Source organism: Paenibacillus timonensis (assembly GCF_022427145.1).
In the GTDB taxonomy this organism is placed as follows: domain Bacteria; phylum Bacillota; class Bacilli; order Paenibacillales; family Paenibacillaceae; genus Fontibacillus; species Fontibacillus timonensis.
This window is the reverse complement of sequence record NZ_JAKSXN010000037.1, coordinates 1-56,951: the sequence shown is the minus strand read 5'-3', so window position 1 is coordinate 56,951 and position 56,951 is coordinate 1. Positions and strand designations below refer to the sequence as shown.

Below are 56,951 nucleotides of genomic sequence, written 5' to 3'. Positions count from 1 at the left end.
ATCCCGCCGTCAGCGCCGAGGTCAGCCAAATGTCCTTGAAGTCCATCCAACCGAGGTTGTTGATCACGAGTCCGCGGATGGACGGGTGGACGTACGTGTTCAACATGCTGTGAACCAGAAAGGTGACCTGCGCCTCTTCCTGCAGCCGAAATTCGATTTGTTGCAGCAACGCCCTACGTTTCTCCGGCCTGCCGGACGCAAAAACCTCATTCACGATGCCGAACACCCAACGGCTTAGCTCCGGCGGCATATGCAGACGAATGAAGCTGTCCTCCTGCAAATAGCTCTCCAGCTCGCACACCTCGTCCTCGGCGAATACGAGGCACATCAAAATGGCATCGGATTCCCGAGCGGCCGATCTCGCCATCTCGGCTTTGCTATGGTACACGACTTCGACCGGGATCCCGATCGTGGCGCATTGCGATTGAATCCACTCCGCTTCCTCGCGTTCGAGATGATGGGCGGCCAGGCGGATCGGCTCGCCGGTATATCCCGATTCCTCCAGCAACTGACGGGCGGCTGCCGGGTCATGCCGGTGGATCCCCAGCGTCGTGTCATCGGTCGGTTGGAAGCTGCGCGCCGGATAACCGGATTTACCCGAGGCCCGGATCATCCCGGGGCGGTCGATCACCAGGTTCACCGCCTGCCGAAAGGCAAGCGATTGCTGCGGACCAAGCCGATTGCGGTTCCAGGAGATCAGGCTACAGCCCCGGCTTAACGTCTCGATGCGTTTCCAATCGTCGCCGGCCCGCGCGGGAACCCGCGAATCGTTCACGATCAGCTGCTCCCACTTGAGCTTGGAGGAATTCGGGATATCGTCGGGCAGAAAGACCAGGGTAACGCCGTCCAAATAAGGTCGACCGAGAAAATACCCCGCATGCACCTCCAGTTCCATCCGGCTCGGGCTCCAATGCGCGAGTCGGAAAGGGCCGGTGCCGCTCGGAAACTGCCAAAAGGCCGTTTCGTCCTTGCCGAGCAAATCGGCGGGAAGGACGGAAGCGCAGGAGGAGCAGAGCAGGCGGGGAAGCAGCCAATTCGGTTGATCTAGCGTGAACACGGCGGTTCGCGCGTCAATCGCCTCGATCCGGAGTACGGTCGACATTAACCAGCTGTTGGCCGAATTCTCCCGCAGCCGAGAAAAGGTGAAGACGACGTCCTCGGCGGTGAGCTCTTTTCCGTGATGGAAACGCACGCCTTTGCGCAAATGGAACGTCCACGACGTACCGGTCTCGTCATGTTCCCAGTTATGGGCGATCATGCCGGTGACCTGGCCCTTCGTTTGGTCGTATTGAACCAGCCGGTCGAAGATTTGCCGTACGAGATGGGAATCGAAGCCGTAAAACAGATGCGCTGGATCCAGCGTTAGCGGGGCTTTGTACACCGGCAGGCGAAAGATGTCCCGGCAGCTTTGGCCTGCGGCCAACTGTTTTTCCGCCCCAAACTGGTCATTCAGCCATTGAATGAACCGCTCCCGTGCGTTTTTGTCTTCTTCGTGCTGGTGAAGGAATTCGAATGCCGACCGGTATTCCCCTTTTTCCGCCAGCTTTTGGGCCAGGTCGATCAAGAAGTTTTCCCGGTTCGCCCGAAAAATCAAACGGGAGCGATGTCCTCGCCCTCGTCCCGGCGACCACTCGATCAGGCCTTCCTCCTGCAGCTTGCGAATAATCAGCTTTACGTTCCGCTCCGTGCAGTGAAACAGCTTCGTCAAATCCTCCAGCGCCACCTCGACTTCGCGGGGCTCCGCCGAATCGCCGCCCCCCTCGGAATAATGATTAAGCAGCGCCATATAACGCTCTGCGGTCAACATTCCCACGCACCTCCATTTTGTAAAAGGGGAAATGACTTTGGAATAGTATACTCTTTTTCTTCCTGCTTTTGAAGCAGATAATGGAAATATCCAAAAGGGCGGGCGTTACCGGCCCTGCAGGCAAGGAGGTTGTTCCATGAGTTACGAGGAGTTATACCGGAGGGAAAGAGAGATCAGAGAGTTCCATCAGTCGTTGAAAAGACCCGGCGGCCCCGGCTGCTTCAGGGGGATGGCCGTTCCTAAGCGACCGCGAAAAGTCCGTAAAAAAGCGGGGGGCCTAGGTACGTTGTTGCGGTCATTTTTTCAATTGTTCTATTGAGTCCAAACGTTAAAATGCCTGCATCGCGCGATGCAGGCATTTGTTTCTTAGGAGGGACGTCCAGCGAGGATTTTCTTGAACTGTTCGGTTAACAAGGGGACGATTTCGAATAGATCCCCAACGATGCCGTAATCGGCGACCTTGAAGATCGGTGCTTCGGGGTCCTTATTGACGGCGATGATGATCCGCGACTGGCTCATGCCGGCGAGATGCTGGATCGCGCCGCTGATGCCGCAGGCGATATAAATTTCCGGCGTGACCACCTTGCCGGTCTGACCGATCTGCAGGGCGTAGTCGCAGTAACCGGCATCGCAGGCTCCGCGGGAGGCACCGACGGCCCCGCCAAGGCTGTCCGCCAGTTCTTCCAGCACCTTAAAGCCGTCGGCGCTTTTGACGCCGCGTCCCCCGGACACGACGATCTTCGCTTCGGTGAGATCGACCTTGCCGGACACTTTACGCACCACGTCCTTAAGGATCGCGTGCAGAGGCGAAGGCGGGGCGAACTCCAAGGGGACGACCGTGCCCGTGGCAGCAGCCGGGGCAGCAGGGGGGAGGTTGTTGGGACGGAGAGTCACGATTCCGGTGTCTTCCGCCAGGCTTCTTCGCTCAAAGGCTTTGCCGGCATAGAGCGGACGCGTAAATGAAATGCCGCCGCCGACCTTGGTTACGGCCGTAACGTCGGAGATCTGCCCGCAAGCGAGCCGAGCCGCAAGCTGGGGGGCGAGATCGCGGCCGATCGCCGTATGACCGAGCAGGATCACGTTCGGTTCGTCCGGCAGCGCGGCCAGGGCCTGAATCACCGCTTCAAAGGCGAGCTCCGGCTGGTAAGCTTGGAGCTCGGCATGATCCAGCACCAACACCTGGCCATCTACATACCGGGCCAGCTCGGCTGCCGCATCATCGATTTGATGACCAAGCAGCACGGCCGCAAGCCGATCGCCTTCCTCCCGCAGCAGGTTAGCGGCATGAAGCGCTTCCAAAGAAACCTGGCGAAGCTTGCCGTCCTTCGTTTCGACGATCACCACGTACGTTTTGCTCATGATTAACGCCTCCTTCAGATTTAAATGACCTTCGCTTCGGAGCGCAGCAGCCGAACCAATTCCGCCGTCTGCTCGGCGGGCGAGCCGGCCAGCAGCTTGCCGGCTTGGCGTGCCGGCGGCAGGGAGAGGCCGAGCCGCTGCGTTTTCGGCGTGATCTCGTCTTCGCTTAGTCCCAGATCAGCCAGCGACAACTCGCGGAACGGTTTCTTCTTGGCCTTCATGATCCCCGGGAGCGAAGGATAACGCGGTTCGTTTAAGCCCTGTTGCGCCGTCATGACGGCGGGCAGCATCAGCTCCAGCGTCTCGGCGTCGCCTTCGGCATCCCGCACGACGGTGGCTCGGTCCCCGTTCACGGCGAGCCCGGTAATCGACGAGACGTGGGGGAGAGCAAGCAGCTTGGCGATCCGCACGGCGACTTGACCTGCCCCGTTGTCGACCGAGAAATTGCCGCCCAAGATGAGGTCATAGTTCAGCGTTTGCAGGAAAGCGACGAGCAGGCGGGAGATGCCGTATTCGTCCGTATCGATCGCCTCCGTGGCGATCCGCACGGCTTCATCTGCTCCCATGGCCAATGCGGTGCGCAGCGCCTCGGCCGTTCTTTCCGGCCCCGCCGACACGACCGTCACGGTGCCGCCATGGGCCTCTTTCAGGCGCAGCGCTTCCTCCACCGCATATTCGTCGTAAGGATTAATCACGAACTTGACGCCGTCCTCGCTCACTTTTCCGTCGGTAATGACGATTTTTTCCTCCGTGTCGAAGGTTTGTTTCAGGATGACAACCACATGCATACTTGCCAACTCCTTTCGAGGGTAAAAGTAGAATGGGGCATGATAAAATGAGCGCGTCTGAACCTTGGCATAGGCGCTAACGCTTACCAACGGGCTTATTTGGGCTAAAAGCAGGACTTGTCATAACTAACGCTTGCCAGTCACGCTATTGGATCGGATGCCGCGATCTTCCGCATGAAAACTCCAAAATAAGCTGTCTGACAAGCGTTACATGCCGCACGTTCGGTTTATGAGACCGGTTAGCGATTGACATAAGCGTTAGAACTCATAAACTCATACATGCGTACATGCGAAATAGAGGAGCTACTTCTTCATCGCGCGCAGGAAAAAATCCACGGTGTTCTCCACTTGGCCGGAGAGGGAATATTTCATCCCGGAAATGAGCCAGGAGGTGACGACTTCGTCCAGCGCTCCGAAAATCAACTGCCGGGATAACTTCGTATCGAGGTCGGTACGAAAGGATCCTTCCTCGATCCCTCTTCTCAAGATATGCTCAATCAGCGTGATATAGGGCTTCACGGCGAGGCCGATGGCCTTACGAAGTTCGAGGGAGCTTTGCCGCAACTCGATTTGCGTGACGTAAGCAAAATTGACGTTTTGCTCCAGATGGGTGAAGTGGATTTCGCACACTTTACGCAGCGCTTCTTCGGCCGTGTTCGTTTCGCGGATGCTCTGATGGAACAGCTCGACCAGTTTGCCCAGCCGATCTTGGAAGAGAGAGATTAGGATATCTTCCTTATTTTTGAAATATAAATAAATCGTACCGTCCGCAACGCCGGCCTCCTTGGCGATTTTAGACACCTGGGAGCCGTGAAACCCGTTCTCCGCAATGACTTTTTCTGCCCCATCCAAAATCATTTCAAATTTTTCCTGTTTCCTACTTGTCATCGGGCCACCTCAATGCTAAAATTTAAACCAGCTGAATGAACCGTCATTCATTTTCTTAATCTTAGGGGAACAACGCACCGGTTGTCAAGATTCAATCCTTAAGATTTTAATTAAACCTCAGCTTGTAAACGCTTACCACTGTTGTCCTATTAAATCACCCATCTCAATCGCAGCAACCAACGTTCTCCACTGCATGTACCACTAAATCCTGCCGAATATCTCTAACTAAATGAACCATCATCCGACATTCATTTCTCCTATGAAAAAAAATGCCATGAAGGAGGGTCGTTCGAATTATGGTCACGTTTTGGCTAACGCTGAACACTTTGCTGTTTGCGGCCGTCACGGGATACGCCGTGTTTGCGTTCTATCAGGCCGTATACCGCCGGTTTCTTTATCTGCGGTTTGGTCGGCCGACCGATTTTCGCGCCAGGCGCGGAGGAGCCCAGGGCGAATTCTGGTCGCAGGTGTTCGGGCAGAAGAAGCTGCTCAAGGACCGGAAAAGCGGTTTGATGCACGTCGTTGTGTTCTATGGATTCATCGTGCTGCAGTTTGGGGCGATCGATTTGATTGTCAAAGGGCTGTCGCGCGGCGGCCACCTGCCGCTGCCGGCTTACGAGCTGTTCGGGTGGTTCCAGGAGTTTACCGCGCTGGCGATCCTCCTCGCGATGGGGTACGCCGCTTACCGCCGTTATATCGAGAAATTACCGCGTTTGAAGAAGGGCTGGAAACCCGGCATCGTCGTGATCTTTATTTATTCCCTAATGGTTTCGGTCCTGTTGTCGCTGGCTTTCGAGCGCGTCTGGATGGGGCTTGAGTTCTCTTGGTACGCTCCGGTCTCGTCGGCCATCGCCGCCGCATTCGCCGGGCTGCCTGCCGCCGCTGCGGAAGCCGTCTTTTACGTGTTCTGGTGGCTGCACCTGTTGATCCTGTTGTCCTTTCTCGTTTACGTCCCCCAGTCGAAGCACTTTCATCTCATCATCGCGCCGATCAACATCTGGCTGCGCCGCCGCGAACCGCATGGCCGGCTGCAGAGCCTCGACCTCGAGGACGAAGAAGCGGAAAGCTTCGGCGTGGGCAACATCGAAGACTTCACGCAAAAGCAAATGCTCGACTTCTACGCCTGCGTGGAATGCGGCCGCTGCACCAGCGTCTGCCCGGCGGCAAGCACCGGCAAAACGCTGTCGCCGATGCATCTGATCACGAAGCTGCGTGATCATCTCACCGAGAAGGGCGCCGCGGTAACGGGCAAATCGCCGTGGGTGCCGGCGAATGTGTTCGGCTCCGCCGGCGTCCATGCGGTGGCGGCCGGTGCAGGGCACGCCGCACCGGCCTGGGATAGCGCTTCGGGCATTACCGACATCCGCCCGACGCTGGATTGGCAGAAGGCGGCCTGGCAGCCGGCCTCCCACGACAAAGCCGTAACCGAGCTTGAGCTGATCGGCGACGTCATGACCGAAGAGGAAATCTGGTCCTGCACGACGTGCCGCAACTGCGAGGATCAATGTCCGGTCGGCAACGAACACGTCGACAAAATCGTAGACCTGCGCCGTCATCTGGTGTTGATGCAGGGCAGCGTGCCTGCGGAAGGGCAGCGCGCGATGCAGAACATCGAACGCCAAAGCAATCCTTGGGGCATCAGCCGCAACGACCGCGCCGCCTGGACCGGCGAGCTGGAGGGCATCCCCGTACCGACGGTCAAGGAGAATCCGGCTTTCGACATTTTGTTCTTCGTCGGATCGATGGGCTCCTACGATTTGCGCAGCCGCAAAATCACGCGCGCGTTCGTGCGGCTCTTAAACGAAGCGGGCGTCAATTTCGCCATCCTTGGCAATGAGGAGCGCAACTCCGGCGATACGCCGCGCCGGATGGGCAACGAGCTCTTGTTCCAGCAGCTGTGCCAGGAGAACATCGCGACGTTCCAACGGTACGGGGTGCGCAAAATCGTCACCGCTTGCCCGCATACGTTTAATACGTTGAAAAACGAATACCCCGAATTCGGTCTGGAGGAGGTGGAAGTGCTGCACCATACGCAGCTGCTGGAGCAACTGATCCGCGAAGGGCGGTTGAAGCCGACCCACCGGGTGAGCGAACGGGTCACCTATCACGATTCTTGCTATCTCGGGCGGTATAACGGCGTTTATGACGCCCCTCGCGAGGTGCTGCAGGCCGTGCCCGGCGTGGAGCTGATCGAGATGGCCCGGTCGCGGGAGAACGGGATGTGCTGCGGCGCCGGCGGCGGGCTGATGTGGATGGAGGAAACCGCCGGCAAACGGATCAACTTGGCCCGTACCGAACAAGCGCTGGAGGTCCGTCCCAGCATGGTCAGCAGCGCGTGCCCTTACTGCCTGACGATGCTGGAGGATGGCACGAAACTCAAGGAAGTGGACGGCCAAGTGAAGGCACGGGATATTGCCGAAATTCTGGAGCTGTCCGTGTTTGGCGAACAGGCGGCCGATCCGGTCCCCGCTTTAACTCAATGAAATCCCAATGTCATAGGAGGTAGTTCAAATGAACAAACCGATCCGGAAAGCAGCCGTCATCGGCTCCGGCATCATGGGCTCCGGCATCGCCGCCCAGCTGGCTAACGTGGGCATCTCTTGCCTGCTGCTCGACATCGTCCCGCAGCGGCTCACCGACGCGGAGATGGCCGCCGGGCTGACGCTCGACCATCTATCGGTGCGCAATCGCCTCGCGACGGCGGCGATTGCCGGACTGGCCAAGACGAAACCCGCCCCGCTTTATGACAACGCTTTCGCCGAGCGGATCACGCCCGGCAACCTGGAGGATCACTTGCCGCTGATTGCCGATGTGGATTGGGTCATCGAGGTCGTCGTCGAGAACCCCGGAGTCAAGCAGCAGCTGTTAGCCCAGGTGGAGCGCCACTGGAAACCGGGAACCCTCGTCAGCTCGAACACGTCGGGCATTTCGATTAACGCGATGGCCGAAGGCCGGTCCGAGGAATTCCGGCGGCATTTTCTCGGCACGCATTTCTTTAACCCGCCGCGTTACATGAAGCTGCTGGAGATCATACCCGGGCAAACGACCGCCCCGGAGCTGGTCCAAAGCTTAAGCCGTTTCTGCGAACGTACGCTGGGCAAAACGGTCGTGCTCGCCAAAGACACGCCGAATTTCATCGCTAACCGCATCGGCACTTACGGGCTGCTGGTGACGCTGCGCGAAATGGCGGAGAAAGGGTATACCGTCGAAGAAGTGGATGCGGTCACCGGACCGGCGATGGGCCGCCCGAAAAGCGCCACTTTCCGCACTTTGGATCTGGTCGGACTTGATACGTTCCTGCATGTGGCCGATAACGTGTATGCCAATGTGACGGAGGAGGCGGAGAAGCAAGTGTTTGCCGCGCCGGAATCGCTTAAGGAAATGGTTTCCCGCGGCTGGCTCGGAGAGAAGAGCGGGCAGGGCTTTTACCGGAAAATCAAAGGGGACCGGGGAAGCGAGATTTTTTCCTTGAATCTCCAGACGATGGACTACGGCCCGCAGGGTAAGGTGGCGTCCGCTTCTTTGGAAGCCGCCAAGCTGGCGAAAGGCGCCGCCGCCAAAACGAAAGCGCTGCTCGGTACCCCAGACCGCTACTCGCAGTTGGCCTGGGATGTGCTTAAGCAAGTGTTGATCTATTCCGCCGCCAAGCTAGGCGAAATCGCCGACAGCATCCGCGAAATCGATGAGGCGATGAAATGGGGCTTCAACTGGGAGCTAGGCCCGTTCGAAACGTGGGACGCCATCGGATTGATCCGCTCGGTCGAGAAGATGGAGGCGGAAGGGCTGACGGTACCGGCCTGGGTTAAAGATTGGATTGCACGGGGGAATGCCTCGTTCTATAAAAAAGACGGCGGCTCCCTCTTCCAGGCCGCGGTTGGTGGATATGCGCCAGTGGAGCTCCCGCCGGAACAGATCTCGCTTCGCGATCTGAAGGCGCAGAACCAAGTGGTTCGCAGCAACAGCGGCGCCAGCTTGATCGACCTCGGCGACGGCGTGGCCTGCCTGGAGTTTCATTCGCCGAACAATGCGATCGGCGCGGATATTCTGCAGATGATCTCGCACAGCATGGACGAGGTGCGCGACAACTTCGAAGGCCTCGTCATCGCCAACCAGGGCCGTAATTTCTGCGTAGGCGCCAACCTCATGCTGCTTCTAATGGAGGCGCAGGACGAGGAATGGGATGAAATCGACGACATCATCCGTCTGTTTCAGAACACGATGTACCGGCTGAAACGGTTCGAGAAGCCGGTGATCGCCGCGCCGCACCGCATGACGCTGGGCGGCGGAGTGGAGGCGTGCATGCCGGCCGATCAGGTGATCGCCGCCGCCGAAACGTATTACGGGCTCGTCGAGGTCGGCGTGGGTCTGATCCCTGCGGGCGGAGGCTGCAAGGAACTGGCGCTACGGGCCAGTCAGCAGGCGTCCCTCGCGGATGCCGATGTCCAGCCTTATATCAACCAATACTTCCAAACGGTGGGCACCGCCACGGTTTCAAGCAGCGGCCATGATGCCAAACGATTAGGCCTCTTAAAACAGACCGACCGAGTCGTGCTGAATCCCGACCATACGATTTATGAGGCGAAGCAGGCTGTGCTGAAGCTGGCGGGAAGCGGGTATGAGCCGATTCCGGAAACAAAGTTCCGCGTCGTCGGCTCCGAAGGGAAAGCGGTGTTGCAATTGGGCGCGCTGGGTATGCACGAAGGCGGCTACATCAGCGACCACGATCTGTTGATCGCGAACAAGCTGGCCCATGTGCTGGCGGGCGGCGACGTTCCGGCGGGAACGTTCGTGACGGAGCAATACATGCTTGACCTGGAACGCGAGGCGTTCCTGAGCTTATGCGGGGAGCCGAAGACGCGTCAGCGCATGCAGCACATGCTGAGCAAAGGCAAACCGCTGCGCAACTAATCGAGAGGGAGAGTGAGTCTACGATGAAAGAAGCTGTAATCGTATCGACAGCACGAACGGCGGTGGGGAGAGCCAAAAAAGGCAGCCTGACCCAAACGCGTGCCGACGATTTGGGCAAGATCGTGCTGGATGCGGCGGTGGAGCGCGCTCCCGGGCTAAGCAAAGCGGATGTCGAGGACATCATCATCGGCTGCGCGATGCCGGAAGGCGAGCAGGGGCTAAACTTCGCGCGCATTATGGCGTTATACGCCGGTTTCCCGGTGACGGTGCCGGCCCTTACCATCAATCGCTTCTGCTCGTCCGGACTGCAGGCGATCGCTTTCGCGGCGGAGCGGATCATGCTGGGTCAGGCCGACGTGTTGATCGCCGGCGGGGTAGAAAGCATGAGCCACGTGCCGATGACCGGCTTTAAGGTGTCGCCGAATCCGCGGATCGTAGCCGAGATGCCGGAGGCGTACATGGCGATGGGCCATACGGCGGAACGCGTCGCCGAGCGGTTTGGCGTCTCCCGGGAGGATCAGGACCGTTTCGCCTTGAATTCGCATCTTAAAGCGGCCCGGGCCATCGCCGAAGGCAAGTTCAAGGAGGAGATCGTTCCGTTTGAGGCGGAACACCGCAGCTTGGATGAGCGCGGGAAAGTCAACGTGAAGCGCTTTGTCTTCGACACCGACGAAAGCGTGCGCGGCGACACGACCCTGGAGGCACTGGCCAAGCTGAAACCGAGTTTTAAGCAAGGCGGTACCGTGACCGCGGGGAACTCCTCCCCGATGAACGACGGGGCGGCGGCCGTCGTCGTCATGAGCCGGGAGAAAGCCGAGGCACTGGGGCTTCAACCATTGGCTACGTTCCGCTCCTTCACCGTGGCCGGCGTAGAGCCGGAGCTGATGGGCGTGGGACCTGTGAAGGCGATTCCGAAGGCGCTTGCGGCAGCCGGCATTACGCGGGACGATGTGGATCTGTTCGAAATCAACGAGGCTTTTGCTTCCCAATGCCTGCACGTGATCCGTGAATTGGGTCTGGACGAGGACAAAGTGAATGTAAACGGCGGCGCGATCTCCCTAGGGCATCCATTGGGCTGCACCGGCACGAAGCTGTCCATTTCGCTGATCCACGAGCTGCGTCGCCGGGGCGGCGGGTACGGAGTCGTGTCGATGTGTATTGGCGGCGGCATGGGGGCGGCCGGCGTATTAGAAGTTCATCCCATTAATTAATGAAGGAGAGGATCGCATGAGCAACGAAACGATGGAGAAAATTGCAGGCGGCAGCTTCGTCATCGCGGACATCGACTACACTCGGGTCGTGACCCCGGAGGACTTCAACGAAGAACAGCGGATGATCGGGGAGACGACGGAGGAATTTGTAAAAACGGAAATTCTTCCGCGGGACGAGGAGATCGAGCATCTGAACTATGAGTTGACTGCCGATTTGCTGCGCAAAGCGGGCGAAGTGGGGCTGCTCGGCGCTGACGTGCCCGAAAGCTACGGCGGCATGGGACTTGATAAGGTCAGCACGACGCTGATCAGCGAGAAGCTGACCAAAGCGTCCTCGTTTGCGCTTTCGGCTGGAGCCCATGTCGGGATCGGGACGCTGCCGATCGTCTACTTCGGGACCGAAGCGCAGAAGCAGAAATATTTGCCGAAGCTGGCGACGGGCGAGCTGCTCGCGGCTTATTGCCTGACGGAGCCTTCCTCGGGGTCCGATGCGCTAGGCGCCAAAACGACGGCCGTGTTGTCGGAGGATGGCACTCATTATGTGTTGAACGGCACCAAGCAGTTTATTACCAACGCCGGTTTCGCCGACGTGTTCATCGTTTACGCCAAAGTGAACGGCACGGACTTCAGCACGTTTATCGTTGAGCGGAGCATGGAGGGAGTCAGCATTGGACCGGAGGAGAAAAAGATGGGGATTAAAGGCTCATCCACATGCCCTCTCATTCTGGAGGACGTGAAGGTACCGGTCGACAACCTCCTATGGGAAGTGGGCAAAGGCCATTTGATCGCCTTTAACATCCTGAATATCGGGCGCTTCAAATTGGCGGCGGGATGTCTTGGCTCGTCCAAGGACGCCATCGAGTACACAGCGAAATACGCGAATGAACGCACCCAGTTCGGTCAAAAAATTTCGTCGTTCCCGCTGATCGGCAAAAAGCTGGCGGAGATGAATACGCGCACATACGTGTTAGAAAGTATGGTTTACCGCACCGCCGGCCTGTTTGACGTCGGCTTGGCCGACGTAGACCACGGCAGTGCCGACGTAGGTTATCAATCGGCCAAGGCGATTGCTGAATATCAATTGGAATGCTCGATCAACAAAGTGTTCGGGTCCGAGGCGCTGGATTTTGTTTCGGACGAAGGGGTGCAAATCCACGGTGGTTATGGATTTACGCAAGAATACCGGATCGAGCGGATTTATCGCGACTCGCGGATCAACCGGATTTTTGAAGGCACGAACGAAATCAACCGTCTCCTGATCCCCGGCAGCCTGGTGAAACGCGCGATGAAAGGGGAGTTGCCGCTGCTTTCCGCCGCACAGAAGCTGCAAGCGGAGCTGATGGAGCCGATGCCAAGCCGGACGTTCGAAGGGACGCTCGAGGAGGAAGCGCATCTGCTGTCCATGTCCAAAAAGATCTTCCTGATGGCCGGGGCCCAGGCTGTGCAGAAATATCAGTTGAAACTGGAACGCGAGCAGGAGGTGCTGAGCCATTTGGCGGATATGATGATCGTCATTTACGCGATGGAAAGCGCGCTGCTTCGTACACAGAAGCTGATCGCGCGTGCCGGCGAAGACAAGGCGGAGCTTCCGATCGCCATGACCCGCGCGTTCATCCATGAAGAATTCAGCAAAATCGAAGCTTGGGCCAAGGAAGTGTTAAGCTACATGGAACAAGGGGATCTGCTGCGCACTCAGCTGTCCATCCTCAAAAAATTGACAAAGCGTTCGGCCGTGAATACGCTGTCATTAAAACGGCAAATCGCCTCCAAAGTGATTCAGGCGGAGAGATACGTTTTGTAAAAATTGCGAGGTTGGGAGGCAGGCGTATGACAAGGAAACCTTGGCTGAAGTTTTATCCCGCTGAAGTACCGCCCACCTATGATTATCCAAAGCATAATCTCGCTCATTTCCTGGAACTTTCCGCCGATCGGTATCCCGAAGTTACGGCTCTGGAATTCATGGGAAAGAAAATGACGTATCGCGTTTTGTTGGAACAGACGTACCGGTTTGCGAATGCCCTGCGGAAGCTGGGCATTCGCAAGGGAGACCGGGTAGCCATCATGTTGCCGAACTGCCCGCAGGCGGTGATTGCGTATTACGGTACCCTGCTGATGGGCGGCATTGCAGTGATGACGAATCCGCTGTATATGCCCAGGGAACTGGAGCATCAGCTGAGTGATGCCGGCGCACGCGTCATGGTCACCCTTGACCCGCTCGTCGAACGCGTGAGAACGGCGACGAAGCTGCAACCGCTGGATTACATCATCGCCACATCGATCAAGGATTATCTGCCTTTTCCCAAGAACCTCCTGTATCCGATCAAAGCCAAGAAAGACGGCATGGCCGCTCATTTGAACTATACCGATCGGCTGCTCGCCTTCCCGGCATTCCTCACCGGCGGAAGCCCGGAACCGTTCCGCGTCGAACTCGATCCCGAGCAGGATTTGGCTTTGTTGCAGTATACCGGCGGAACGACGGGTTTTGCCAAAGGCGTCATGCTGACGCATATGAATCTGGTGGCCAACACGATTCAGAATCAGCTCTGGTTCTACCGTTCCCGTTTGGGGAAAGAGAAGTATTTGGCCGCGCTTCCTTTTTTTCATGTGTTCGGAATGACGGTGTTACTGAATCAATCGGTCGCTTTGGGCGGGACGTTGCTGATGCTGCCGCGTTTTGACATCCATCAGGTGCTGCAGGTGATCCATCACAAGAAGCCGACGGTTTTCCCCGGCGCGCCGACGATGTACGTGGCCATCATTAACCACAAGGATATCGCAGGGTACGATTTATCCTCGATCAATGTGTGCGTTAGCGGTGCGGCACCGCTGCCGCTGGAGGTTCAAACCCGGTTCGAGGAAGTGACAGGTGGGAAGCTGATCGAAGGCTATGGCTTGACCGAAGCTTCGCCCGTCACCCACGCCAACAATATCTGGGAGACGCGGAAGAGCGGGTCGATTGGGATCCCTTTTCCCGACACCGACGCGATGATTGTGCATCCGGACACGCTTGAGGAAGTTCCGGTCGGCGAAATCGGCGAGCTTGCCGTGCGTGGGCCGCAGGTGATGCGGGGGTATTGGAACCGGCCGGAGGAGACGTACAAGACGCTGCGCGACGGCTGGCTGCTGACCGGCGACCTGGGGCGGATGGACGAAGACGGCTTCTTCTATATCCTGGACCGCCGCAAGGATTTGATCATTGCCGGCGGGTATAACATCTATCCGCGCGAAGTCGAGGAAGTGCTGTTCGAGCATCCGGACGTGGAGGAGGCGATCGTGGCCGGAATTTACGATCCGTACCGTGGCGAGACCGTCAAGGCGTACATTGTGCTGAAGGAAGGCGCGTCTCCGGACGCAGAGGCAATCAAGCGCTGGTGCAAGGAGAAATTGGCTGCCTACAAGGTGCCGAAGGTTTACGAGTTTCGCGACAGTCTCCCCAAGACGCTGGCGGGCAAAGTGCTGCGCCGTAAGCTTGTAGAGGAAGAAGCGGAACGCCAGATCCCCCCGCAAGCAAAGTAACGAGGGGCTGAAGTCCCCCGGGGACAAAATAACGCGTCGACATGAACGGGAGGTCGTTAAATATGAAAGCGGATTCAGAAGAGCTGCGGCAGCGTCTGGAGCTGTGGAATCAAGCCGCGGTCGGTTCGTTCGTCGATTACCTGGGCTGCCGGGTGGATGAGGCGAACGAACGCAGGGTCGTCATGACCCTGGACATCCGTCCGCACCATCTGAATTTGATCGGCATTGTCCATGGCGGCGTCCACGCGACGTTGATCGATTCGGCCATGGGGCTTCTGGCGATGATCGCCAAACCGGAGGCTAGCGTCGTCACGACGAACCTGAACCTGAATTATGTGACCAAAGCCGAGCAAGGGCGGATTACCGTCACCGCCGAGCTGGTTCACGCATCTCGCAAATCGGTCACGACGATGGCGTATGCCCGGCTGGATCATGGAGAAATCTGTGCATTCGGGACGGGAACGTTCCGCGTCACCTGACAGCTTGGGTGATTGCCTCGGTGCAAGAGGCTCGCCTTGCGCATATGGTAAATAGACGCAAGCCATATGTGCAAGGAGGAGCCTATGAACCTATTAATGGTGGCGCCCGAGCAAATACCGGTTCCCGGCAGCGGTTCGGTGGAGATCAGCATGTTGGCCATTGCCAAGCAGTTGGCGGTGAACCATACGGTGACGCTGATCAGCAGAACAGGCCGAGGCCTACCGCACGTCAGCCGGTTGGGAAGATTAACGATCGTCCGCGTAAGGACCGGCAGTCCAAGCCGATATATCGCATCCGTGCTTCGATATATCCGGGGGCGGCGCTACGATTTGATCCAGGTGGATAACCGCCCGCATTACATGGCCAAAATCAAAGCCGCATACCCGCATACTCCTGTAACCCTATTTCTGCACTCGCTGACGTTCGTAAAGGCGACGACGCGGGTGAACGAAAGCTTAGGCAAAGCCGACCTGATCATTGCCAACAGCGACTCGCTCAAATCGAGCTTGGCCGCTCGCTTCCCCCGCCATGCGGGTAAGATCCGCAAGGTACATCTCGGCGTCGATACCGGACGGTTCAGACCGGCGGAAGGGGGGGCCGGCCGTTCGGGCCGCAAGTTCCGCGTGTTGTTCGCCGGCCGGGTGATTCCGCGTAAAGGTGTCCCGGTCCTGATTCGGGCGATCGGACTCGTGCGTAAGGAATATGGGGCCGTCGAATTAACGGTGATCGGCCGGGGCCAGCCAAGCTACGTGAGGGAACTGAAACGGCTGGCGCGCGCCAAAGGAGTTCCGGCCAAGTTCGTCGGGAAAATCCCGCATCACGCCATTCACCGCAAGTTTCGCTCGGCCGACTTGTTTGCCTGTCCCTCACAGGAACATGAAGCGTTTGGGCTTGTGAACGTGGAAGCGATGGCTTCCGGACTCCCCGTCATTGCCTCCAATATCGGTGGGATCGGGGAGATCGTCAGACATGGAGCCAACGGTTATCTGGTGGACGCGTTTACCAAGCCGGAGGAGCATGCCAAATGGATATTGAAGCTGGCAAAGGACCGCGACCTGACCGCTAAAATGTCCAGGCAAGCGCGAAAGGACGCCGTTGAGCGGTTCAGTTGGAAGCAAACCGCAGGCAGGCTGATGGGAATTTATCGGCAGTTTGGTTCTTGAACTAACGAAAACCGGATGGAAGGCGCCTATATGGCTGCCATCTCCGTCCGGTTTTTCGTTGGTTTCATTTATATTTTCCGTAAGCCCGGGCATATTTCATGATCGTGTGGAAGATGTTCTTGTCCTTTAACTTTCGGAAGATGAATGGATCCGGGGAAGTGTTAACCTCAAGGATCCACGGCCGCAGTTTTTGGTCGATCGCCACGTCCACCCCGATTTCGCGCAGCCCGGGAAAACTGGTTTTCAGGTGGTTAGCAATATCCTCGCCGAAGGTTTGCAGCATATGCATATACGACTTGAGACGCGGACCTTTCAGATAAGGCGAAAGCAGCTTCTCCGCCGCCACAATCTTGCCGTCGCTGTGGTAATTGGTGACGATCTTCTTCGGATGACCCAGTCTGCCGATGACGCCGGTCGTCTTCCAGATCTTCTGGGGAGTACGTTGAACCATGACGCGAAGATCGAATCGGCGTTGATCATATCGCAGCAATTCAATGCCTTGTTGGATCAGGTATCGGCCTTTCAGCTTATGCTTACGGATCGAAGCGTAAAGTTCGTCGATCGAACCGAAGGCACGAACGGTTTTATCGAGTTGGAATTGATAAGTTTCCTGCCGCTGGTAGGGCTTGAATTCAACCCGCATGACTCCTTTTCCCCAGGTGCCGTTCACGGGCTTGACGTAGACCATTTTATATTTCATTAGCATATTCTGCAGATGCTCTTTAGTGAATCGGCGTGTTTCGGGGAGGTACGCCCGCAGCTCGCTGCTTTGCATCAAGGCTGCGTTTTTCTTCCATTTGCTGGTGACATGACGCGGATGGCGCGATGATTTCATAAGTGAATATCCCCTTTCAAATTCGTATAGGGTAGTGTATTCCTCCGCCTTGAAAAGGGAGAAGATAATCACCTATTGAACCTGAAAATAGACAACGGCTGGTTTGACCCAAAGTAGTTTGATAGCATATAATTGTTACGACAACTAAATGGGAGGAACGAATGCGAATGACCACGAACCATCCGCGAAGCGAGCTTGCGGTGGGCTTTATCATGGGTGTCGCTTACCGTAAAATCGCCGCCTTGCTTCAGCACCGCCTGAAGAGCTATGAGATCACGCCGGAGCAGTGGTCCGTACTGAATCAGATCGATCTGGCGAACGGGCTGATCCAGAAGGAGATCGCGGATCGCACCGGAAAGGACAAGCCGACGACAACCCGGATTATCGACCTTTTGGAAAGCAAAAGCCTGATCTACAAGCAGCCGGGGCTGCAGGACCGTAGATCCTTTCTAGTCTACGCTACGGAACGGGGAAAAGAATTGATCCGCGAAACCGCGCCGATCGAGCAAAGCGTAACCGAAGAAGTCAAGCGCATCATGAGCGGGGAGGAATACACACTGCTGATGGAGCTGCTGCAACGGATCAATATCCATTTCAGCGATCCTCATGTTGTCGATGGCGAAATAGAGAAGTAAGAGCATGGAGAAGGAGAGAATAAGCAGCATGACGTTATCATCGAATCGACAATCTGAATCGGAACGACTTTGGACGAGATCGTTTATCTCATTAACGATCTCTGCTTTTTTATTGTTTTTAAATTTGCATATGCTGTTATCCACGTTTTCGTCTTACGTCAAAATCGAGTTTGCAGCAAGCGATCTGCAGGTAAGCCTCGTGACCAGCGTGTTTGCCGGATCGGCGATCCTTACCCGTTTTCTGGCAGCCGTCCTGCTGCGAAGAGTTTCCCCGAACGCGCTGCTGCTCATCGGATTAATCATCGCGGCCACGGCGACGGTACTGAATAGCGTTGCCGGGTCGCTAGGTGCCCTCCTGTTGGTTCGAGCCGTCTACGGGATCGGCTTCGGCATCGGCAGTACGCTTCTGCCAACGTTTGTTTCGCGTATCATTCCGCTCCCTCGTATGGGGGAAGGGATCGGATACTTCGGGTTATCCAGCAGCCTGGCGATGTCGATCGGACCGATAATCGGCTTGAATGTCATGCGGGAGCTTGGTTTTGGTCCGCTTACGCTGATCGGAACGACGGCCGTCCTGCTGATGTTTCCGTTGTTGCTGCTAACCCGGGCGCTCCCGTCGATCCGGCCAGCGAAGCTGATCGAAACGCAGCGGCCCTCAACGCATCGGCCGCAGGGCGAAGGCGCTGCCCACGCGAAACAACGTCCGGCGTTTAATCGGAGACTCGTGTTTCCAGCCGTACTCAACATGATCTTAGCGATCACCTACAGCGGTCTCTTGAGTTTCATTGCGCTCTTCGGCGAGTTTGTCCATTTGGAGCAGGTTGGATTGTTTTTCCTGTTTAATGCGGTGACGGTCGTTTTGATCCGCCCGGTTTCGGGACGAATATTTGACGCCAAAGGACACGCCGCCGTCTTGATTCCAGCGGCGCTTATCGTCATCGCGAGCATGTTAATCCTATCGTTTACGACAACGCTGCCGCTGCTAATCCTATCGGCCCTTCTGTACGGGTTGGGCTTCGGGGCGATCCAGCCGACCCTCCAAGCCTGGATGCTGCGTACCTCCAAGCCGGAGCAGTACGGGGCCGCTAACAGCATGTTCTATAACTCCATGGATTTTGGCGTTGCCGTCGGCGCGGTTCTTCTGGGGGCCATCGCTTCCGGTACCGACTACGCGGTAATGTACCGGTATTCCGCGGGATTTATGGGGATGTTCCTGGCGTTCTATCTCACGGTACAGATGGCGAAACGGACCCGGCGCTCGAAACGGAAAACCTCCACGGATGATAAACCGGCCACTGATATACAAAGCTCCAGCTTTTAGCTGGGGCTTTTTTCTTGCGGTTTCAATCAGTGCCGTACAGACGCATACCTAATTTGGATATGGCACATATTACAAATTACTACTGTTTAAATACCGGAGGCACGTAATGAGAAGAGTCAACCGAAACCGTCCCCCCCATATCCGGCGGAAGAACAAAGCGGAATCGATCACGGATGGGCTTCAAGAAGCGGCCAACCGCCCTATAGGCAGATCCCCCGCCGATGCGGTCGTTATGATCCAGGAAGCTTTGGGAAACAGCCCGGATATCAACATCCGCAAAATGGCCAACGAGAAATTCGTCGTCAGTTATATCGACAGCTTGATCGATCCAAAGCTGTTAAGCGAGCTGATGAGTAACCTCGAAACCCTGATTCAAGAAGGGGGAGAGGCCGTTTCGAAGGAGAAGTTCGCGGATTCCATTAGCGCGGGAAGCGTGAAGCCGGCAAACACAGAGCGCGATCTGCTAGCCGGCTTGCTAACCGGAGCGGCGGTTGTCCTCATCGACGGATTGGAAGGCGCAATGGTTGTTTCCATTCCCGGAGGATCGCGGCGATCCGTCGAAGAGCCCTCTTCCCAGACCGTGATCCGCGGACCGAAGGAAGGCTTTACGGAAGACCTCTCGACGAACCTATCGCTGCTCCGCAAACGGTTGAGAACCCCGGATTTGCGCTATGAAAACCGTGTGATCGGCACGTATACCCAAACTCGGGTGGTCGTGGCCTATATCCGGGGAATCGCCCAGTCGTCCGTGGTGGAGGAAGTCTTGAAACGGCTGGATGCCATCGATACCGACAGCATTCTGGAGAGCGGTTATATCGAGGAGTTTATTCAGGACCGCGCCTTCACCCCGTTTCCGACGATTTTAAATACCGAGCGTCCCGATACAGTAGCCGGATCCCTTTTGGATGGGCAAGTCTCCATCCTGATCGACGGTACCCCTTTCGCGTTAGTCTGTCCGGTGACGTTCTTTAAGTTTTTCCTATCTAGCGAAGACTATTATCAAAGGTACGATATTTCTTCTTTTCTGCGGAATATTCGTTTATTTTCCTTCTTGGTCGCGATGCTGCTCCCATCCCTGTATATTGCGGTTACGACATTCCATCCGGAGATGCTCCCCACCACGATGCTGATCAGCATCGCGGCCCAACGGGAAGGGACGCCGCTTCCGGCACTGCTGGAAGCGATGTTGATGGAGATTACCTTCGAGGTGATTCGGGAAGCCGGCGTCCGCATGCCGCGGGTGGTGGGCCCAGCGATTTCGATCGTGGGGGCGCTGGTACTGGGCCAAGCTGCAGTTCAAGCCGGGCTCGTCTCAGCTGTTATGGTCATTATCGTGTCGTTTACGGCTATTGCCAACTTCGTTATTCCGACATTCGCCATGTCGGCGGCCGTGCGTTTAATTCGTTTCGGTCTCATGATTTTGGCTGGATCTTTTGGGCTTTACGGCATCCTGTGCGGCGTGATTCCGCTGCTGATGCATTTGGTCTCGCTACAATCTTTTGGCGTTCCTTATTTCCTTCCGGTCGCTCCGCTAAGCTGGTCTAACATGAAGGACGTGTTTATCCGCTTGCCATGGCCCAGAATGAATAAGCGCCCTGAATTTATCAGTATTCACAACCAGGTGAGACAAGGCAAAGGCCCGGAAAAGGGTCAAAATGAATCCTAGGAGAGTGCGAGATGCGCCGGATCTTGTTGTGCTGCGCTGCCGTCCTAGCGTGTATGGCGACGGTAGGCTGCTGGAACCGCACGGAGTTGGACGAATTAGGCATTACCGTTGCCAATGGATTTGACCGCAGCGGAGACGACTGGGAGATGACTCATCAGGTCATCGTCCCGTCGGCTAGCGGGGCGAGCCAAGGCGGAGGAAGCGCCGGGGGCGGTTCCCAGCCGAGCGTATACGTATTCACGACGAAAGGAAAAACGATTCGCGAAGCCGCCGACCGAGGATACACGGAAAACCCGCGTCGGTTATATTTCGGTCATACCGATATCATCGTGATCGGGAAGGAAGTCGCCGAAAGAGGCATCGAGCAAGTTCTAGATTTGTACTTTCGCAATATTGATGCTCGCGAAACCGTACTCGTCGCGGTGACGGACGGCAAGGCAAGCGAAATCATGCGCAAAATGGTCCCGCCGGAAAAAATTCCGGGTACGGCTCTTGCCGAGATTTTGAGGAAACAAAACAGCTCCTCGTCCTACTTTCCGGTCGTCAATGTATTTCAAATGGCTCAGAAGCTGGTTTCCGACGCTCAGACGGTCGGCGTGCCGGAAATCATCGTCACGAAAGGGAACGCCAAGGCATTGGAATCGCTGGACGTGAATAAGACCACTTCGCCGCCCGTCAAGATGAAGGTTGAACGGTTAGGTGTCCTTCATCAAAACCGGCTCGTCGGATATCTTAACCGCGACGAAAGTTACGGGATCTCATGGTTGACGAATCAGATCAAGGGCAGCACGATATCGTTCTCGTGTTCCGGCGCGGCTGCCAAGACTAAGAATGGAACCGTTCGGATTACCAGCGCCAAGACCAAGGTAACGCCGGTCCGGGCCGGGGAGCAGCATTACAACATGCGGGTGGAAACGGAAGCGAGCGGAGATTTGCTGATGGAATTTATGTGCGAAGAGGATTTGTCCAAGCCGCAAAGCATTAAAGGCATCGAAAAGGCGGTAGCGGAGGAAATTCGGAACAAAATCGAAATGGGGTGGGAGGCGAGCCGAAGCTGCGGGTCGACTTGCCCGGATTCGCCGATAAAATTCACCGCAAAGATCCGAAAACCTGGAAGAAGCTGAAAAACGACTGGAGCGAGGAGTTAACCCGGATCGAATTAGACATCCGCGTAAAGGTGAAGCTGCAGCGTCCCGGCTTGACCAAGAAGTCGTTCGATACATTGCTGAACCAGGAGCAGAAATGATCCGTAGGAAGGAGGGCATACTTCATGGAATCCAAAAAGAGCAGAATACCCGATTTTATCGCCAGCTTCGCATTGTTTGAAGTCGGAAGCACCACCTTATTCCAGATCGGCGCCGAAGCGAAGCAGGATGCCTGGCTGGTGATGCTCCTCGCGGCGTTGGCCGGGTTGCTGCTGCTCCTGATGCATCTGGCCATTCACCGCCTCGATCCGAAGCGGGATTTGTTCGAATTATGCCGAACCTATTTCGGTAAAGTCGCAGGAACGTTTGTCGGTGGTATTTTTGCGGCATACTTCGCTTACGAGGCTTCGCGTAACCTGAGGGATTTGGGAGAACTCGCTGCATATATGCTATTGAACCGAACCCCATTAGGGGTCATTATACTGATCGCCGTTCTGGTGATCGCCAACAGCGTCAGATATGGACCCCGTGAGGTGTTTCTGATCTGCTTAGTCATGATCCCCTTTATTATGGTTAGTTATTTAATACTTATCTCCATGATTGCCGGGGTTGGCTTGATTCATGTCGAGAACATGCTCCCCGTATTGGAAAACGGGCTTCTGCCGGTGATGAAGAACGTTCCGGACGTCATTTCTTTCCCGTTTGGGCAGACCGTGCTGTTTCTGGTTTTTTTTCCGATGATCCGTCAAGAGAAGAATATGCGCAGATCCATTCTGGCCACATACGGAATAACCGCGTTGTTTCTGATCCTCGTCAACCAGATCAATGTTCTGGTGCTGGGTCCAAAGCTGGCGGAGACGCTCACCTTCCCGTTGTTGCAGGTCGTGCAGCAGATCGAACTGGTAGAGGTATTCGAAAGAATGGATATTTTGTTCGTGCTCGTCCTGTTTATCGGACTGGGGACCAAGCTCGTTCTCTTCTTTATCGGGGCGGTGGCGGGGGGCTCACGGATCACTGGCACGCCTTATAAAAAATGGGTCGTCCCGTTTGCGATCTCGATTTTCGGCATGTCGTTTATCTCTCCCAATTTTACGCATCATCTCTGGGTAGGAATCGATTTGGTCCTCAAATGGTATCCCATCATCCAAATCGGCATGCCGGCGATTCTGTTCATCCTGATCCTGGTTCGCAAAAGCAAGAGAAGAGGGGAGGAAGAACGGGAAATTGCCTAGTTCGTCGATGGCCTCCCCTTCTAACAGCCGGTTATTTGCCCTTCCGCGTCAGTTCGGAGAGCCGATCCCATTCCTCCTTCGTGACTTCGGCAAGATTGTTGAACTGGCCGGCGCCCCGCAGCCATTCGCCGCCGTCAATCGTGATGACCTCGCCATTAATGTAGGCAGCGGCGTCCGAAATGAGGAAAGCGGCCAAGTCCGCCAATTCCTGCGGGCGGCCGGTTCGGCCAAGCGGGACGCGCCCCAGCATCTTCTCTGCGAGTTCCGGCGTGGGAGACAAGCGGGACCAGGCTCCTTCCGTCGGAAACGGACCCGGCGCGATCGCCACCTGGCGGATTCCGTAGGGCGCCCATTCGACGGCGAGAGAGCGGGTCAGGGCCAATACGCCGGCTTTGGCTGCCGCAGAGGGAACGACGTAACCTGAGCCGGTCGAAGCGTATGTGGTGGCGATGTTCAGCATCGTCCCCGGTCGTTTCTGCTCGATCCAACGTTTCCCGACTTCCAGCGTCATATAAAACGTACCGTGCAGCACAATGCCCAACACGGCGTCAACGGCTCGCGGCGACAAGCGTTCAGTCGGGCTGATGAAATTGCCGGCGGCGTTATTGACCAGCACGTCGATGCTCCCGAAATACCGCCATACGGCGTCAACGCAGTCGCGTACCTGTTCGGGATCACGCACGTCGCAGCACTGTGCGAGCACCTCGCCGCCGCAGCCGGCCGTCATTTCTTCCGCCGCGCTGCGCAACACCTCCTCGCGACGCCCGCAGATGGCGACCTTGGCCCCGAGCTGCAGAAACCGTTCCGCCATGGCCCGGCCCAGTCCCGTGCCTCCTCCGGTAATCAGGATCGTCGTTTCCTTCAGCAGTTCCTTCGAAAACGCTTCCATAACTTCACGCTCCTCGATCGATTTGTACATCTGATACCATGATATTCGCCTGCCAAGCTCGTTATCCTGTTACTCGTAAGCGAACGAAGGCATAAAAAAAGCAGGAACCCAAACGGGCCCTGCGGACTTTGTCGTGGAAGCGCTGATTATTTCTTAGAATCCGTGTCGGTGAACGGCACCGGTTTAGCTACCCATTCATCTGCTTCCGGTTCGATATCCACGCCGTTCTCCATTTTCTTCTTTTCGGCCAACGAGTCGCCTTGCTGGTCCAGTTTATTCCGCAGCTCGGCCTCATCGCGGGCTTGTCCATTTTGCTGTTCCATGTTGATCCTCCTTATATCGGTTGCTTTGGTGGTCATTACCCTCCTTTAGGGTATCCCGATCGCTCCAATTACAAACATCGTGTTTCGGAATGGGCCGTCCGGTTTATTATCCTAGCAAATTGTAATAAAATACAAATAAGACATCCTTGCTGCTTCATTACCCGCATTTTCGAAGACGCTTAACGAAAGATTCAGGTTTGCACTTTCGATTTGAGGAGGAATGAAATGATGCTTCGAAAAGATTGTCTTTTATTGTTATGCCTGTTCGTTACGGCCACTTTAGGGGCGGCTGCTCCAGCTTCTCCGGTTTCCGCTGCCGGAGAACTCAAGCCTTTCCCGCAGCAGGTCGGCTATCCGGGCGTCTTAAAGCCCAGCCACGTGACGCAAGCCGCGATGAATCAGGCGGTTACGGCATACTACGATTACTGGAAATCGACGTATCTCAAAAGTAATTTGGCTTCTTTGCCCGGCGGTTATTACGTAAAAGGGGATATCACCGGCGATCCCGATGGATTTACGGCACTCGGATCCTCAGAAGGCCAAGGTTACGGCATGATCATCACCGTGCTGATGGCCGGATATGATCCAAACGCCCGAACGATTTACGACGGATTGTTCAAAACGGCTCGCGCCTATAAGAGCAGCGGCAACCCGAACCTCATGGGCTGGGTCGTGGCCGACAGCAAAGCGGCCCAAGGGCACTTCGGCTCAGCCACCGACGGCGATCTCGATATCGCGTACTCGCTGATTTTGGCGCATAACCAGTGGGGTTCCGGCGGGTCGGTAAATTACTTGCAAGAAGCGAAAAAAATGATTGCCGACGGGATCAAAGCGAGTTACGTTACGACTGGTTACCGGCTCAACCTGGGCGATTGGGACGGCAAAGATGCCCTGAATACGCGCCCATCGGATTGGATGCTCAGTCATCTGCGAGCCTTTTACGAGGTGACCGGAGATGAGACGTGGATCCATGTGATCGACAATTTGTACGACGTCTATCAGCAGTTTACGGAGGCCTATTCACCCAATACGGGACTTATTTCCGACTTTGTGGTCGGCAACCCGCCTAAGCCGGCGCCGGAATGGTATTTGGACGAATTCAAGGAAACCAACCAGTATTCTTATAACGCCAGCCGGGTGCCGCTGCGCATCGTCATGGATTACGCTTTCTACGGCGATCCACGGGCGAAAACGCTCGCCGATAAAATGGCCGGCTGGATTAAAGCCAAAACGGGCGGCTTGCCGGCAAATATCAAAAACGGTTACAAGCTGGACGGCACGGCTTTTGGCGATAACGCCACCGCGGTGTTCGTCGCTCCCTTGATCTCGGCGGGAACGGCGAATTCGGCCAACCAGGCCTGGGTGAATGCCGGATGGGATTGGATGAAGAACAAAAAAGAAGATTATTTCAGCGACAGCTATAATTTGCTGAATATGCTGTTCCTTACGGGCAACTGGTGGAAGCCCGGCGGCGAGCAGGTACCGGAAGCGCCGAACCTGGCGCTGAACCAAACGGCCGTCTCCAGCACGGTCGAAGGCGTCGGGTTTGAGCCGGGCAAAGCGGTGGACGGCAACCAGATGACGAGATGGGCCAGCCGGGAGGGCAGCGATCCGGAATGGATTTACGTCGACCTGGGGGCGGTGCGGCAGATCACCGGGGTCAAATTGCGCTGGGAAGCGGCCTACGCTAAGCGATACAAGATCGAAATCTCCACCGACAGCGGAACGCCGGAGCATTGGCAGGAGGCGTATTCGACGACAAGCGGAGACGGCGGGCTCGACGAAATTTCGCTGACGCCGCAGCCCGCAAGGTATGTCCGCATGTACGGCATCGAGCGGGGAACGCCGTACGGCTATTCGCTGTACGAGTTCGAGGTCACGGGGCAGTAAAAATAAGAGGGTTCGAGAACGCCAATTCGGTTTCGCGGTCTCGAACCCTTATTTGGATGCGGGCTAGATCATCAAAATTTCTCGGATTTCTTGCTCGGTGAGCGCGGACAACGTTTCCTGCCCGGGCTTCAGCACCTCTTCGACGAGGTGCTTTTTCTTTTGCTGCAGCTCGTACATCTTGTCCTCCACGGTGCCTTGCGCCACCAAACGGATAACCTGAACGATATTCTTCTGTCCGATCCGATGGGCGCGGTCAGCGGCCTGCTGCTCGACCGCGGGATTCCACCACAAGTCATAGAGGATGACGGTGTCCGCTCCGGTCAGGTTCAATCCGGTACCGCCGGCCTTCAGCGAAATGAGGAACAAGTCGCGTTCCCCGTCGTTGAAGCGGGAGCAAAGCTCTACCCGTTCGACGGCCGGCGTCTTCCCGTCGAGATAAAAGAAGGGGAGGCCGCGATAGCCCAGCTCACGTCCGATTAGTCCCAGCATCTCCGTGAATTGGGAGAAGATCAGCACACGTTTGCCCGCGCTTTGGCATTCTTCGATCATTTCCATCAGTTGGTCGAACTTCGCCGAACCGCCGTCATAGCCGTCCACGAACAAGGCCGGGTGGCAGCAAAGCTGGCGCAGCCGGGTCAATCCGGCCAGAATGCGGATGCGGTTCTGGCCAAAGGTGTCCTCGTCCAAATGCTTGAGCGTCTCCTGCTGCAGCTTGGCCAGGTAGGCCAGATACAGTTTCTTTTGTTCAGGCAACAGCTCCGAGGCCTGGAGGGATTCGATTTTTTCCGGAAGCTCCTTCAACACGTCGGTTTTCAGCCGGCGCAGAAGGAAAGGACGGATGCGCTTGGCCACGGTTTCCCGGGACAGGTCGTTAAACGCCTGACGGCTCGGAAACAGGTCGGGGAACACGGCGCTGAAGATCGACCATAATTCCTCCAGCGAATTCTCCACCGGGGTGCCGGTCAAAGCGAACCGGTACTTCGCCTGCAGGCTTTTCACGGCTTGGGCGGTTTGGCTCGCGTAATTTTTGAAGCTTTGGGCTTCGTCTAAAATCAACGTATGGAACGACAGTTCGGCGAACTGCTCGACGTCACGGCGCAGCAGCGGATACGAGGTGATGATCACGTCCGCCTGCGATGCCTCGCGCAGCGTCCGCACCCGTTCGGCTTTGCTTCCGTCCGCGATGACCGCCTTGATGTCCGGCGCGAATTTCGTCAGCTCGTTCCGCCAGTTATACACTAAGGAAGCGGGAGAGACGATCAGAGCCGGCCGTCCCGATTCGGCGATTTCCGGCAGCACCGACACGAGGAAGGCGATGCTTTGCAGCGTCTTCCCGAGTCCCATATCGTCGGCGAGAATGCCGCCGAAGCGGTAATGGGCCAGCGTCTTCAGCCATTGGTAGCCATAGGCCTGGTAATCTCGGAGCACGCCGGATAGCTGCGGCGGCACCGGAAAGTCTAGATTGCCGGGATGCTGCAAGTTATGCAGCAGTTCGCGGTAAGTTTTGCCGAGCTTCACCGCCCCGCCTTGTCCTTGATCGTCCCGGATATGCAAGCCGCGAAGGACCGGCAGCCGGAACTCCGGTCCGCGGATCTCGCTTTGACGCAAGCCGAACTCGTTCAGGAAACGCACGATATCCTGGAATTCCTCGCTTTCCAGCGGCATCAACGCCCCGTTCGGCAGCCGGTAATACCGTCGCTTCTCCTCCAGAGCCTCCAGTAATCCGCGGATTTCGGATTCGCCGATGCCGGTCATGCTGAAGCGGAACTCCAGCCAATCCGTACGCTCGTCCACCTCCACGGAGATTTTCGGCGGACGAAGATCGGGAATGAGCCGCGTCTTCACGGCCGAGGTGGCATAAATCTCCGCCAGCTTCTCCAGCTCGGGCATGACATGGTACAGGAACTCGTATTCCGCATCCTCATCGTCGAGGAAATACGCGCTTTCCGTCCGCGCAAACAAGCCGGCCTCCATCATATCCAGGATTGCCCGTTCCCGCTCGCCGTCGCGCAGCAGGATCAGATCGGTGCCCCGCTTGGGGCCATGCTCCTCCAAAGGATTAAACACGACATCCCCGTTCTGGAATTCCAGGCCGGCCAACAGCCGATCCTTGACCCGGTCGAGATACACCCGGGCCTTAAGCTGGGTTCGCACCATACGGCCGGCGACTTTCTCTTCGACGTGAACGCTCCCCAACTTCATCAGACCGGGCAGCACGCGCTCCACGAAGGGTTCGATCTGATCGGGAGAGATCAGGATATGCTGCTTCCGGGCGGTGGCGAGCATGTGCTTCATCTCGGCGAGCCGGCGCGTTTGCGCCGGCGGCCGCCGGATAAGCTTGCCTTCCGACAGAATCACGCCGTAGGCATCCATCACCGTGACCTCATCGAGGCCCTGGGCGGAAAATTGATAGCTCCCATCCCCGTCTTGGCCGAGGTCAAAGCTTAACGGCAGCGTTTCGTCGGTGACCGTTAGCCCCGGCCAAATTCGACCGTCTTGCTCGAGCTGCACGAGCGGTGCCTGGGTCAGCAGCGGCAACAGCCCGTCCCAGAAAAACGGCGGTACCGGCAGCAGCCGATCGGAGTGCCCGTAGGATTTGGCCGTATAACCTCCCAGGCTTTCTTGGTACATTTGCTCATTGCGCTGGATTTCCGCCAACTTCTGCAGGATCGCTTCATCTTTTGGCCGAAACCCGTAACGTTCCGGGTCGTAGTTGAAATGCTTCGAGAAGCTGTACGGCTCGCGGCGCGAGATTTTATCGAGAAAATCCCGAATGTTCTTGACGATGTAAAGACGCTTCTCGCCGATCTTCAGCTCCAGGCCGAACAGGTACTTGCGGTAGCCGTACGGCACGGGGCGGAGCGTAAATTCCGCCTCCAGCGGCGTCCGTTGATCGAATCTCACTCCGGTCCGCAACGGCGGCTGGGCGTTCTCTTCGAACAAGCGCATCATGTCACGGGCGATCCAGATGTCGCGGGAAGGGATGTCCCCGGGTTGTTTCCGTTGGTTCGCGCCAAGCGATCCGCTCCAAGCATCCCCCGTGAGATCCAGCTCCTCATCCTGATGCAGAAGCGATCGGGAAGGGCGAACCGGCGGCTTTCCGCCCTGCAGCATGTCATGAATCCCCAGCAAAACCGCGGCGATATGCTTGCAGTAGTTGTTATAAGAGTAGAAGGCGGGGCAGTTGCATTCCGCATGCACGTCGCCGTGCTGATCGATCTGCAGCGCGACATGATAGTGGCCGGTTCCGGACACCGCAGCTTCATATACGCGGGAGCCGTGATCGATTCGCAGAAAGGTCACTTTCCCGGTCCGGTAGTAAGCTTCTCCACGCTCGTAAGCGATTCGGCCGCATAACAATTTAATGACGCGCTGCGTTAACTGAAAGCTCATGAATGGTTTCCTCTCTCGTTCAATTCCCGTTCGTTCGTCAGGTGTTCGCCTTTTGTTCTCCCCCTATGATAACAGAAAAACGTCCGGTAAAAAACGAAAGCTTATCAGCCAGCTGTGAGGATAATGTCACTGCGGTTGCCATATTCTTTGCCCGTCCCTTAAGATAAGATGATGATGTCATTGCAAATGGAGGGAATTCGGTATGGATACCTTTGCCTGTATTTATATTCTTCGCGGGGACCCGTTTCGTCCCGGAACCTGCTTGTACCTGGATCAAGACGTGACGGAAATCGGGCGCACTTCTTCGGATCATTTTCCGGATATGGCGTTTACGAACATCTTTATTTCCCGCAAGCACTTAATGATTCGAAAAGAAGGGGATCGTGCGGTCGCGTACGATATGGGGAGCCGACATGGCACGGAGCTGAACGGGGTGCGAATGATCCCGCATGCCCCTTACGTGCTGGAAACGAACGACATCCTGAAATTGGCGCGGGGCACGAGCGTGCTGCATTTCTCCTATTCGCCCGGAGAACAGACCCTGGAGTTTGAGCCGGTAAGCGGCACGTCGCACCCGGAGGCGGTAGAGGGACCGGTTACGATTCATTGGGAGAAACGGGAATGCATCGTGGACGGCGTAAAAATTTCGATGTCGGAAAAAGAATTTTTGCTGCTGCAGCTGCTCCATGAGCACCCGAACCGTTTGGTGACGATTCGCGAGATCAAGCAGAAGGTGTGGTACGACCGCAATCCCGGCCCCGACGGGCTGCCAGATGTGACGATCGACGAATTAACGACGTTGATCTACCGGATTCGCAAGAAATACGGCCGCGACACGTTCCAGATCAATGCGATCCGGGGGAGCGGATATATTTTAGAGACAGAATAGGAGCTTGGCTTGGATCGGGGGGAACTGGTTTGCGAAGGATCAAGAATGTCTTTCGAACAAGAACGTTTTGGATTTTGCTCGTCCTGATTGCATTTATCTACTTAAACAATACGCCGCATCTGACCGCTGCCCGCGAAGGAGAACCCAAACTGCTGGCCCATCGCGGGCTGGCGCAAACCTTCCCGATGGAAGGAATCGAAAATGACACGTGTACGGCCGAACGGATTTACGAACCGGAGCACGAGTTTCTGGAGAATACGCTGCCTTCCATGGAAGCCGCGTTTGCGGCGGGAGCGGACATGGTGGAGTTGGATCTGAAGCCGACCAAGGACGGGCAGTTCGCGGTGTTCCATGATTGGACGCTGGATTGCCGCACCAATGCCGAGGGCACAACGAAGGACTATACGATGGCCGAGTTGAAAATGCTGGACATCGGTTACGGATATACGGCCGATCAAGGCAAGACGTACCCGTTCCGCGGCAAAGGGATTGGGATGATGCCGTCGCTGCCCGAGGTCGTGGAGCATTTTCCCGGCAAGGCTCTATTGCTGCATATCAAAAGCGACGACCCTGAGGAAGGAAAGCAACTGGCCACATACCTTTCGACTTTAAAAGAGGAGGAGCGGGATCTGCTGACCGTTTACGGCGGCGACCAACCGATCGCGGCTTTAAAGGGGCTGCTGCCGGACGTGCGGGTCATGTCCAAAGCCACGTTGAAGCAATGTCTTTTGTCATACGAGGCTTCCGGCTGGTCCGGGTATATCCCGGACGCTTGCCGGAACACCGAGCTGCACATCCCCGAGAAAATCGCGCCTTGGCTATGGGGCTGGCCGGATAAATTCCTGAGCCGTATGGAACGGGCGAACACCCGCGTCATCGTGGTCGGCGGCGATGGCAGCGACTTCTCCAGCGGATTCGATACGCCCGAGGATGTGAAGCGCCTGCCGGCGGGATACAGCGGTTGGATCTGGACGAACCGAATCGACCGGATCGCGAAGACGGTACAAGCGGGGATTGATGATTGAGAACGATTATCCATATCCTGGATTTAGGAAATCACGGCGCAAAAGCCGGCTTACAGTCTTTCATTAGACTTTAAGCCGGCTTTTTTATACTTTTTTAAGATTTCATTTAGAAGCGCTTTAGAGCCGGGGGCTAAGCTTAGAGAGGAAGGACAAAAACAAAAGGGAAAGGAAGTCGAAGATGAACCAAAAATGGATCAAACGCGGAGCGGTGTTCGGGATCGGGGCTGCCCTGCTGCTCGGCAGCGGATTGTCCGCCATGGCGGGAACGTCCGGGTATGAAACGTACAAAACCGCGATCAAGCAGACGTATGCAACATCCAGCTTAACGAACCAAGGCAGCATCGTCGTGACCGACAACGGCAAGACGATTGTGAACGCCAAGCTCGAGGTCAAGCTAAACAAAGAGAAGGACACTCTGAGCGCAAACATCGAGGTGACCGGGGCTTCGGGAACCCAAACGTTCCAAGCGTATAAACAAGAAGGGAAAATGGTGTTCGTCGGCGGCGACGATGCCGGCACTTACCGTGTCTTACCGCTTGCGGAAGATGAGCAGCGGTTCGGGGACGGGGATTTTGATCCGCCGCAGCATGCGGAGCAACTGATGGAGGCATTGATGGGCAATATCAAAGATTTGGCCACGGTGCAGGAGCTGCCTTCCGGCGGTAAACAAACCACGCTGCATTTGAGCGGAAGCCAAATTCCGGCGATCGTTCAGGCGGCAGGCTCCCTCGCGGCAGGACATATGGCCGCTGCCGACAAGATGATGGCGGAAGGCGGCCGGGACGCACATAGGGGACACGGCATGATGACCGGGGCATCATCCAACGCGATGATGTCGATGCATCCTTCCTTGATGGACTTCGATCTCCCGGCCTTAACGAAAGACGTGAAGGTCGAGGACATCCGTTTTGACGCGGACATCAACAAGGATCAACTTGTGGAGCACCAACAAGGGCAAATGATCGTCAGCGGAACGGACGAGGCAGGGCAAGCGCATGAAGTTGTCATCAAAGCCAGTTTTGATCTGTCCGGCTTTGGCCAAACGACCCCGGACACCGTGGACTTGACCGGGAAGCGGGTCGAAACGATCGAACGCCGGGAATCTATGCCGTATTGGCATCGTTAAAAGGGATTTAGCCGGATGCCGGGCCAGACGGCCCGGCATTGCTATATAGAACTTACCGAGAGGAGTTGAAGCGTGTGGAGACGCTTTTGGAGGCGCAAGGGGTAAGTAAGCGGTTCGGTAACGGACGCGGGATCGGCAAGGTCAGCCTGAGCGTTAAAGCCGGGGACATCGTGGGTCTGTTCGGGCAGAACGGAGCCGGCAAGACGACCCTGCTCAAAGCGATCACCGGATTATGCCGGCCCGACGAAGGCACGATCCGGCTATTTGGCTCCGACCTGAATACGCACTACGAGCAGGCCATGACTCGCGTAGGGTGCGTGATCGAGGCGGCCGATGCTTACGAATATATGACGGGCAGGCAGAATCTTCGTCAAGCGGCTCGCTACTATCCGGGCCTGCCGGCCTCACGGATCGACGACGTGCTGGAAATGACGGGTTTGGCGCCTTATCAGCACGAGCGGGCGAAGCATTATTCCCTGGGGATGAAGCAGCGCTTGGCGTTGGCGGCGGCTTTGCTGCCGGATCCGAAGCTCGTGATCCTCGACGAACCGACGAACGGGCTGGATATTGAAGGAATGGTGGAGCTTCGTCAAACGATCGCCCGGCTGGCACGCGAAGAGGGGATTGCTTTTCTGATCTCCAGCCATATGTTAAGCCATCTCGAACCGATCGTGACGACCGTCGGGATCCTTCACGTCGGAGAATTAATCCGTTTTGGCCGCCGTTATGAAATCGTGCCGCCGGACGTTTCGCTGGAAGATTATTATTTGGACGCAATCCAATCTGCGAAAGGAGCGGATGTTCATGAACGCACTGCTGGCAAGCTGGCGTAACGAAGCGGAGAAGCTGTGGCTGCGAAAAAGAACCAAAGCGGTTCTCGCTTTGGCCGTCCTTATCCCGGTGATATTAACGCTGGGCATCGGTCTCCTTGGCCGGGCCTTGGGTCTGACCTCCGCGCTGGGCGGGCAGGTATCCGTATTAACGCTCAATCTGTTCACCGGCTTCTTGCTGCCGCTCTATCTGTTTATGTCGGCTGCCGATTTGTTTCCCGGCGAAACCGCCGCACGTACGATGAAGCTCACGCTGGTGCGTCCGGTGACCCGCGCCAAGCTATTCGCCGCCAAGGCGCTTGCGCTCGGCTCGGCCGCTGCGGCAGTCTTGGCCACCGCTTGGATCGCTTCCGCGCTTAGCGGATTACTGTCGTTCTCCGTATCACCGATGCGCGAATGGACGGACAGCTTGATCGCCTATACGGTGTCGATCGTGCCGATGGCAGCGCTTATCCTGATCGCCGTATGGATCGCGATGTTCTTCGCGAACAGCGCTGCGGCCCTGGGCTCCATGATTCTGGTCTACGCCGCTGCGAAGCTGTTGCCGGTCTTGTTCCCGGCCCTTGCAATTTGGTCTCCGTTCGCCTATACGGATTGGCACGCCTTATGGGTTGGTAACGGGGCCGGAGGCGGCAAACTGCTGCAATCGTTTTTCATTTTGCTCGCTTATAGTATGATGGCTTATGTAAGCAGCATCACCCGCTTTGAACGCAAGTCATTTTGATTCCCTTGAAAGGAACGGCCGCTGATGACGATCCGGTTAAGACTGATTTTATCCTATATCGCGATGGTGTTGATCCCCATTTTTTTGACGCTGCTCACCGCCATGGTGCTGACGCGCGTTTTCTTTGGCACCGGAGAGGCCGCCGTGAACGGTTCCGACGGCTTTCAGTTCCACGGGCACGCGTTGTCGGAATTTTGGGAGAAAATCAACGAGCGCGAACAGTTGATGAACGGCGTCAAGTTCGTCGCGGAACAGGATCCGGAGTTGCTCGCCGATCCGAAGTTTCTGGCTGAGACGGGAGAGAAGCTTCAGGGACTTCAAGCCGGTCTCGTGGTCGTTCGAAACGGTCAGGTGGCGTTTGCTTCCGACGATGTGGAGCAAGAAGGTCTGGAAGCGGAGTTAGCCCGGATCGATGCCGATCAGGAAGAACATTCGCGATGGATGATGGGCCGGGGGCCGGAAGTTGGGGGCCGTTATACGGCTGAACGCGTAGATTTTGCCTTTGGCGACCAAAGCGCCGGAACCCTGTACCTCTTATCCGATTTAAATCCGCTGTTGGGCAAAATGTCCCGGTTTATGCCGCTGATGTTTTTTTCGCTGCTGCTTATCGTGGCGTTTACTAACCTGCTGCTGACGTTTTTCGTGTCCCGCAGCATCCTTCGCCCTTTATACACGCTCAAACGTGCGGCGGAACGCATCAAGGAAGGCGAGCTGGACCGTCCGCTCCTCATGCAGCGCAAGGATGAATTCGGCGAAGTGGGGGAAGCTTTCGAGGAGATGCGCGAACGGTTGAAGCATTCGATCCATTTGCAGCTTCAGTATGAGGAGAACCGGAAGGAGATGCTGTCCAATATTTCGCATGATCTGAAAACGCCGATCACCGGGATCAAAGCTTGCGTCGAAGGGCTGCGCGACCGCGTGGCTGATACCGAAGAGAAACGCGATAAATATATCCGCATGATCGGACAAAAAGCGGATGACATGGACCGGATGATCGAGGAGCTGTTCCTGTTCTCCAAGCTGGATTTGAAGCGCCTGCCTTTTGATTTTGAGCCGGTGGACGTATACGCCTTTCTGCAAGGGTGCAGCGAAGAGTTGAAGGCGGACCCCCGCCTCGCACAGGTGCAAATCGATTTTAGTGCCGCGGTGGAGCGCCCGTTATACGTCGCAGCCGACCGGGATAAACTCAAGCGGGTGCTCATGAATATTGCCGAGAACAGTTTGCATTATATGAATAAGCCGGACCAACGCTTGACCCTGGAACTCGAAGCCAACCCTCGCGAGGCGCTCGTCCGCATCCGGGACAACGGAGCCGGCATAGAAGAAGATGCATTGCCGAAGGTATTCGAGCGGTTCTACCGGGCCGAAGCTTCACGGAGCAGTCAGAGCGGCCGAAGCGGCAGCGGATTGGGCCTCGCCATCGTTCGGCAAATCATCGAAGCGCATGGCGGGATCGTGCGGGCGGACAGCCGGGCCGGCGTGGGGACGGCGATTTCTTTCACGCTGCCAAGGCAGGCGCAAGCACATCCAAGGACGGACGGTGAAGCGAAATGAAACGAATCTTGATTATTGAGGACGATCCCGTTATCGCGGAGGTGGAGCGGGATTATTTGCAGGCGAGCGGGTATGCGGCGGATATCGCCCCGAACGGGGATGAGGGGCTTCGGCTGGCGCTTTCGGAGCCGTATGACCTGCTCGTGCTCGACCTGATGCTGCCGGGCGTAGACGGCTACGAGATTTGCAAGCAAGTGCGCGAAGCCAAGGACATTCCGATCCTGATGGTTTCGGCGAAAAAGGAAGACATCGATAAAATCCGCGGTCTTGGTTTAGGTGCCGACGATTACGTGAGCAAGCCGTTCAGCGTGGGTGAGCTGATGGCCCGGATCAAAGCGCATTTGGCCCGGTATGAACGGCTCACGAGCCATTCCCGCCCGGCTGACAAAGACGAGCTGCGCATCCGCGGCTTGCATATCGATAAAATGTCACGGAAGGTGTCGGTCAATGGCACGGAGCTGACGCTGACGGGGAAAGAATACGATTTGCTGCTGTTTATGGCGATGCATCCGAACCGGGTATTTTCAAAGGATGATTTGTTCGAGAAGATATGGGGGATGGATTCGCTGGGCGACCTGGCTTCCGTCACCGTCTACATCAGCAAGCTGAGGGAGAAAATCGAGCGGGATCCGTCGCAGCCGCAGTATATTGAGACGATCTGGGGCGTCGGTTACCGCTTTAATCTATAGTTGGGGGGTGACTGGGGAGCATTTCCTCAGTCACTTTGCATGTATTATCCCTTTTAATAAGGGTGCAATCACAAATGCCTGCGTTGCGTTGGGCGTCGTTCTGCTCTTTGATTCAAAGGGATAATGTTATAAAGAGGGTATGGTGCTTTGATGGAAGTTACTATATAATTTTTAGCGGACTATAAATTGATTCAAAGTGAGGGATACCATGGCTGCCATTGAAGTGCGCGATTTGCGCAAGACATTTAAGGTGCAGAAAAACCGCGAAGGCCTCAAGGGGGCCTTTCTTGATTTATTCAAGCGGGAATACAATGAAGTGGCCGCCGTGAAAGATATTTCGTTTCAGATTCCGGAGGGGGAGATCTGCGGATATATCGGGGAGAACGGGGCCGGCAAATCGACGACGATCAAAATGCTCACCGGCATACTCGTGCCGACGTCGGGCCATTTGAAGGTCGGCGGCTTCGTGCCGTACGCCGAACGCGAGAAGTTCGTGCAGCACATCGGCGTCGTCTTCGGTCAGCGCAGCCAGCTCTGGTGGGACATCGGCGTGATCGAGTCGTTCGAGCTGCTGCGCAAGGTCTACCGGGTGCCGCAGGCCGAATACAAGAAACGGCTCGATGAACTGGTAGAACGCCTTCAACTGCAGGAGCTGCTGAACCGTCCGGTACGTAAGCTGAGCCTGGGCCAACGGATGCGCTGCGAACTGGTAGCCGCGCTGCTGCACAATCCGTCGATCGTCTTTCTGGACGAGCCGACGATTGGTCTGGACATCGTGGTCAAATCGGAAATTCGCGATTTTCTCAAGGATATGAACCGTGAATACGGCACGACGATCCTGTTGACGACGCATGACCTGCAGGACATCGAAGCGCTTTGCTCCCGGGTGATCATGCTTGACGACGGCCGGATCATTTACGACGGCGGCCTGGAAGAGCTGAAGGACCGCTGGGGGACGGGCAAGGAGGTGCTGTTCCAGTTCGGAACTGCCACCAAGCTCGAGCAACTGCGGGGCTGGACGGGAACGCTGCCCGTCATCTGGACGGCGGAAAACGACCTGAACGCCAAGGTCTGGATCCCGCGGGACATCGGCGTCTCCGAGGTGCTGGGGCAGGTAGTCGGTCAAGCGGACATTACCGACATCAAAATCATCGAAACCAATACCGACGAAATCGTCCGCAGCATCTACCAATCCGGTTCGGCGGACAAACCGGCGGATTCGGATGCGGAGAGCAAGGAAGGTGCAGTCATCCATGTCTAACCAGTGGGGGGCGTACCTCGATTTTATCCGCATCCGATTTTTGACGATGCTGGCGTATCGGGTGAACTATTATTCGGGCATCTTGATTTATTCACTCAATATCGGGGTTTACTATTTTACGTGGAAAGCGATCTACGGCAGCGGCGGCGAGCTGGGCGGCTTTACCGCCTCGCAGATGACGACTTACCTGGCCGTTTCCTGGATGGCCCGGGCGTTTTATTTCAACAACCTGGACCGGGAGATCTCCACGGACATTCGCGACGGAAGCATCGCGATTCAATTCATCCGCCCTTATAACTATCTCATTGTCAAAATGATGCAAGGCTTCGGCGAAGGCATGTTCCGCTTCATGATGCTGATGGTTCCGGGCATGGCGATTGCCATGCTGCTCTTTCCGGTCAAGCTGCCGACCGAGGCGAGCGCTTGGGCAGGGTTCCTTGTGATGTTGTTCTTCAGTTTTCTGATCAACTCGCAATTGAACGTGATCACGGGACTGATGTCCTTTTTCGTGGAAAATAACGAAGGCTTTATGCGCATGAAGCGCGTTGTCGTCGATTTGTTCTCGGGCTTGATCATCCCAATCAGCCTGTTTCCGTCCTGGCTGGGCGGCATCATGTCGTTCCTTCCGTTCCAAGCGATCACGTATTTGCCGGGTTCGGTCTTTACCGGCCGGATTCAAGGCGCTTCGATCTGGAGCGTGCTCGGCATTCAGGTCGTCTGGTTCGTCATCCTGCTCATTCCGATGATTGGGTTGTACCGCGCTTCGCGGAAACGCCTGTTCGTGCAAGGGGGTTAAGGGAAGCATGTACTACTTGGGCCTCATGGGCGAATATTTGAAAAATTATATGAAAACCCGCATGACCTACCGCGCCGATTTTTGGGTGGAGGTGATTTCGGACCTGTTGTTTCAAGCTACGAACCTGATTTTTATCTTTGTGATCTTCATGCACACCAACAGCCTTGGCGGCTGGAGCGAAAGCGAAGTAGTATTTGTTTACGGCTTCTTTATGGTTCCGTTTGGCATATTCAGTTGTTTCATCAACCTGTGGAACTTCAGCGAACGGTATATCGTCAAAGGCGAAATGGACCGGATCATGACCCGGCCGGCTTATAACCTGTTCCAGATCTTTCTGGAAAACGTTGATCCGCCGGCGCTGGTCGGCTCGATCATCGGGGGCATCATCATGGCGATCAGCGGGGAACAGTTGGGGCTCAGCTTCGAGTGGTGGACGATTCCTGCGTTATTGCTGTTTACGCTTAGTGCTGTAGCGATTTACACGGGAATCTATACGACGTTGACCTCCTTGTCGTTTTACTCGGACGCGCCGACCGGCATCTTGCCGCTCATGTACAACGTGCAGGGGTACGGGCGTTACCCGGTGACGATTTACAACCGGGCGATTCAAGTGCTGTTGACGTGGATTTTGCCGTTTGCTTTCGTTGGCGTCTATCCGGCTTCGCTCTTCCTGGAGCGCGAGGAGATGCGGCAAATGGCTTGGCTGACCCCGCTGGTCGGCGTCGTATTCCTGGCGATCGGATTAACCGCTTGGAACTATGGCGTCAAGCGGTACAGGGGGGCAGGGTCGTAACTTGCCTAAATTTAATAAAGCCGGCGTCCCTGATGGGGCGCCGGCTTTCGTTCGTTAGGCGATTCAAATGCAAAAGTGCATTTCATTTTCGCAGAAATGGGCTATTTACGTGTACCAGATGTAAAACTGCAGGCGATAATCGCTATTTTGAACTAAAGTTTAAAACCGATTTCGGTTCCGGTACAGCAGCACCATGAAGAACGGTGCTCCGATCGCGGCCGTCAAAACGCCGGCAGGTACGTCCCGGGGCAAAAAAGCCGTGCGGGCAACCAGATCCGCGACAAGCAGGATCAATGCGCCCAGCAGCGCGCTGACCGGGAGCACGCCGGAAAAGGACGGGCCGGTCAGTCGGCGGGCCATATGCGGCGCCATCAGCCCGATAAAAGCGATGGCGCCGCCGATCGCCACCGCAGCGCCGGCGAGCGATACGCTGAGCACGATCAGCAGCAAGCGCTGCAGCTGTACGCGGGAGCCTACGCTGGTGGCGATATCGTCTCCCAAGGCCTGGATGTTGACTTGGCGCGCTTGCAACCAGGTCAGGATTAGCAAAACGACCGTCCAAGGCAGCAGCGTCAGCACGTCGTTCTCCCAGGAGACGCCATAGATGCTGCCGGTCATAAACGTGAGCGACTGGTTGGCCTGCTGCATCGGTCCGGAGATGATCAGCATAAACGACAGCGACTTAATGGCAGCAGATACGCCGATCCCGATGAGGATGATCCGCAGCGGGGACGCGCCCTTTTTCCAGGCCAAGACGTACAGCAACGCCGTGACGAGGAACGCGCCGAGAATCGACGCGAGGGGCATCCAGTGGATCGAGATCGTACCCTGGAACAGGTATATAAACAGAATGGCGCCCAGCGAGGCACCTTCGGTGATTCCCGCAACATCGGGCGAAGCCAGCGGATTGCGGATGACGCCCTGTAAAATAGCCCCGGCCACGGCCAAGGAAGCCCCGACCAGCACGGCAATCAGGATACGCGGCAGGCGGAGGTTGACTACGATGACCTGATCCCCGGGTTCGGCCATGCCGAATATGGATTTTAAAACGGTCAGGGGAGGGAGGTAGTGGCTGCTGATCCCTACGCTGATGACCATCATTCCCAGACATAGAACGGACAGGAGCAGGCATATCCACAAGGTTCTTTTCCTCTTCGCCTGCACGAGTGATTGGACGGGTAACACCGTAATTTTACCGGATTTGGCCATCAGTTCTTCACCCCTTTCCTGGCGATGTAAACGAAGAACGGGACGCCCAATATCGCGGTCATGACGCCGACCGGGATTTCCTTCGGCATGGCGATGTACCTGGAGCCGATGTCGGCCGATACGAGCAGCAAGGCCCCGGTCAAGGCGCAATATGGCAAAATCCAGCGGTGATCCGTTCCGACGAAATGGCGGACGATATGCGGGATGATGATGCCGACGAACGCGATCGGTCCGGCCACGGCCACGGAGCTCCCGGCTAACAGAATGACGGCGGCTGCGGAGAGCGTCTTGATCAGGCCTGTACGTTGGCCGAGACCTTGCGCCACGGTATCCCCCATCGCCAGTACGTTGAGTTGGACGGCCAACAGGAGGGCGATAACCATCCCGATCCCCATATAGGGCAGCACATTCAGGAGTTGATCCGTTTCCCTTCCCGCCACGGAACCAACCAGCCAGACGAGCACCTGGTCGAACATTTTGCCGTCGGAGAGCATCAGACCTTGAGTCAAGGAATAGAAGAAAGCAGCCATCGACGCGCCGGCCAGCGTAATCTTCAGCGGCGTCATGCCGTCCCGTCCGAGGCTTCCAAGGGTGAAGACCACCGCACCGCTCAGGGCGGCTCCGACCAGCGCAACCCAGGTCAAAGCCTGCATGCCCGACAGACCCAGCCATCCGGACGCCAGGATGATGAAGAAAGCTGCTCCGGAATTGACGCCCAGCGTGCTGGGCGAAGCGATCGGATTCCGGGTGATCACCTGCATCAGCGCCCCCGCAACGGTGAGGCAGGCCCCGACGGCGGCAGCGATGAAAGCGCGAGGCACGCGGGCCGTTTGAATAAGCAGATGCTCGTTGTTGCCGTTCGGACGGACAAAGGATTCCCAGACCGCAGGGAAGGGGATGTCCGTCACGCCAAAGCTGATACTGCATACGAGCGCTGCGGCCAACGCCAAAGCGCAAACCAACAAGCCGAGTCCTTTCATGAGGTAGTTTCCCACTTTCCAAATCGAATAGATCATGTCCATTAAATCTTAGAAGATGGGGAAGACACTGTCAATGAGTATGAGAATCATTCTCTTAGCGTATTGACAAGCGGAAGGGTCATGCCCTATATTCGTGAAGATGATAATCATTATCAATCTGAGCACGCAGACTCATTTTAAGGGGGAAATAGAATCATGAATCCAACTCGTAACCGCTCCATAGGGTGGGCCTTCGTTGTGCTAGCGCTTGTGCTGGTTGTCACGGGCTGCGGGAATAGCGGAAATCAAGGAGCGTCCAGCAATGCCGAAACGAACGGCAGCGCGGCGTCAGAGAACCAGGCGGGAAATAATAGCGCGTCCGCCGAAGGTAAACGTATCGTGAAGCATGCGATGGGAGAGACCGAGATCGTCGGGACGCCGCAAAAAGTCGTCGTTTTGACCAATGAGGGAACGGAAGCGCTGTTGGCTTTGGGCATCAAGCCAGTTGGAGCGGTTCGTTCCTGGACAGGGGATCCCTGGTATCCGCATATTAAAGACGAGATGGAAGGAGTTACGGTCGTAGGCGAAGAAAGCCAACCGAACCTGGAGCTGATCGCCGGACTGCAGCCCGACCTCATCATCGGCAACAAAATGCGCCAGGAGAAGGTGTACGAGCAATTGAAGGCGATCGCTCCGACGGTGATGTCCGAGGATCTGCGAGGGAATTGGATGAACAACTTCAAGCTCTACGCGGAAGCGGTGGGACAAACCGACAAAGGCAACGAGCTGCTGAGCGCTTTCGAAACGCGGATTGCGGACTTCAAAGCCAAAGCCGGCGATAAGGTGAAAGAAACCGTATCGGTCGTCCGGTTCATGGACGGGAAAACGCGCGTCTACCATACGAACACGTTCTCCGGCATTATTTTTGAACAGTTGGGCCTGGCCCGAAATCAGATGACGCTTAACGCCAAGGATACGTTCGTCGATGAGATTACCAAGGAACGGCTGCCGGAAGTGGATGCCGACCGGTTGTTCTACTTTACCTATGAGACGGGCGACGGCAAAGCGAATCAAACCGAACTGGACTGGACAAACGACCCGCTGTGGAAAAATTTGAACGTCGTCAAGAACGGCAAGACCTACAAAGTCGACGATGCGATCTGGAACACGGCCGGCGGCATTAAAGCAGCCAATCTGCTGCTTGACGAGCTTTATAAAATCTATGAACTAGAGTAAAAAAGTCTATTTGACCGGTCTGGCAAACCTTCCGAGGATTTCGATGGATTGGACCACATTCATGAAAGCGTGCGGATCGGTATCGACCACGGCTTTTCGAACGGCTGCCAGCTCGTACCGGGTCGTTACGGTCATCAGCGTATAGTTCTGCTCTTCGCGGTAACCGCCTTCGGAATGAAGGCAAGTGATACCGTGATGCAGCTTGCGCAACTGGCAGAGCACCTCATCCTTGCGCTTCGTAATGATAAAGCAGGTCACCTTGATATGCCCGACGTGGATCATATCCACGACCTTGCCTTTCACGAAGGTAGATAACATGGAATACAGGGCCAGATCCCAGCTTTGAAAAAAGCCAAGGGCCAAAATAACGAGCCCGTTAAGCAGAAAGAGGATGTTCCCCATGGGGACGTCCCTTTTTCGCGTTACGATGGACCCGAGAATATCAAACCCGCCGGTCGAGCCGCCAACGCGAAGCGAAAATCCGATACCCGCCGCCGAGATGATCCCGCCGAACACCGCCGCAAGAATCGGATCATGCGTAACCTGTACCTCCGGGATGATCGAGATAAACCAGGTGGTGCTGACGACGGAGATGCAGCTGAGCACGATATAACGCCGGCCTACGGCTTTCCATCCCCATAGAATCAACGGAACGTTTAACAGAAAGTAGACGATCGAAATGTTCCATCCGGTCAAATAAGTGATGATCGAAGCGACGCCTGTTACGCCGCCGGACAGCAATCTATGCGGGATCAGGAACAAGTCGAGCCCTGCGGCTACAAGCAAGGCCGAAAGCAGGATGACGCCAACCTCCTGCGCGGGTTTTAGCGATGCTCGAAGCGGTTTTTCGATCATCGGGCGGTACTGGTCCAAATTCATGTCTGAGCCTTCTTTTCGTCGGAGTATAGGAAAACAGTTCATAAAATATATTTATCGGTACAAATTATATTTTTTATCAGCCCGTTGGACTATGACATTTATCAACCTTTTGCCAAACTCACTTTATTCCTCCAGAAGCTTCTGATACGATTGGTTGATTAATCCCACGCGTTCAATCGTTACCTCGATGGATGGTTCGAATTCGATTTTGGCAAATTCAACGGACCAGTCTTCTTTGGCTTTTTGCCATTCCCGTGGATATTTGCGGTGAAACAGGTCGGCGAACCCCAATACGTCCGTCCCCATGCCATGTACGGCATGCCACCCCTCCCGAACAATGCGCAGCAATTCGTCATGGATATTCTGTTCCATCTCCCGCAGCACCTTGGGATCAATCGCATCGAATTGGGAATTGGTATCCGTGATCGTGCCTTTGACTTTGATGTTCGCGGTCACGAAAATCCGCCCTTCCTTACGGTTCATCTTTAGCCGGGTGGTGGAATCGGAAACTTCAAACGTCGACTTCGCCTTATTCCCTTCCTTGCCACCGTCAAATTCAAAGGAAATGACGGCCTTGTTCACGTGATTGCGGATAAAAGCGATACCCAAAGCTTGGTTCTGGTTAAGCCATCCGACCAGCCTTCCTTTTTTCAGAATGGCCAACCCGCCCAGCTTCAATTTGGAAGCCGTCGTCGTGTTTTCGAGCGCCTTGGTCGAACCCGGCTCGCCTTTACCGGAGACCAGCAGTTCCGGGATGACGGCGCATTTGGACGCACCCGCCGATTCGGAGGCCAAATCGTACATATTGACTCTCGGCAGGATAGAGGTGTTTTTGGTTTCTTTTTCAATTAATTTGTGAATGCCCTCGCCGGTGTTTTTTTCGAGATACATCAATTGGGACACGACGATCCGGGGGTTATGCTTGGTAACGAACAGGTTTACGGTTTCCCTTGCTTGAGGATTCCGCAAGTAGGTGTCAATCAGCGAATTTAACCCATATTTAGCGGCTGCATCGCCGATCACGAATACGCGGTTGTTCCCGATATGCAGTTGGCGCGTGTTCTCCAGTTCATTGTTAGCCAGTGCCTTCCGCAATGTGTCTCCCTGTATCGAAAGCACGCTGATCGGCGGACCGGAGCTCGCATTGCCCCCTGACGCGCTTGAAGCGGAGGCTGCCGGAGTGACGAGCTGGTAGGTTAGCTCCCATTGGTTATCTTTCCGATCGACGCCGGTCGCCGACACGATCGCTAAATCCGTCAGTTCCTTCCGGCTCCAGCACCCGCAAAGGGAGAGACAAACGAAACACGCGAATAAGATCTTCATCCATTTGGGCGGGAAAACCATGATTTCACTCCTTTTCCGGATTCGGCCGGGAGGGTTGGGGTTTGAGGAATTTCTTTTGCCGTATCCGGTTTTTACCGGCAATTCCGTCGGGACGGGTACGCATGCTCCATAAAGGAAAACGAATGAATACGTCCTTCAGATTCGACCAAATCAAGGGAGCGACCGGCATGAGGTACGGTACGCCAAACGAGCGCAGGGAGGCAAGATGTATGCATAGCAGCATCAATCCGACCATGACGCCGTACAGTCCCAAGGTTCCTCCCAGCAACATCAGCGAGAAACGGATAAGTCCCACCGTGACCGACAGGTTCGTAGACGGGATCACAAAATTCGAAATCGCCGTAAAAGACACGATGATGACCATGGCGGCGGAGATCAAGCCGGCTTCCACGGCCGCCTGACCCAGTACGAGCGCCCCCACGATCGATATCGCCGGGCCGATGGCTTTCGGCATGCGAACGCCGGCTTCCCTTAGCACTTCGAACGTCATTTCCATTAAGAAGGCTTCGATCAAGGCCGGAAGGGGAACGCCTTCCCGCTGGGCGACCAAGCTAACCAACAGGGTCGTGGGGAGCATCTCCGGATGATAGGTTGTAACAGCGATATATAATGAGGGCAGCAGCAAGGAGACAAAAAAAGCGCCGAAGCGGAGCAAACGCAGGAACGAAGCGATATAAAACCGCTGATAATAATCCTCGCTGGACTCGAAAAAGGTAAAGAAGGTGACGGGGGCAAGCAGCACGAACGGAGAACCGTCGACAACGATCGCGATTTGTCCCTCCAACAAGCCGGCCGTCACAACATCGGGACGTTCCGTGTTGAAAATCGTAGGGAACGGGCTTAACTTGGCATCTTCGATCAATTCCTCGATGTATCCCCCCTCCAGGATCCCGTCAGTTTGGATCCGTTCAAGGCGCTCCTGGATTTCACGGACAACGGAAGCGTCCGCGATCCCTTCCAGATACAGGATGGAAACGTTGGTTTGGGTTTGCTCTCCGATGATTTTGTTCTGGATGCGGAGGTTTGGCGATTTGAGCCTGCGGCTGATCATAGACGTATTGGTGCGCAGGCTTTCCGTAAATGCCTCCTTGGGACCGCGAATCACATTTTGCGTCGTTGGCTCCGCGATGCTTCTCCGTTCGCCGCCGGACGTGCCGGACGCGACGGCTTGCGGATACCCCTCCGCGAGAATGACGGTATCCCCCTGCATGATTTGCTGCCACAGCGATTCCATATCCTCGACGATGACGGCCGGTCCCGCGGCGGAGGCGCAGTTTTGAATCGCGGCGAACCGTTTCGCCGAATCCCCGTCATGGGCCGATAAGACGGTCATGAGCGGGCGAAGCAGCGACTCGTTAATAGAGGTTAGGTCGACAAGCCCTTCGATATACACAAGCACGTATTCCATTTGATTCTCGGGGGGAACGTGAAAGGAACGGATCACAAGATCCGAACGTTTGTGGGCGGCTGCCCGCAGGCTGGCCAGATTATCTTCCAGCCGCGAGGCTAACGGATGAGGCGAGGTGTGCTTCTTCCTATACTTTTGTACCACGTCGTTCTCTCCTTCTCATTCGTGTTGTGGGGGTTCCAATCCCCGGTCGTCCCGCTTACGCTTGAACGCATGGGTTACCAACATGACCAGTAACAGGAGGATGGGCAAAACGATCTGAAAGATCGGAAAATGATATTTAAGATTATGTTCGAAGCCAAACTGGATTTGCTCCATGTAACTTTTAAACATTTTGGCTCCGACATAGATGGCGGCACCCACGGGAACGACCACGACATGGCGTTTGGTTCTGAACAACTGCGCAGCCGCCAGAACCGCCGCCAAATAGTAGGTTGCCTGTTTGAAGAAAACACCTCCGAAGAGCAGCAAACTAACAAACGGGTCCATTCGTTCCAGAAATCCGCCGATTTGGATCAAGCTGGTCCCGAACATGAACGGGATGACATAAGCTCCCGACAAATCGCCGAGGACGGCGAGGATCAGCATGTTGGTAAGGACGATGAAGAGGCCGGAGAAAATATAGGGAATCAGGGTAAACTTCTTGAAATCGCCAAACTGGGCGACATGCTTCCAGAAGATGAGAAATACGACCATTTCTCCGAAGGGAAAAGAAATCACTTCAGGGACGGCAGCGTTCCATACCGGCGTCCACCCATGTTCGAATACGGGCAGCAATCGTTTGAGATCGACAAGACCGGAAACGAACAAAAGGCCGAACAACACGATATAGATCAACAGCAACCAGGGAAGCACTAATTGTCCTACCCGAAAGAACACTTCGATTCCTTGGATGATCGCATAAGCCCCAACGACTAACAGAACGATCATCACGATGTCCAGCGGGGTTCCGGGAAGCAGGTACAGGATCACCAGATCCCCGAACTCCCTCACATTACGCACCGATTTGTAAATGAAATAGACGATGTAAGCCAAGCCCAACGTGAAACCCAAGTATTTGCCGAAATAACGGTTCAGCATTTCCATCAGGTCCAAATGGGGGGCACGGTTTTGAATGGGCATCGTGACGAAGATCAGCATGCCCATGCCAAGGATCATCGCAATGGCAACGGAGATCCACGCGTCATGTTTGGCTTCGCTGGCCAGTAGAAATAAAGAGGAGCTGCCGATTTGAAACAAGATGACGATCGAAGCCAGTTGGCCTGCGCTGATTTTTTCTTGCAAAATGACTCCACCTCCTACGCATCCCCTAATCAATGATCCTACTATTACCATTTTTCGCTAAATTTATGAAGCGGGATTCGTCGGATTGACGGTTGGTAATCCGGGTATCTTATTGGATAATTCTCACTTGAAAGCGAGGGATATCCATGGTACAACCAAAAGGGAATGGCGGGAACGGCCGCCAAGAGACGGATCCGGCGCTGCGCCTGAGCCGATTCAAGGCGGAAGTCATGAAGCGTGAGGGATACAATGTTAATCCGGAGCGGCCGGATGACGTGAAGTATGAAGTGGCCCAATCCTTAGGCGTGCCGCTTCGGGAAGGCGATAACGGCGAGTTGACGACGGCAAAAGCCGGCAAGGTCGGCGGCGCGATCGGCGGTTCGATGGTCAAGGAAATGATCCGCTTGGCGAAGCAACGCTTAAACGATCAGCCGTAAAATCATTCAAATGGGGGTTCGCCATGGTCATGAGCGAGTGGGATCAACTGAAGCTCCACCTTCAAGAGTGGGTGGAGGAATACCGGGGAACAAGCGCTGCGGGTAAAGTGGCGGAGTATATTCCGGAGTTGTCGAAGGCGGAGCAGGATAGGCTCGGAATCCATCTTCTGGATTCCCGGGGGCACTCGATATCCTCCGGAGATGCCCAGGCAGGCTTTACGATGCAAAGCATATCAAAGGTGTTTACGTTGATCCTTGCGCTCATGGATCATGGGGAAGCGGCCGTATTCTCCAAAGTGGGGATGGAACCGACCGGCGACCATTTCAATTCGATCATGAAGTTGGAGCTGTCTCAGCCGGGGATTCCGTTTAATCCATTGATCAACGCCGGCGCGATCGTGGTTTCCTCAAAGATCAAGGGGGAGAATGCAAAGGAGAAATCGGCGCGAATTTTATCTTTTTTTCGTGAGTTGGCCGGAAACCCCGGTTTGGATTACGATGAACCAGTTTACCGTTCAGAGTCGGAGACGGGGCATTTGAACCGGTCGATGGCTTATTTTTTGCTGGATAAAGGAACCTTGGGCTGCGGCGTGGAAGAAGTGCTGGACATCTACTTCCGCCAATGCTCGATCAAAGTCTGCTGCGAGGACCTGGCTCGGATGGCGCTGGTGCTGGCATTCGACGGAACCGATCCCCTGTCGGGCAAGACGCTGATTCCGCGGCGGTACGTGCAAATTGCCAAAACGTTTATGGTCACCTGCGGGATGTACAACGGATCGGGCGAGTTTGCCATCGGCGTGGGGCTGCCGGCCAAAAGCGGCGTGTCCGGCGGGATCTTGACGCTGGTGCCCGGACGATACGGTATTGGCGTCGTCGGGCCGGCACTTAACCCCAAAGGCAACAGCATCGCCGGGGTTCAGTTGATCGAACGGCTGTCGCGAACCTTTGATTGGAGCTTATTTTAATTAAGAAATGGGGTTGCCGCACGTCCGAGCGGGGCCTTAAAATGTTTTAAAAAAAGATTTGACCTTCACGTTACGTCAACGTTTATCATGAGTGTTGTCAGGAGGTGAGCGTGTGGAATACACCATTCAGAAACTGGGTAACCTCGCGGGGGTCAGCACCCGGACGCTGCGTTATTATGATGAGATCGGTCTTCTGAAGCCGGCAAGAACGAGCTCGTCGGGGTACCGCATCTACGGTCAGCGGGAAGTCGATCTGCTGCAGCAGATCTTATTCTATCGGGAGCTTGGCCTGAGTCTGGAGGACATCCGGTCCATCGTGACCGAACCCGGATTCGACGGTACCCGTGCGCTGAGAGAACACCGGAATCAACTCCTGGACAAACGCAAGCAATTGGACGCATTAATCGCCAATGTGGAAAAAACGATGGCGTCGCAAGAAGGGAGAATCACGATGAGCGATCGAGAAAAATTCGAAGGCTTCAAACGTCAGCTGATCGACGAGAACGAGCAAAAATACGGGCAGGAGATCCGCGAAAAATACGGGGAAGCCACGGTAGAGAAATCCAATCGGAAGCTGATGAACATGACCGAAGAGGAATACGAGAAGGTGACGCAACTGGCGAACGAAGTGAATGCCACGTTGGCCGAGGCCTTCAAGACGGGCGATCCCGCTGGCGAACTCGCCCAGAAAGCCGCCGATTTGCATAAGCAATGGCTGACGTTCTACTGGAGCGAGTACAGCAAGGAAGCCCATGCCGGGCTGGCGCAAATGTACGTCGACGACGAGCGCTTTACGGCTTATTACGACAAGGATCAGCCAGGCACGGCCGAGTTCCTGCGGGATGCGGTTCATATTTATACCGGGATGAAATCGTAAAAAAAGCTCTCCTTTCCGCCTGGCGGGGAGGAGAGCTTTTGCGTTGAGGGGCCTGCTTATGCCCAGTTCCCTTGGCGGAAAACCGGCTCGATCGTGCCGTCGGGCAGCTCGCCGTCGATATCGAGCTCCGCGGAGCCGATCATGAAGTCGACATGCGTCAAGCTGACGTTGGCGCCTCTAGCCAGCAACTCTTCTTTGCTCAGCTTGGCGCCGCCTTCGATATTGACCGGATAAGCGCTGCCCAAGGCAAAGTGGCAGGAGGCGTTCTCGTCGATCCCGGTATTGTAGAAGATCCGGTTCAACCGCGATATCGGCGAGTCGTGCGGCACCAGGGCGATTTCGCCTAGATGTGTCGCTCCTTCGTCCGTGCTAAGCAGGTTCTCCATATGCTCCCGGCCGGATTTCGCGTCATAACTGACCACTTTGCCGTCCTTGAACGTCAGCGTCAGGCCTTCGACGAGCTGGCCGTTCAGATTGAGCGGCATCGTGCTGGCTACGGTGCCGTTCACGCCGTAACGGTGCGGCATCGAATAAATCTCTTCGGTCGGCATATTGGCAACGAAATAGTCACCGGCCGCATTGTTATCTCCGCCGCCCAGCCACAAATAGCCTTCAGGCAGTTCCACCTGAAGATCGGTGCCCGGCGCGCGGTAATGCAGCATTTTGTAACGCTTGGCATTCATATATTCCTGTCTTTCCTTCAACTGACCGATATGTTCACGCCAGGCGGCGATCGGATCCTCGCGGTCAACGCGGTTCATTTGGAATACCGCCTCCCACATGGCCGGGATACGCTGCGCTTCGGGCAAATCGGCAAACACTTTGTCGGCCCAGGCCTTCGTTGGCGCTTTGATCAGCGACCAGGTGATCCGGTTGTTGCGCGTTTGGGCGGAATGCTTCTCGCGCGCTTTGGCCGCCGCTTTGACTGCGGTGGATACTTTGGAGGAAGGAATGCCTCGGAACAGCTCCGGATCCGGCACTTTGATCCGAAGGATCGCGCCGCCCTCCTCCCCGAACTGCTCGGCCATATCGGCGAGCCACTGCGGATAATAGGACAAGGATTCGTCCGACGCGTGCTCGTAGCGGATGCGGGTCGTTTGCTCGTCCTCCCAGTCGACGTGGACGTATTTGGCTCCGGCGTCGTAGGCTTTGGCCACCAGCAGCCGGGCAAAGTCCACGGTTTCCAGCGGCGCGGTCAGCATCAGGTTTTGGCCGGGCTGGATGTTGACGCCGACCCGGATGACCAATTCGGCGTATTTTTCAAGAAGAACCTCGAAAGCTTCCATCGTTGTGACTCCTCCCGTTTTCGTTTTTTCCTATGTACAAACAACCCTTATTGTAGCACGAACGGGCGGGGAGTGAAAAAGATACCAAGAGCACTCCGCTAACCGCTAACGGAACTGAGAGACGTTATTTAGCTGTAAATACGAGACTATGAGCTCTAACGGAACGAGACGACCTTATTGGTTCCAACCAGTTTATGCCTCCTTAATATTCGGGTGTTATGTTTAACCTATATTTTCATGACGCCATGAAGGAGGTCGATTTCGATGCGCTTGATCGTAGCGGGCGGCGATGGTTTTTGCGGGTGGCCGACGGCGCTGTATTTATCCAAAAGGGGACATGAGGTGGCCATCATCGACAATTTGGCAAGACGCAAATGGGACGACGAGCTGCGCTCCAATTCCTTGACCCCGATCGCCTCTTTGGAAGAGCGGGTGGAATGCTGGGAAGAGTTGACGGGACGCAAAATCCGCGTATTTCTCGGCGACTTGAACCATTACGACTTTTTGAGCGAGGTGATGCGTCAGGTACGTCCGGATGCCTTCGTTCATTTTGCCGAGCAGCGCTCCGCTCCTTACTCGATGATCGACCGCGAGCATGCGGTGTACACCCAAGCCAACAATGTCATCGGGACGTTAAACGTCGGATACGCGCTCCGCGAGTTTGCTCCCGATTGCCATTTGATCAAGCTGGGGACGATGGGGGAATACGGAACTCCGAATATCGACATTGAAGAAGGATATATCGAAATCGAACATAACGGCCGGAAAGACGTGCTTCCTTATCCGAAACAGCCGGGCTCGTTTTATCACCTGTCGAAGGTTCATGACAGCCATAACCTGATGTTCATGTGCCGGATTTGGGGCATTCGGGTGACGGATTTGAATCAGGGCGTGGTTTACGGGCTGCACACGGAGGAAACGCAGCTAGATCCGCTTCTGGTCAACCGGTTTGATTATGACGGCGTGTTCGGGACGGCGCTAAACCGCTTTCTGATCCAGGCCGCGATTGGGCATGATTTGACGGTTTACGGCAGCGGCGGGCAAACCCGGGGATTCCTGAACCTCACGGATACGGTGCGGTGCATCGAGATCTCGGCGAATCACCCGGCGGACCGCGGGGAATTCCGCGTGTTCAACCAGTTTACGGAGGAATTCTCCGTACTAGAGCTGGCCGAGAAGGTGAAGCGGGTGGCCGAGAGGGAAGGCTATCCCGTAAGTATCGCCCATTTGGAAAACCCGCGGATCGAAAAAGAGACCCACTATTACCATGCCAAAAACACCAAGCTGCAGCAGTTGGGCCTCACGCCGAATCTGCTTACGGACGAGGTGTTGCTGGACATCTTCCGCACGGCCGTGCAGCATAAAGACCGCGTGGTGAAGACCAACGTGCTGCCCGGCGTGAAGTGGGGCTAACAAGGAGGCGGGTCGTCCATGAAAATCGCGATCGTGACCGAGACGTTTTTTCCGTCGACAAACGGGGTCGTGACTCGGCTGACGCAGAGTATCCGCTGGCTAACGAAGCAGGGGCATGAGGTGATCGTCATCGCCCCGGATCAGGGGGTCGGGGCTTACGCGGGTGCGCAAATCTACGGGATTCCGTCGTTTCGCTTCTTCCTGTATCCGAATCTTCCGCTTTCGCTGCCCGGCCGGAGGGTAGGCAAGCTGCTGCGCGCGTTTTCGCCGGATGTGGTGCATGTGGTGAATCCGGCGATGCTGGGCGCCGCCGGGGTCTGGTTCGGGCGGCGGTACCCGCTGGTCGCTTCCTACCATACCCACGTTCCGCAATACGCCGATTTCTACAAGCTGCCCTGGCTGAAGCCGGTGCTATGGAGTTATCTGCGTTTGCTGCACAACCGCGCGGATCTGAATCTCTGCACGTCGGAGGCCGTGCGGGGCGAGCTTGAGGCGCGGCGGTTTCGGAACGTGCGGCTGTGGAAGCGGGGCGTCGATCCGGAGCTGTTCGGCCCGCATCGACGCAGCGAAACCATGCGCCTCCGGCTGTCGGGCGGGGAGCCGGAGAAACGGCTCCTGCTGTACGTCGGCCGGCTGGCGGCGGAGAAGGAGATCGAGCGGCTGCGCGATCTCCTGACCGCTTCCAGCGGGTTCCGGCTGGCCGTCGTCGGAGACGGCCCGCACCGCGCTGCGCTGGAAGTTTATTTCGCCGGTACGGGCACGGTGTTTACCGGCTTCCTGCACGGGGCGGAGCTCGCGGAGGCGTATGCCTCGAGCGACGTGTTTGCGTTTCCGTCGGCCACGGAAACGCTGGGGTTGGTGCTGCTGGAGGCGATGGCCTCGGGCTTGCCCGTGATCGCCGCCGCCAGCGCGCCTACCCGGGAGCAGGTCGCCGAAGGGACGACCGGCTTCCTGTACGAGCCCGGCGCGGCGGACGGGCTCGTGCGGGCCGCGCAGCCGCTGCAGGACGGCGAGCGGCTGCGCCGCATGGGCGCCGCGGCCCGGGCGGAAGCGAGCGGGCTTGGGTGGGACGAACCCAGCCGCCAACTGCTGGAGCTCTACCGCCAAGCCGTGTTGGAACGCGAACTGCGGCGTGCAGGGGCGCTAAAGCGCGGACGGATCAAGGAAGCCGCCAACAAAACGAACGCGAACACGAACAGCCAATAAGCGTACCGTGCAATGGACTAAGGGCTCAGCAAAAACCTGCAACTTCGCGGGTTTTTGTTTTTTTGCCCTGCCATCGATTGTCGATTTATTGGCACACTTGGGTTAGGCCGAATTTAGCACCTGGTACTATTACGTGCTATAATGAGTCCCATAGTTTATATATAAAAGAACTCGATATCCGAGTTCCGAAGGGGATAGGATAAAGTGAAACCCTATGAGCAATGGATCGCTCCCGAATATTACAATGTAACCTCGGAGATGGAACGGCATGATCCCGACAAACTCGCGCTGAAATGGCTTAGCGAACAGGGAGACTACGAAGAGATTACTTATGGGAGGCTGCTGGCCATGGCGAATCGGTTGGCCGGCGGCTTAAGTGGATTGGGCTTGCGTTCGGGCGATCGCGTGCTGGTGATGATGCCCCGGCATATTATGGCTTATGCGATCTATCTGGCTTGCTTGAAGCTGGGACTGACGATCATTCCGTCATCGGAAATGCTGCGTGCCAAGGATTTGGCTTACCGGCTGCGGCATTCGGAAGCCCGCGCCGTCGTCGTATGGCATGGCGTGACCGCGGAGGTTGAAAAAATCGGCGATGACCTGCCAGCGCTCGCCTACCGCTTGCTGGTAGGTTCCGATGCAGCGGAGTCGTCCATCCCTAAAGGCTGGACCCGGATTGAATCGCTGATGGACGGGCAGCCAGAGACATTTGAAGCGGTCAAGACGCACCGCGATGATCTGGCCGTGTTGGCTTACACTTCCGGAACGACCGGGAATCCAAAAGGCGTCATGCATAGTCACGGCTGGGGCTATGCCCATTTGCGCATCACCCGCTCGTGGCTGGATATCCGGGAGAATGATATCGTTTGGGCTACGGCGGCGCCGGGCTGGCAGAAGTGGATCTGGAGCCCGTTTCTGTCGGTTCTGGGCAATGGCGTGACCGGTTTCGTGTACCATGGTTCTTTTCGGGCCGGGCGGTATTTGGAGCTGATCCAGCAGCACGGCATTCAGGTGCTGTGCTGCACGCCGACGGAGTATCGGATCATGTCCAAGACCGACGGGCTCGAGCGATACGATTTGTCCGGATTACGCAGTGCCGTCTCCGCGGGCGAGCCGTTAAACCAGGAAGTGATCCGCAAGTTCCAAAGCGTATTCGACATCACGATCCGCGATGGTTACGGGCAAACGGAAAGCACTCTGTTGATCGGAAACCTGAAGGACACCCCGCTGCGGCTTGGCTCGATGGGCAAGGCCATTTCCCCGGGCGTGGTGGAAATCGTCGACGAAGAAGGCTTGCTGCTGCCGGCCGGAGTCGTGGGGAACATTGCGGTGCATGTCGACATGCCTGCCTTATTTCAATCCTATTATTTGGATCCCGAGCGGAAAGCGAAAAATGTCCGCGGCTCTTATTTTATGACCGGAGACCGGGCTCATAAAGACGAGGAAGGGTACTTCTGGTACGAGGGACGCGGTGACGATATCATTATCAGCTCCGGCTATACGATCGGGCCGTTCGAAGTGGAAGAGGCCTTGATGAAACACGAGGCCGTCAAGGAATGCGCGGCGGTCGCGAGCCCGGACGAGTTGCGCGGCCATATCGTCAAAGCGTTCGTGGTGTTGAAGGAAGGCATCGAGGGAAACGCCGATTTGATCAAAGAGCTGCAAGCGCATGTCAAAACCTGGACCGCCCCTTACAAATATCCGCGTCAAATCGAATTTATCGACGATTTGCCGAAAACTAACACGGGCAAAATCCGCCGGGTCGAGCTGCGGGAGCGGGAAGAGCGGGCGTTCCGGCGCGAGTGATGCGGTATCGTGCATGATTTCAGCTTTATTTTCACATCCTAACCTTATCATCGCTTGAGGAGGCTGAACATGGAAAACCCGTTTTCCAGCATGCAATCGCAAAATCCGATTTCACTCGCGCAGCAGTCGGTCAAAAAAGCGCATCGCGCGGTAACCCAAGCTCAATCGCATCCTAGCGACGAAACGGTGGAAGGTGCCCGCAACGCTATCGAAAAAGCGGAAAACGCCATCGCCCAGGCCGACGGACGGATGAATACCGAGCCGATGGAACGGGCTAAAGAGGATTTGGCCGAAGACCAGGCGGCTTTGGCAGAAGCGGAGAATCAGCTGAAATCTTGAATATCTGGCGGATGGTGAAAAGGCCGGCAACGATCCCACAATAACATGGGGGCGTTGACCGGCTTTTTGGTTTCGCCTAACGAAGGGTTAAATGGAGACCGGAGCGCAGCATTTGCTGGATTTGGCCATCGCTTCATTAAAGAGCTTGACGGAACGAAGGACGGTATCTTTTTCAAAATCGCTCATAAAGGATAAGACTTCCTCCAAATATTCGTTCATCTGCGTATCGATGGTCGTGGCAACGTACTTGCCTTCGGTGGTTAGCGATAAGGTTTGTACGCGGCGGTCGTCGGGATCGGTTGTTTTCTCAACCAGGTTCAGCTTCATCAGCGACTGGATTTGCCGGCTGAACGTCGTAATATCGGTCCCCAGGGTGTCGGCAATTTGCTGCATGGACGGTTTATGATGGCGGTCGATCTCATATAAGATATGACTCTGAACCAGGGAAATGTCGCAGCCGCCGACGGTACAGCAATTCCGGTTTAACAGCCCGAAACGTCGGGTCATGATTTGAAACAACTCACGCGGATTCTCCATAGTGAACTCACCTCTTGATTCATTTATATCATCGAATGTTTGCAGAATGCAAGTTTTACGAAAACGTCGGATATCGAGCTTCATGCGTTGTTCGCCGGAGGGCTATTTGTATTTTGGGGTCGCGCCGCTTGGAAAAACTTACGACTTGAACTGAACCTAGCCGATAGGTTAAACTGAGTCTCCTGTCGTTAAGCGGTAGGCGGCAACAGTGGTAAGATTTACCTCTTGCATGTTGGTTATAAAGAATGATATATTAATTGTCCGGCCCACGGAAGTCGTCGCAAGATGATGCCATGGAAGGGGCGGGGCGAGGCGTAAACGTGCCAAACAAGAAGATTGGATTGGAAAAACTTACGCCTTGAAGTTAGCTTTGCTGGTATGATATATTAAGTGTCCTGCCGGATGAACGGTAGGCGGTCAGCGAAATGGCAGGATTTACTTCTTGCAACGAAGCTTGCTGAAATGATATAGTAGTCTTCCGGCGCTTGAATGGCCGGCAGCAAACGAAGTTGATCTTTGAAAACTGAACAACGAGTGAGTAATAACTGAGATTTTAAATCTCGTCAGTTTGTTTTAAATGAGCAAGTCAAACACCCTTTATTGGAGAGTTTGATCCTGGCTCAGGACGAA

The 56,951-nt window shown here is 55.9% G+C and carries 48 protein-coding genes and 1 pseudogene; 33 read left to right on the top strand and 16 right to left on the bottom strand.

The genetic code is table 11. The features are described 5' to 3' along the window. The 4 genes from MJ257_RS15460 to fadR form a co-directional block, all read right to left on the bottom strand. Positions 1–1,807: SgrR family transcriptional regulator (locus MJ257_RS15460; RefSeq protein WP_240270085.1), on the bottom strand; the 1,807-nt coding region annotated here is incomplete at its 3' end. Positions 1,808–2,173: 366 nt separating this feature from the next. After that, positions 2,174–3,166 (bottom strand): electron transfer flavoprotein subunit alpha/FixB family protein, encoded by a 993-nt coding sequence (locus MJ257_RS15455; RefSeq protein WP_240270084.1) that lies wholly within the window; start codon positions 3,164–3,166, stop codon positions 2,174–2,176. Positions 3,167–3,186: 20 nt separating this feature from the next. Continuing rightward, positions 3,187–3,954, bottom strand: a complete 768-nt coding sequence (locus MJ257_RS15450; RefSeq protein ID WP_240270083.1) for an electron transfer flavoprotein subunit beta/FixA family protein — start codon at positions 3,952–3,954, stop codon at positions 3,187–3,189. 303 nt (positions 3,955–4,257) lie between these two features. Next, on the bottom strand, positions 4,258–4,842 hold the full coding sequence (gene fadR / locus MJ257_RS15445) for a fatty acid metabolism transcriptional regulator FadR (RefSeq protein WP_240270082.1): 585 nt from the start codon (positions 4,840–4,842) through the stop codon (positions 4,258–4,260). A 296-nt stretch (positions 4,843–5,138) separates the two neighbouring features. Here fadR and MJ257_RS15440 point away from each other — a divergent pair, with 296 nt between their 5' ends. The 7 genes from MJ257_RS15440 to MJ257_RS15410 all read left to right on the top strand — a co-directional run bounded on the left by MJ257_RS15440 (position 5,139) and on the right by MJ257_RS15410 (position 16,120). After that, positions 5,139–7,325 carry a (Fe-S)-binding protein gene (locus tag MJ257_RS15440; protein WP_240270081.1) on the top strand — a complete coding sequence of 729 codons (2,187 nt, stop codon included), beginning with the start codon at positions 5,139–5,141 and terminating at the stop codon, positions 7,323–7,325. Positions 7,326–7,353: 28 nt separating this feature from the next. Next, entirely contained in the window at positions 7,354–9,750 is a 2,397-nt protein-coding gene (locus tag MJ257_RS15435) for a 3-hydroxyacyl-CoA dehydrogenase/enoyl-CoA hydratase family protein (RefSeq protein ID WP_240270080.1), read from the top strand. A gap of 23 nt (positions 9,751–9,773) precedes the next feature. Beyond that, complete coding sequence (locus MJ257_RS15430; RefSeq protein WP_240270079.1) at positions 9,774–10,961, top strand: acetyl-CoA C-acyltransferase; 1,188 nt, start codon at positions 9,774–9,776, stop codon at positions 10,959–10,961. Between the two features lie 16 nt (positions 10,962–10,977). Further along, on the top strand, positions 10,978–12,762 hold the full coding sequence (locus MJ257_RS15425) for an acyl-CoA dehydrogenase FadE (RefSeq protein WP_240270078.1): 1,785 nt from the start codon (positions 10,978–10,980) through the stop codon (positions 12,760–12,762). A gap of 26 nt (positions 12,763–12,788) precedes the next feature. Continuing rightward, positions 12,789–14,477, top strand: coding sequence for a long-chain-fatty-acid--CoA ligase (locus tag MJ257_RS15420; RefSeq protein ID WP_240270077.1), 1,689 nt, complete (start codon positions 12,789–12,791; stop codon positions 14,475–14,477). Between the two features lie 62 nt (positions 14,478–14,539). Continuing rightward, positions 14,540–14,956 (top strand): PaaI family thioesterase, encoded by a 417-nt coding sequence (locus MJ257_RS15415; RefSeq protein ID WP_240270076.1) that lies wholly within the window; start codon positions 14,540–14,542, stop codon positions 14,954–14,956. 84 nt (positions 14,957–15,040) lie between these two features. Then, entirely contained in the window at positions 15,041–16,120 is a 1,080-nt protein-coding gene (locus tag MJ257_RS15410) for a glycosyltransferase family 4 protein (RefSeq protein ID WP_240270075.1), read from the top strand. Positions 16,121–16,184: 64 nt separating this feature from the next. Here the strand turns inward: MJ257_RS15410 and MJ257_RS15405 are convergent, their stop codons facing one another. Continuing rightward, positions 16,185–16,955 carry a YheC/YheD family protein gene (locus MJ257_RS15405; RefSeq protein ID WP_240270074.1) on the bottom strand — a complete coding sequence of 257 codons (771 nt, stop codon included), beginning with the start codon at positions 16,953–16,955 and terminating at the stop codon, positions 16,185–16,187. 167 nt (positions 16,956–17,122) lie between these two features. Here MJ257_RS15405 and MJ257_RS15400 point away from each other — a divergent pair, with 167 nt between their 5' ends. The 6 genes from MJ257_RS15400 (at position 17,123) to MJ257_RS15380 (ending at position 22,954) form a co-directional block, all read left to right on the top strand. Further along, positions 17,123–17,590: a MarR family winged helix-turn-helix transcriptional regulator gene (locus MJ257_RS15400; protein ID WP_240270073.1), complete on the top strand. Its 468-nt coding sequence runs from the start codon at positions 17,123–17,125 to the stop codon at positions 17,588–17,590. 28 nt (positions 17,591–17,618) lie between these two features. Continuing rightward, positions 17,619–18,911: an MFS transporter gene (locus MJ257_RS15395; RefSeq protein ID WP_240270072.1), complete on the top strand. Its 1,293-nt coding sequence runs from the start codon at positions 17,619–17,621 to the stop codon at positions 18,909–18,911. Between the two features lie 106 nt (positions 18,912–19,017). After that, positions 19,018–20,577, top strand: a complete 1,560-nt coding sequence (locus MJ257_RS15390) for a spore germination protein (protein ID WP_240270071.1) — start codon at positions 19,018–19,020, stop codon at positions 20,575–20,577. Between the two features lie 11 nt (positions 20,578–20,588). Continuing rightward, positions 20,589–21,701, top strand: coding sequence for a Ger(x)C family spore germination protein (locus tag MJ257_RS15385; protein ID WP_270406498.1), 1,113 nt, complete (start codon positions 20,589–20,591; stop codon positions 21,699–21,701). After that, on the top strand, positions 21,644–21,823 hold the full coding sequence (locus MJ257_RS24825) for a Ger(x)C family spore germination C-terminal domain-containing protein (RefSeq protein ID WP_270406499.1): 180 nt from the start codon (positions 21,644–21,646) through the stop codon (positions 21,821–21,823). Before MJ257_RS15385 ends, MJ257_RS24825 begins: the two co-directional genes overlap by 58 nt. A gap of 24 nt (positions 21,824–21,847) precedes the next feature. Next, positions 21,848–22,954 (top strand): GerAB/ArcD/ProY family transporter, encoded by a 1,107-nt coding sequence (locus tag MJ257_RS15380; RefSeq protein WP_240270070.1) that lies wholly within the window; start codon positions 21,848–21,850, stop codon positions 22,952–22,954. Positions 22,955–22,985: 31 nt separating this feature from the next. Here MJ257_RS15380 and MJ257_RS15375 read toward each other — a convergent pair whose 3' ends face one another. Continuing rightward, positions 22,986–23,843 carry an SDR family oxidoreductase gene (locus MJ257_RS15375; protein WP_240270087.1) on the bottom strand — a complete coding sequence of 286 codons (858 nt, stop codon included), beginning with the start codon at positions 23,841–23,843 and terminating at the stop codon, positions 22,986–22,988. A 146-nt stretch (positions 23,844–23,989) separates the two neighbouring features. Beyond that, positions 23,990–24,166 carry a hypothetical protein gene (locus MJ257_RS15370; protein ID WP_240270069.1) on the bottom strand — a complete coding sequence of 59 codons (177 nt, stop codon included), beginning with the start codon at positions 24,164–24,166 and terminating at the stop codon, positions 23,990–23,992. A 306-nt stretch (positions 24,167–24,472) separates the two neighbouring features. On the opposite strand from MJ257_RS15370, the pseudogene MJ257_RS15365 reads away from it, so the two are divergent. Together MJ257_RS15365 and MJ257_RS15360 are read left to right on the top strand one after the other, a co-directional pair. Further along, positions 24,473–25,633, top strand: a pseudogene (locus MJ257_RS15365) (family 8 glycosyl hydrolase); the annotation flags it as partial. 30 nt (positions 25,634–25,663) lie between these two features. Then, the gene (locus tag MJ257_RS15360) at positions 25,664–26,056 is read left to right on the top strand and encodes a discoidin domain-containing protein (protein WP_275693848.1); all 393 of its coding nucleotides are present in this window, start codon (positions 25,664–25,666) and stop codon (positions 26,054–26,056) included. A 63-nt stretch (positions 26,057–26,119) separates the two neighbouring features. Here MJ257_RS15360 and MJ257_RS15355 read toward each other — a convergent pair whose 3' ends face one another. Next, on the bottom strand, positions 26,120–29,449 hold the full coding sequence (locus MJ257_RS15355; protein ID WP_240270068.1) for a DEAD/DEAH box helicase: 3,330 nt from the start codon (positions 29,447–29,449) through the stop codon (positions 26,120–26,122). A gap of 202 nt (positions 29,450–29,651) precedes the next feature. Between MJ257_RS15355 and MJ257_RS15350 the strand changes: the two genes are divergently transcribed. The 10 genes from MJ257_RS15350 to MJ257_RS15305 all read left to right on the top strand — a co-directional run bounded on the left by MJ257_RS15350 (position 29,652) and on the right by MJ257_RS15305 (position 39,136). Next, on the top strand, positions 29,652–30,338 hold the full coding sequence (locus MJ257_RS15350) for an FHA domain-containing protein (protein WP_240270067.1): 687 nt from the start codon (positions 29,652–29,654) through the stop codon (positions 30,336–30,338). Positions 30,339–30,367: 29 nt separating this feature from the next. Next, a complete protein-coding gene (locus MJ257_RS15345; RefSeq protein WP_240270066.1) occupies positions 30,368–31,363 on the top strand; it encodes a glycerophosphodiester phosphodiesterase family protein in 996 nt (331 codons plus the stop codon). Between the two features lie 178 nt (positions 31,364–31,541). Further along, positions 31,542–32,489: a hypothetical protein gene (locus tag MJ257_RS15340; protein ID WP_240270065.1), complete on the top strand. Its 948-nt coding sequence runs from the start codon at positions 31,542–31,544 to the stop codon at positions 32,487–32,489. Between the two features lie 74 nt (positions 32,490–32,563). Further along, positions 32,564–33,322: an ABC transporter ATP-binding protein gene (locus tag MJ257_RS15335; protein WP_240270064.1), complete on the top strand. Its 759-nt coding sequence runs from the start codon at positions 32,564–32,566 to the stop codon at positions 33,320–33,322. Beyond that, positions 33,294–34,043: a DUF2705 family protein gene (locus tag MJ257_RS15330; protein WP_240270063.1), complete on the top strand. Its 750-nt coding sequence runs from the start codon at positions 33,294–33,296 to the stop codon at positions 34,041–34,043. The genes MJ257_RS15335 and MJ257_RS15330 overlap by 29 nt, the downstream gene beginning before the upstream one ends. 24 nt (positions 34,044–34,067) lie before the next feature. Then, positions 34,068–35,597, top strand: a complete 1,530-nt coding sequence (locus tag MJ257_RS15325) for a sensor histidine kinase (RefSeq protein ID WP_240270062.1) — start codon at positions 34,068–34,070, stop codon at positions 35,595–35,597. After that, positions 35,594–36,286: a response regulator transcription factor gene (locus MJ257_RS15320; protein WP_240270061.1), complete on the top strand. Its 693-nt coding sequence runs from the start codon at positions 35,594–35,596 to the stop codon at positions 36,284–36,286. Before MJ257_RS15325 ends, MJ257_RS15320 begins: the two co-directional genes overlap by 4 nt. 208 nt (positions 36,287–36,494) lie before the next feature. Then, positions 36,495–37,547, top strand: a complete 1,053-nt coding sequence (locus MJ257_RS15315) for an ABC transporter ATP-binding protein (protein WP_240270060.1) — start codon at positions 36,495–36,497, stop codon at positions 37,545–37,547. After that, entirely contained in the window at positions 37,540–38,343 is an 804-nt protein-coding gene (locus MJ257_RS15310; RefSeq protein WP_240270059.1) for an ABC transporter permease, read from the top strand. Before MJ257_RS15315 ends, MJ257_RS15310 begins: the two co-directional genes overlap by 8 nt. 7 nt (positions 38,344–38,350) lie before the next feature. Continuing rightward, the gene (locus MJ257_RS15305) at positions 38,351–39,136 is read left to right on the top strand and encodes an ABC transporter permease (protein ID WP_240270058.1); all 786 of its coding nucleotides are present in this window, start codon (positions 38,351–38,353) and stop codon (positions 39,134–39,136) included. A gap of 159 nt (positions 39,137–39,295) precedes the next feature. Here the strand turns inward: MJ257_RS15305 and MJ257_RS15300 are convergent, their stop codons facing one another. Together MJ257_RS15300 and MJ257_RS15295 are read right to left on the bottom strand one after the other, a co-directional pair. Then, entirely contained in the window at positions 39,296–40,345 is a 1,050-nt protein-coding gene (locus MJ257_RS15300) for a FecCD family ABC transporter permease (protein ID WP_240270057.1), read from the bottom strand. Continuing rightward, complete coding sequence (locus MJ257_RS15295; RefSeq protein ID WP_240270056.1) at positions 40,345–41,325, bottom strand: FecCD family ABC transporter permease; 981 nt, start codon at positions 41,323–41,325, stop codon at positions 40,345–40,347. Before MJ257_RS15295 ends, MJ257_RS15300 begins: the two co-directional genes overlap by 1 nt. 195 nt (positions 41,326–41,520) lie before the next feature. On the opposite strand from MJ257_RS15295, the gene MJ257_RS15290 reads away from it, so the two are divergent. Further along, positions 41,521–42,540 carry an ABC transporter substrate-binding protein gene (locus MJ257_RS15290; protein ID WP_240270055.1) on the top strand — a complete coding sequence of 340 codons (1,020 nt, stop codon included), beginning with the start codon at positions 41,521–41,523 and terminating at the stop codon, positions 42,538–42,540. 6 nt (positions 42,541–42,546) lie between these two features. Here MJ257_RS15290 and MJ257_RS15285 read toward each other — a convergent pair whose 3' ends face one another. The 4 genes from MJ257_RS15285 to MJ257_RS15270 all read right to left on the bottom strand — a co-directional run bounded on the left by MJ257_RS15285 (position 42,547) and on the right by MJ257_RS15270 (position 47,455). After that, complete coding sequence (locus tag MJ257_RS15285; protein ID WP_240270054.1) at positions 42,547–43,419, bottom strand: YitT family protein; 873 nt, start codon at positions 43,417–43,419, stop codon at positions 42,547–42,549. 123 nt (positions 43,420–43,542) lie between these two features. After that, positions 43,543–44,742, bottom strand: a complete 1,200-nt coding sequence (locus MJ257_RS15280; protein WP_240270053.1) for a Ger(x)C family spore germination protein — start codon at positions 44,740–44,742, stop codon at positions 43,543–43,545. 25 nt (positions 44,743–44,767) lie between these two features. Then, on the bottom strand, positions 44,768–46,315 hold the full coding sequence (locus MJ257_RS15275) for a spore germination protein (RefSeq protein WP_240270052.1): 1,548 nt from the start codon (positions 46,313–46,315) through the stop codon (positions 44,768–44,770). A 15-nt stretch (positions 46,316–46,330) separates the two neighbouring features. Beyond that, positions 46,331–47,455 (bottom strand): GerAB/ArcD/ProY family transporter, encoded by a 1,125-nt coding sequence (locus MJ257_RS15270; RefSeq protein WP_240270051.1) that lies wholly within the window; start codon positions 47,453–47,455, stop codon positions 46,331–46,333. A gap of 146 nt (positions 47,456–47,601) precedes the next feature. Between MJ257_RS15270 and MJ257_RS15265 the strand changes: the two genes are divergently transcribed. The 3 genes from MJ257_RS15265 (at position 47,602) to MJ257_RS15255 (ending at position 49,734) form a co-directional block, all read left to right on the top strand. Beyond that, positions 47,602–47,892 (top strand): alpha/beta-type small acid-soluble spore protein, encoded by a 291-nt coding sequence (locus MJ257_RS15265; RefSeq protein ID WP_240270050.1) that lies wholly within the window; start codon positions 47,602–47,604, stop codon positions 47,890–47,892. Positions 47,893–47,915: 23 nt separating this feature from the next. After that, positions 47,916–48,857 (top strand): glutaminase A, encoded by a 942-nt coding sequence (gene glsA / locus MJ257_RS15260; protein WP_240270049.1) that lies wholly within the window; start codon positions 47,916–47,918, stop codon positions 48,855–48,857. Positions 48,858–48,969: 112 nt separating this feature from the next. Then, a complete protein-coding gene (locus MJ257_RS15255) occupies positions 48,970–49,734 on the top strand; it encodes a MerR family transcriptional regulator (RefSeq protein ID WP_240270048.1) in 765 nt (254 codons plus the stop codon). A 56-nt stretch (positions 49,735–49,790) separates the two neighbouring features. Here MJ257_RS15255 and MJ257_RS15250 read toward each other — a convergent pair whose 3' ends face one another. Beyond that, positions 49,791–51,020: an aminopeptidase gene (locus MJ257_RS15250; RefSeq protein WP_240270047.1), complete on the bottom strand. Its 1,230-nt coding sequence runs from the start codon at positions 51,018–51,020 to the stop codon at positions 49,791–49,793. 264 nt (positions 51,021–51,284) lie between these two features. On the opposite strand from MJ257_RS15250, the gene MJ257_RS15245 reads away from it, so the two are divergent. From MJ257_RS15245 to MJ257_RS15230, 4 genes are all read left to right on the top strand, one after another. Then, positions 51,285–52,433: an NAD-dependent epimerase/dehydratase family protein gene (locus MJ257_RS15245; RefSeq protein WP_240270046.1), complete on the top strand. Its 1,149-nt coding sequence runs from the start codon at positions 51,285–51,287 to the stop codon at positions 52,431–52,433. 18 nt (positions 52,434–52,451) lie between these two features. Then, a complete protein-coding gene (locus MJ257_RS15240; RefSeq protein WP_240270045.1) occupies positions 52,452–53,639 on the top strand; it encodes a glycosyltransferase family 4 protein in 1,188 nt (395 codons plus the stop codon). Between the two features lie 258 nt (positions 53,640–53,897). Then, positions 53,898–55,445 carry an acetate--CoA ligase gene (locus MJ257_RS15235; protein ID WP_275693845.1) on the top strand — a complete coding sequence of 516 codons (1,548 nt, stop codon included), beginning with the start codon at positions 53,898–53,900 and terminating at the stop codon, positions 55,443–55,445. A 69-nt stretch (positions 55,446–55,514) separates the two neighbouring features. Then, positions 55,515–55,784: a hypothetical protein gene (locus MJ257_RS15230; RefSeq protein WP_240270043.1), complete on the top strand. Its 270-nt coding sequence runs from the start codon at positions 55,515–55,517 to the stop codon at positions 55,782–55,784. A gap of 87 nt (positions 55,785–55,871) precedes the next feature. Here the strand turns inward: MJ257_RS15230 and MJ257_RS15225 are convergent, their stop codons facing one another. After that, positions 55,872–56,321, bottom strand: coding sequence for a MarR family winged helix-turn-helix transcriptional regulator (locus MJ257_RS15225; protein WP_240270042.1), 450 nt, complete (start codon positions 56,319–56,321; stop codon positions 55,872–55,874). Positions 56,322–56,951 lie beyond the last annotated feature (630 nt).

Excerpts from the sequence above, each read along its gene's own strand:
- MJ257_RS15455 (WP_240270084.1), bottom strand. The coding sequence starts at position 3,166 with ATGAGCAAAACGTACGTGGTGATCGTCGAAACGAAGGACGGCAAGCTT.
- MJ257_RS15450 (WP_240270083.1), bottom strand. The coding sequence starts at position 3,954 with ATGCATGTGGTTGTCATCCTGAAACAAACCTTCGACACGGAGGAAAAA.
- fadR (WP_240270082.1), bottom strand. The coding sequence starts at position 4,842 with ATGACAAGTAGGAAACAGGAAAAATTTGAAATGATTTTGGATGGGGCA.
- MJ257_RS15440 (WP_240270081.1), top strand. The coding sequence starts at position 5,139 with ATGGTCACGTTTTGGCTAACGCTGAACACTTTGCTGTTTGCGGCCGTC.
- MJ257_RS15435 (WP_240270080.1), top strand. The coding sequence starts at position 7,354 with ATGAACAAACCGATCCGGAAAGCAGCCGTCATCGGCTCCGGCATCATG.
- MJ257_RS15430 (WP_240270079.1), top strand. The coding sequence starts at position 9,774 with ATGAAAGAAGCTGTAATCGTATCGACAGCACGAACGGCGGTGGGGAGA.
- MJ257_RS15425 (WP_240270078.1), top strand. The coding sequence starts at position 10,978 with ATGAGCAACGAAACGATGGAGAAAATTGCAGGCGGCAGCTTCGTCATC.
- MJ257_RS15420 (WP_240270077.1), top strand. The coding sequence starts at position 12,789 with ATGACAAGGAAACCTTGGCTGAAGTTTTATCCCGCTGAAGTACCGCCC.
- MJ257_RS15415 (WP_240270076.1), top strand. The coding sequence starts at position 14,540 with ATGAAAGCGGATTCAGAAGAGCTGCGGCAGCGTCTGGAGCTGTGGAAT.
- MJ257_RS15410 (WP_240270075.1), top strand. The coding sequence starts at position 15,041 with ATGAACCTATTAATGGTGGCGCCCGAGCAAATACCGGTTCCCGGCAGC.
- MJ257_RS15405 (WP_240270074.1), bottom strand. The coding sequence starts at position 16,955 with ATGAAATCATCGCGCCATCCGCGTCATGTCACCAGCAAATGGAAGAAA.
- MJ257_RS15400 (WP_240270073.1), top strand. The coding sequence starts at position 17,123 with ATGACCACGAACCATCCGCGAAGCGAGCTTGCGGTGGGCTTTATCATG.
- MJ257_RS15395 (WP_240270072.1), top strand. The coding sequence starts at position 17,619 with ATGACGTTATCATCGAATCGACAATCTGAATCGGAACGACTTTGGACG.
- MJ257_RS15390 (WP_240270071.1), top strand. The coding sequence starts at position 19,018 with ATGAGAAGAGTCAACCGAAACCGTCCCCCCCATATCCGGCGGAAGAAC.
- MJ257_RS15385 (WP_270406498.1), top strand. The coding sequence starts at position 20,589 with ATGCGCCGGATCTTGTTGTGCTGCGCTGCCGTCCTAGCGTGTATGGCG.
- MJ257_RS15380 (WP_240270070.1), top strand. The coding sequence starts at position 21,848 with ATGGAATCCAAAAAGAGCAGAATACCCGATTTTATCGCCAGCTTCGCA.
- MJ257_RS15375 (WP_240270087.1), bottom strand. The coding sequence starts at position 23,843 with ATGGAAGCGTTTTCGAAGGAACTGCTGAAGGAAACGACGATCCTGATT.
- MJ257_RS15370 (WP_240270069.1), bottom strand. The coding sequence starts at position 24,166 with ATGGAACAGCAAAATGGACAAGCCCGCGATGAGGCCGAGCTGCGGAAT.
- MJ257_RS15355 (WP_240270068.1), bottom strand. The coding sequence starts at position 29,449 with ATGAGCTTTCAGTTAACGCAGCGCGTCATTAAATTGTTATGCGGCCGA.
- MJ257_RS15350 (WP_240270067.1), top strand. The coding sequence starts at position 29,652 with ATGGATACCTTTGCCTGTATTTATATTCTTCGCGGGGACCCGTTTCGT.
- MJ257_RS15340 (WP_240270065.1), top strand. The coding sequence starts at position 31,542 with ATGAACCAAAAATGGATCAAACGCGGAGCGGTGTTCGGGATCGGGGCT.
- MJ257_RS15330 (WP_240270063.1), top strand. The coding sequence starts at position 33,294 with ATGAACGCACTGCTGGCAAGCTGGCGTAACGAAGCGGAGAAGCTGTGG.
- MJ257_RS15325 (WP_240270062.1), top strand. The coding sequence starts at position 34,068 with ATGACGATCCGGTTAAGACTGATTTTATCCTATATCGCGATGGTGTTG.
- MJ257_RS15320 (WP_240270061.1), top strand. The coding sequence starts at position 35,594 with ATGAAACGAATCTTGATTATTGAGGACGATCCCGTTATCGCGGAGGTG.
- MJ257_RS15315 (WP_240270060.1), top strand. The coding sequence starts at position 36,495 with ATGGCTGCCATTGAAGTGCGCGATTTGCGCAAGACATTTAAGGTGCAG.
- MJ257_RS15310 (WP_240270059.1), top strand. The coding sequence starts at position 37,540 with ATGTCTAACCAGTGGGGGGCGTACCTCGATTTTATCCGCATCCGATTT.
- MJ257_RS15305 (WP_240270058.1), top strand. The coding sequence starts at position 38,351 with ATGTACTACTTGGGCCTCATGGGCGAATATTTGAAAAATTATATGAAA.
- MJ257_RS15300 (WP_240270057.1), bottom strand. The coding sequence starts at position 40,345 with ATGGCCAAATCCGGTAAAATTACGGTGTTACCCGTCCAATCACTCGTG.
- MJ257_RS15295 (WP_240270056.1), bottom strand. The coding sequence starts at position 41,325 with ATGAAAGGACTCGGCTTGTTGGTTTGCGCTTTGGCGTTGGCCGCAGCG.
- MJ257_RS15290 (WP_240270055.1), top strand. The coding sequence starts at position 41,521 with ATGAATCCAACTCGTAACCGCTCCATAGGGTGGGCCTTCGTTGTGCTA.
- MJ257_RS15285 (WP_240270054.1), bottom strand. The coding sequence starts at position 43,419 with ATGAATTTGGACCAGTACCGCCCGATGATCGAAAAACCGCTTCGAGCA.
- MJ257_RS15280 (WP_240270053.1), bottom strand. The coding sequence starts at position 44,742 with ATGAAGATCTTATTCGCGTGTTTCGTTTGTCTCTCCCTTTGCGGGTGC.
- MJ257_RS15265 (WP_240270050.1), top strand. The coding sequence starts at position 47,602 with ATGGTACAACCAAAAGGGAATGGCGGGAACGGCCGCCAAGAGACGGAT.
- glsA (WP_240270049.1), top strand. The coding sequence starts at position 47,916 with ATGGTCATGAGCGAGTGGGATCAACTGAAGCTCCACCTTCAAGAGTGG.
- MJ257_RS15250 (WP_240270047.1), bottom strand. The coding sequence starts at position 51,020 with ATGGAAGCTTTCGAGGTTCTTCTTGAAAAATACGCCGAATTGGTCATC.
- MJ257_RS15245 (WP_240270046.1), top strand. The coding sequence starts at position 51,285 with ATGCGCTTGATCGTAGCGGGCGGCGATGGTTTTTGCGGGTGGCCGACG.
- MJ257_RS15240 (WP_240270045.1), top strand. The coding sequence starts at position 52,452 with ATGAAAATCGCGATCGTGACCGAGACGTTTTTTCCGTCGACAAACGGG.
- MJ257_RS15235 (WP_275693845.1), top strand. The coding sequence starts at position 53,898 with ATGGAACGGCATGATCCCGACAAACTCGCGCTGAAATGGCTTAGCGAA.
- MJ257_RS15230 (WP_240270043.1), top strand. The coding sequence starts at position 55,515 with ATGGAAAACCCGTTTTCCAGCATGCAATCGCAAAATCCGATTTCACTC.
- MJ257_RS15225 (WP_240270042.1), bottom strand. The coding sequence starts at position 56,321 with ATGGAGAATCCGCGTGAGTTGTTTCAAATCATGACCCGACGTTTCGGG.